Source organism: Pseudomonas sp. GW823-FHT06B06, assembly GCF_058795195.1.
In genome coordinates, this window is sequence record NZ_JBXAHO010000043.1 from 1 (window position 1) to 52,956 (window position 52,956).

60 protein-coding genes and 1 tRNA gene are annotated in these 52,956 nt (G+C 60.9%); 37 read left to right on the forward strand and 24 right to left on the reverse strand.

Features of this window, described 5'->3' with window-relative positions:
* Positions 1 to 292: 292 nt before the first annotated feature.
* Complete coding sequence (locus AC1Q8Q_RS27305) at positions 293 to 1,654, reverse strand: MATE family efflux transporter (RefSeq protein ID WP_033044603.1); 1,362 nt, start codon at positions 1,652 to 1,654, stop codon at positions 293 to 295.
* 442 nt (positions 1,655 to 2,096) lie between these two features.
* On the opposite strand from AC1Q8Q_RS27305, the gene AC1Q8Q_RS27310 reads away from it, so the two are divergent.
* Positions 2,097 to 2,369, forward strand: coding sequence for a hypothetical protein (locus AC1Q8Q_RS27310; RefSeq protein WP_492615736.1), 273 nt, complete (start codon positions 2,097 to 2,099; stop codon positions 2,367 to 2,369).
* A gap of 87 nt (positions 2,370 to 2,456) precedes the next feature.
* Here AC1Q8Q_RS27310 and AC1Q8Q_RS27315 read toward each other — a convergent pair.
* A tRNA-Phe gene (locus AC1Q8Q_RS27315) sits at positions 2,457 to 2,532 on the reverse strand.
* A 187-nt stretch (positions 2,533 to 2,719) separates the two neighbouring features.
* Positions 2,720 to 2,935, reverse strand: a complete 216-nt coding sequence (locus AC1Q8Q_RS27320) for a hypothetical protein (RefSeq protein WP_020800710.1) — start codon at positions 2,933 to 2,935, stop codon at positions 2,720 to 2,722.
* A gap of 167 nt (positions 2,936 to 3,102) precedes the next feature.
* On the opposite strand from AC1Q8Q_RS27320, the gene tspO reads away from it, so the two are divergent.
* Both tspO and AC1Q8Q_RS27330 read left to right on the forward strand, forming a co-directional pair.
* Positions 3,103 to 3,543, forward strand: coding sequence for a tryptophan-rich sensory protein TspO (gene tspO, locus AC1Q8Q_RS27325; protein ID WP_432668317.1), 441 nt, complete (start codon positions 3,103 to 3,105; stop codon positions 3,541 to 3,543).
* 47 nt (positions 3,544 to 3,590) lie between these two features.
* A complete protein-coding gene (locus AC1Q8Q_RS27330) occupies positions 3,591 to 4,133 on the forward strand; it encodes a DUF1905 domain-containing protein (RefSeq protein ID WP_492615737.1) in 543 nt (180 codons plus the stop codon).
* Between the two features lie 95 nt (positions 4,134 to 4,228).
* Here the strand turns inward: AC1Q8Q_RS27330 and AC1Q8Q_RS27335 are convergent, their stop codons facing one another.
* Positions 4,229 to 4,687, reverse strand: coding sequence for a metallophosphoesterase family protein (locus tag AC1Q8Q_RS27335; protein ID WP_492615738.1), 459 nt, complete (start codon positions 4,685 to 4,687; stop codon positions 4,229 to 4,231).
* 207 nt (positions 4,688 to 4,894) lie between these two features.
* Between AC1Q8Q_RS27335 and gltS the strand changes: the two genes are divergently transcribed.
* Entirely contained in the window at positions 4,895 to 6,109 is a 1,215-nt protein-coding gene (gene gltS, locus AC1Q8Q_RS27340) for a sodium/glutamate symporter (protein WP_033042937.1), read from the forward strand.
* 21 nt (positions 6,110 to 6,130) lie between these two features.
* Here the strand turns inward: gltS and AC1Q8Q_RS27345 are convergent, their stop codons facing one another.
* Positions 6,131 to 6,814 carry a winged helix-turn-helix transcriptional regulator gene (locus tag AC1Q8Q_RS27345; RefSeq protein ID WP_020800716.1) on the reverse strand — a complete coding sequence of 228 codons (684 nt, stop codon included), beginning with the start codon at positions 6,812 to 6,814 and terminating at the stop codon, positions 6,131 to 6,133.
* A gap of 105 nt (positions 6,815 to 6,919) precedes the next feature.
* Here AC1Q8Q_RS27345 and AC1Q8Q_RS27350 point away from each other — a divergent pair, with 105 nt between their 5' ends.
* The 3 genes from AC1Q8Q_RS27350 to AC1Q8Q_RS27360 all read left to right on the forward strand — a co-directional run bounded on the left by AC1Q8Q_RS27350 (position 6,920) and on the right by AC1Q8Q_RS27360 (position 8,921).
* On the forward strand, positions 6,920 to 7,861 hold the full coding sequence (locus tag AC1Q8Q_RS27350; RefSeq protein WP_033042939.1) for a carbon-nitrogen hydrolase family protein: 942 nt from the start codon (positions 6,920 to 6,922) through the stop codon (positions 7,859 to 7,861).
* A gap of 55 nt (positions 7,862 to 7,916) precedes the next feature.
* The gene (locus AC1Q8Q_RS27355) at positions 7,917 to 8,345 is read left to right on the forward strand and encodes a GFA family protein (protein WP_110754947.1); all 429 of its coding nucleotides are present in this window, start codon (positions 7,917 to 7,919) and stop codon (positions 8,343 to 8,345) included.
* Between the two features lie 255 nt (positions 8,346 to 8,600).
* A complete protein-coding gene (locus AC1Q8Q_RS27360; RefSeq protein WP_492615739.1) occupies positions 8,601 to 8,921 on the forward strand; it encodes an isochorismate lyase in 321 nt (106 codons plus the stop codon).
* Between the two features lie 138 nt (positions 8,922 to 9,059).
* On the opposite strand, the gene AC1Q8Q_RS27365 is transcribed toward AC1Q8Q_RS27360, so the two are convergent.
* Complete coding sequence (locus tag AC1Q8Q_RS27365; protein ID WP_033042944.1) at positions 9,060 to 9,542, reverse strand: cupin domain-containing protein; 483 nt, start codon at positions 9,540 to 9,542, stop codon at positions 9,060 to 9,062.
* 264 nt (positions 9,543 to 9,806) lie between these two features.
* Here AC1Q8Q_RS27365 and AC1Q8Q_RS27370 point away from each other — a divergent pair, with 264 nt between their 5' ends.
* The 3 genes from AC1Q8Q_RS27370 (at position 9,807) to AC1Q8Q_RS27380 (ending at position 12,944) form a co-directional block, all read left to right on the forward strand.
* Positions 9,807 to 10,247: a hypothetical protein gene (locus tag AC1Q8Q_RS27370; protein WP_168757556.1), complete on the forward strand. Its 441-nt coding sequence runs from the start codon at positions 9,807 to 9,809 to the stop codon at positions 10,245 to 10,247.
* A gap of 247 nt (positions 10,248 to 10,494) precedes the next feature.
* Positions 10,495 to 12,021: a DUF3300 domain-containing protein gene (locus tag AC1Q8Q_RS27375; protein WP_492615740.1), complete on the forward strand. Its 1,527-nt coding sequence runs from the start codon at positions 10,495 to 10,497 to the stop codon at positions 12,019 to 12,021.
* 38 nt (positions 12,022 to 12,059) lie between these two features.
* Complete coding sequence (locus AC1Q8Q_RS27380; protein ID WP_492615741.1) at positions 12,060 to 12,944, forward strand: DUF2950 domain-containing protein; 885 nt, start codon at positions 12,060 to 12,062, stop codon at positions 12,942 to 12,944.
* Between the two features lie 266 nt (positions 12,945 to 13,210).
* Here AC1Q8Q_RS27380 and AC1Q8Q_RS27385 read toward each other — a convergent pair whose 3' ends face one another.
* Entirely contained in the window at positions 13,211 to 13,861 is a 651-nt protein-coding gene (locus AC1Q8Q_RS27385) for a TetR/AcrR family transcriptional regulator (protein WP_492615742.1), read from the reverse strand.
* A gap of 158 nt (positions 13,862 to 14,019) precedes the next feature.
* Here AC1Q8Q_RS27385 and AC1Q8Q_RS27390 point away from each other — a divergent pair, with 158 nt between their 5' ends.
* Positions 14,020 to 14,445 carry a hypothetical protein gene (locus tag AC1Q8Q_RS27390; RefSeq protein ID WP_033043890.1) on the forward strand — a complete coding sequence of 142 codons (426 nt, stop codon included), beginning with the start codon at positions 14,020 to 14,022 and terminating at the stop codon, positions 14,443 to 14,445.
* Positions 14,446 to 14,511: 66 nt separating this feature from the next.
* Here the strand turns inward: AC1Q8Q_RS27390 and AC1Q8Q_RS27395 are convergent, their stop codons facing one another.
* The 6 genes from AC1Q8Q_RS27395 to AC1Q8Q_RS27420 all read right to left on the reverse strand — a co-directional run bounded on the left by AC1Q8Q_RS27395 (position 14,512) and on the right by AC1Q8Q_RS27420 (position 20,280).
* Entirely contained in the window at positions 14,512 to 15,834 is a 1,323-nt protein-coding gene (locus AC1Q8Q_RS27395; protein ID WP_489325566.1) for a purine-cytosine permease family protein, read from the reverse strand.
* Between the two features lie 111 nt (positions 15,835 to 15,945).
* A complete protein-coding gene (locus AC1Q8Q_RS27400; RefSeq protein WP_492615743.1) occupies positions 15,946 to 16,920 on the reverse strand; it encodes a 5-oxoprolinase subunit C family protein in 975 nt (324 codons plus the stop codon).
* Complete coding sequence (locus AC1Q8Q_RS27405; protein WP_020800702.1) at positions 16,917 to 17,789, reverse strand: 5-oxoprolinase subunit B family protein; 873 nt, start codon at positions 17,787 to 17,789, stop codon at positions 16,917 to 16,919. Before AC1Q8Q_RS27405 ends, AC1Q8Q_RS27400 begins: the two co-directional genes overlap by 4 nt.
* Positions 17,786 to 19,159, reverse strand: a complete 1,374-nt coding sequence (locus tag AC1Q8Q_RS27410; protein WP_492615744.1) for an acetyl-CoA carboxylase biotin carboxylase subunit — start codon at positions 19,157 to 19,159, stop codon at positions 17,786 to 17,788. The genes AC1Q8Q_RS27405 and AC1Q8Q_RS27410 overlap by 4 nt, the downstream gene beginning before the upstream one ends.
* A 15-nt stretch (positions 19,160 to 19,174) precedes the next feature.
* On the reverse strand, positions 19,175 to 19,420 hold the full coding sequence (locus tag AC1Q8Q_RS27415; RefSeq protein ID WP_020800700.1) for an acetyl-CoA carboxylase: 246 nt from the start codon (positions 19,418 to 19,420) through the stop codon (positions 19,175 to 19,177).
* A 101-nt stretch (positions 19,421 to 19,521) separates the two neighbouring features.
* Positions 19,522 to 20,280: a 5-oxoprolinase subunit PxpA gene (locus AC1Q8Q_RS27420; protein WP_492615745.1), complete on the reverse strand. Its 759-nt coding sequence runs from the start codon at positions 20,278 to 20,280 to the stop codon at positions 19,522 to 19,524.
* Between the two features lie 133 nt (positions 20,281 to 20,413).
* Between AC1Q8Q_RS27420 and AC1Q8Q_RS27425 the strand changes: the two genes are divergently transcribed.
* A complete protein-coding gene (locus AC1Q8Q_RS27425) occupies positions 20,414 to 21,331 on the forward strand; it encodes a LysR family transcriptional regulator (RefSeq protein WP_020800698.1) in 918 nt (305 codons plus the stop codon).
* 30 nt (positions 21,332 to 21,361) lie between these two features.
* Here the strand turns inward: AC1Q8Q_RS27425 and AC1Q8Q_RS27430 are convergent, their stop codons facing one another.
* Positions 21,362 to 22,225 (reverse strand): diguanylate cyclase domain-containing protein, encoded by an 864-nt coding sequence (locus AC1Q8Q_RS27430; RefSeq protein ID WP_492615746.1) that lies wholly within the window; start codon positions 22,223 to 22,225, stop codon positions 21,362 to 21,364.
* 95 nt (positions 22,226 to 22,320) lie between these two features.
* Positions 22,321 to 23,277, reverse strand: coding sequence for an AraC family transcriptional regulator (locus AC1Q8Q_RS27435; protein WP_492615747.1), 957 nt, complete (start codon positions 23,275 to 23,277; stop codon positions 22,321 to 22,323).
* 183 nt (positions 23,278 to 23,460) lie between these two features.
* Between AC1Q8Q_RS27435 and AC1Q8Q_RS27440 the strand changes: the two genes are divergently transcribed.
* Both AC1Q8Q_RS27440 and AC1Q8Q_RS27445 read left to right on the forward strand, forming a co-directional pair.
* Positions 23,461 to 24,414 (forward strand): diiron oxygenase, encoded by a 954-nt coding sequence (locus AC1Q8Q_RS27440; RefSeq protein WP_168758515.1) that lies wholly within the window; start codon positions 23,461 to 23,463, stop codon positions 24,412 to 24,414.
* A 15-nt stretch (positions 24,415 to 24,429) separates the two neighbouring features.
* Positions 24,430 to 24,858 carry an MAPEG family protein gene (locus tag AC1Q8Q_RS27445; RefSeq protein WP_168758516.1) on the forward strand — a complete coding sequence of 143 codons (429 nt, stop codon included), beginning with the start codon at positions 24,430 to 24,432 and terminating at the stop codon, positions 24,856 to 24,858.
* 64 nt (positions 24,859 to 24,922) lie between these two features.
* Here AC1Q8Q_RS27445 and AC1Q8Q_RS27450 read toward each other — a convergent pair whose 3' ends face one another.
* Positions 24,923 to 25,366, reverse strand: a complete 444-nt coding sequence (locus AC1Q8Q_RS27450) for a hypothetical protein (RefSeq protein WP_083349352.1) — start codon at positions 25,364 to 25,366, stop codon at positions 24,923 to 24,925.
* A 269-nt stretch (positions 25,367 to 25,635) separates the two neighbouring features.
* Here AC1Q8Q_RS27450 and AC1Q8Q_RS27455 point away from each other — a divergent pair, with 269 nt between their 5' ends.
* The gene (locus AC1Q8Q_RS27455) at positions 25,636 to 26,040 is read left to right on the forward strand and encodes an antitoxin Xre-like helix-turn-helix domain-containing protein (RefSeq protein ID WP_033043897.1); all 405 of its coding nucleotides are present in this window, start codon (positions 25,636 to 25,638) and stop codon (positions 26,038 to 26,040) included.
* The gene (locus AC1Q8Q_RS27460; protein WP_083349353.1) at positions 26,034 to 26,726 is read left to right on the forward strand and encodes an RES family NAD+ phosphorylase; all 693 of its coding nucleotides are present in this window, start codon (positions 26,034 to 26,036) and stop codon (positions 26,724 to 26,726) included. Before AC1Q8Q_RS27455 ends, AC1Q8Q_RS27460 begins: the two co-directional genes overlap by 7 nt.
* Positions 26,727 to 26,740: 14 nt before the next feature.
* Here the strand turns inward: AC1Q8Q_RS27460 and AC1Q8Q_RS27465 are convergent, their stop codons facing one another.
* Positions 26,741 to 28,414 carry a tetratricopeptide repeat protein gene (locus AC1Q8Q_RS27465; RefSeq protein WP_168758517.1) on the reverse strand — a complete coding sequence of 558 codons (1,674 nt, stop codon included), beginning with the start codon at positions 28,412 to 28,414 and terminating at the stop codon, positions 26,741 to 26,743.
* 236 nt (positions 28,415 to 28,650) lie between these two features.
* Between AC1Q8Q_RS27465 and AC1Q8Q_RS27470 the strand changes: the two genes are divergently transcribed.
* The 12 genes from AC1Q8Q_RS27470 (at position 28,651) to AC1Q8Q_RS27525 (ending at position 37,536) form a co-directional block, all read left to right on the forward strand.
* On the forward strand, positions 28,651 to 28,974 hold the full coding sequence (locus tag AC1Q8Q_RS27470) for a hypothetical protein (protein WP_179055144.1): 324 nt from the start codon (positions 28,651 to 28,653) through the stop codon (positions 28,972 to 28,974).
* 138 nt (positions 28,975 to 29,112) lie between these two features.
* Positions 29,113 to 29,397 (forward strand): DUF7693 family protein, encoded by a 285-nt coding sequence (locus AC1Q8Q_RS27475; RefSeq protein WP_020796918.1) that lies wholly within the window; start codon positions 29,113 to 29,115, stop codon positions 29,395 to 29,397.
* Between the two features lie 103 nt (positions 29,398 to 29,500).
* A complete protein-coding gene (locus AC1Q8Q_RS27480; protein ID WP_020796917.1) occupies positions 29,501 to 30,070 on the forward strand; it encodes a chorismate mutase in 570 nt (189 codons plus the stop codon).
* A gap of 181 nt (positions 30,071 to 30,251) precedes the next feature.
* Positions 30,252 to 30,680 (forward strand): nuclear transport factor 2 family protein, encoded by a 429-nt coding sequence (locus AC1Q8Q_RS27485; RefSeq protein ID WP_033043395.1) that lies wholly within the window; start codon positions 30,252 to 30,254, stop codon positions 30,678 to 30,680.
* A gap of 120 nt (positions 30,681 to 30,800) precedes the next feature.
* The gene (locus AC1Q8Q_RS27490) at positions 30,801 to 31,562 is read left to right on the forward strand and encodes a sensor histidine kinase (RefSeq protein ID WP_083349357.1); all 762 of its coding nucleotides are present in this window, start codon (positions 30,801 to 30,803) and stop codon (positions 31,560 to 31,562) included.
* A complete protein-coding gene (locus AC1Q8Q_RS27495; protein ID WP_083349358.1) occupies positions 31,559 to 32,212 on the forward strand; it encodes a response regulator transcription factor in 654 nt (217 codons plus the stop codon). Before AC1Q8Q_RS27490 ends, AC1Q8Q_RS27495 begins: the two co-directional genes overlap by 4 nt.
* A 98-nt stretch (positions 32,213 to 32,310) precedes the next feature.
* A complete protein-coding gene (locus AC1Q8Q_RS27500; RefSeq protein WP_492615748.1) occupies positions 32,311 to 32,685 on the forward strand; it encodes a response regulator transcription factor in 375 nt (124 codons plus the stop codon).
* A gap of 153 nt (positions 32,686 to 32,838) precedes the next feature.
* Positions 32,839 to 34,041 carry an NAD(P)/FAD-dependent oxidoreductase gene (locus tag AC1Q8Q_RS27505; protein WP_020796911.1) on the forward strand — a complete coding sequence of 401 codons (1,203 nt, stop codon included), beginning with the start codon at positions 32,839 to 32,841 and terminating at the stop codon, positions 34,039 to 34,041.
* A gap of 52 nt (positions 34,042 to 34,093) precedes the next feature.
* Positions 34,094 to 34,354 (forward strand): transmembrane sensor/regulator PpyR, encoded by a 261-nt coding sequence (locus AC1Q8Q_RS27510; RefSeq protein WP_492615749.1) that lies wholly within the window; start codon positions 34,094 to 34,096, stop codon positions 34,352 to 34,354.
* Positions 34,355 to 34,874: 520 nt separating this feature from the next.
* A complete protein-coding gene (locus AC1Q8Q_RS27515) occupies positions 34,875 to 35,858 on the forward strand; it encodes a FecCD family ABC transporter permease (protein WP_162276376.1) in 984 nt (327 codons plus the stop codon).
* Positions 35,858 to 36,625, forward strand: coding sequence for a heme ABC transporter ATP-binding protein (locus tag AC1Q8Q_RS27520; RefSeq protein ID WP_492615750.1), 768 nt, complete (start codon positions 35,858 to 35,860; stop codon positions 36,623 to 36,625). Before AC1Q8Q_RS27515 ends, AC1Q8Q_RS27520 begins: the two co-directional genes overlap by 1 nt.
* 26 nt (positions 36,626 to 36,651) lie before the next feature.
* Positions 36,652 to 37,536 (forward strand): ChaN family lipoprotein, encoded by an 885-nt coding sequence (locus AC1Q8Q_RS27525; protein WP_492615751.1) that lies wholly within the window; start codon positions 36,652 to 36,654, stop codon positions 37,534 to 37,536.
* Between the two features lie 140 nt (positions 37,537 to 37,676).
* On the opposite strand, the gene AC1Q8Q_RS27530 is transcribed toward AC1Q8Q_RS27525, so the two are convergent.
* Positions 37,677 to 38,066 (reverse strand): c-type cytochrome, encoded by a 390-nt coding sequence (locus AC1Q8Q_RS27530; RefSeq protein WP_492615752.1) that lies wholly within the window; start codon positions 38,064 to 38,066, stop codon positions 37,677 to 37,679.
* A 190-nt stretch (positions 38,067 to 38,256) separates the two neighbouring features.
* On the opposite strand from AC1Q8Q_RS27530, the gene AC1Q8Q_RS27535 reads away from it, so the two are divergent.
* From AC1Q8Q_RS27535 to AC1Q8Q_RS27545, 3 genes are all read left to right on the forward strand, one after another.
* Positions 38,257 to 39,006, forward strand: coding sequence for an SDR family oxidoreductase (locus tag AC1Q8Q_RS27535; protein ID WP_492615753.1), 750 nt, complete (start codon positions 38,257 to 38,259; stop codon positions 39,004 to 39,006).
* 34 nt (positions 39,007 to 39,040) lie between these two features.
* Positions 39,041 to 39,442, forward strand: coding sequence for a cupin domain-containing protein (locus AC1Q8Q_RS27540; RefSeq protein ID WP_492598798.1), 402 nt, complete (start codon positions 39,041 to 39,043; stop codon positions 39,440 to 39,442).
* A gap of 187 nt (positions 39,443 to 39,629) precedes the next feature.
* Positions 39,630 to 40,097 carry a hypothetical protein gene (locus AC1Q8Q_RS27545; RefSeq protein WP_492615754.1) on the forward strand — a complete coding sequence of 156 codons (468 nt, stop codon included), beginning with the start codon at positions 39,630 to 39,632 and terminating at the stop codon, positions 40,095 to 40,097.
* 189 nt (positions 40,098 to 40,286) lie between these two features.
* On the opposite strand, the gene AC1Q8Q_RS27550 is transcribed toward AC1Q8Q_RS27545, so the two are convergent.
* Complete coding sequence (locus AC1Q8Q_RS27550; RefSeq protein WP_083349367.1) at positions 40,287 to 41,117, reverse strand: oxidoreductase; 831 nt, start codon at positions 41,115 to 41,117, stop codon at positions 40,287 to 40,289.
* 130 nt (positions 41,118 to 41,247) lie between these two features.
* Here AC1Q8Q_RS27550 and AC1Q8Q_RS27555 point away from each other — a divergent pair, with 130 nt between their 5' ends.
* Both AC1Q8Q_RS27555 and AC1Q8Q_RS27560 read left to right on the forward strand, forming a co-directional pair.
* Positions 41,248 to 42,153 (forward strand): LysR family transcriptional regulator, encoded by a 906-nt coding sequence (locus tag AC1Q8Q_RS27555; RefSeq protein ID WP_492615755.1) that lies wholly within the window; start codon positions 41,248 to 41,250, stop codon positions 42,151 to 42,153.
* Between the two features lie 332 nt (positions 42,154 to 42,485).
* A complete protein-coding gene (locus AC1Q8Q_RS27560) occupies positions 42,486 to 42,803 on the forward strand; it encodes an NIPSNAP family protein (protein ID WP_151144103.1) in 318 nt (105 codons plus the stop codon).
* 1 nt (position 42,804) lies between these two features.
* On the opposite strand, the gene AC1Q8Q_RS27565 is transcribed toward AC1Q8Q_RS27560, so the two are convergent.
* The 5 genes from AC1Q8Q_RS27565 to speB form a co-directional block, all read right to left on the reverse strand.
* The gene (locus tag AC1Q8Q_RS27565) at positions 42,805 to 43,263 is read right to left on the reverse strand and encodes a GNAT family N-acetyltransferase (protein WP_168758523.1); all 459 of its coding nucleotides are present in this window, start codon (positions 43,261 to 43,263) and stop codon (positions 42,805 to 42,807) included.
* 159 nt (positions 43,264 to 43,422) lie between these two features.
* Entirely contained in the window at positions 43,423 to 45,111 is a 1,689-nt protein-coding gene (gene betA / locus AC1Q8Q_RS27570) for a choline dehydrogenase (RefSeq protein ID WP_020796891.1), read from the reverse strand.
* Positions 45,112 to 45,128: 17 nt separating this feature from the next.
* On the reverse strand, positions 45,129 to 46,703 hold the full coding sequence (locus AC1Q8Q_RS27575; protein ID WP_020796890.1) for a purine-cytosine permease family protein: 1,575 nt from the start codon (positions 46,701 to 46,703) through the stop codon (positions 45,129 to 45,131).
* A gap of 182 nt (positions 46,704 to 46,885) precedes the next feature.
* On the reverse strand, positions 46,886 to 48,397 hold the full coding sequence (locus AC1Q8Q_RS27580) for an aldehyde dehydrogenase family protein (RefSeq protein WP_492615756.1): 1,512 nt from the start codon (positions 48,395 to 48,397) through the stop codon (positions 46,886 to 46,888).
* 71 nt (positions 48,398 to 48,468) lie between these two features.
* The gene (gene speB, locus AC1Q8Q_RS27585; RefSeq protein WP_020796888.1) at positions 48,469 to 49,467 is read right to left on the reverse strand and encodes an agmatinase; all 999 of its coding nucleotides are present in this window, start codon (positions 49,465 to 49,467) and stop codon (positions 48,469 to 48,471) included.
* 152 nt (positions 49,468 to 49,619) lie between these two features.
* Between speB and AC1Q8Q_RS27590 the strand changes: the two genes are divergently transcribed.
* The 4 genes from AC1Q8Q_RS27590 to AC1Q8Q_RS27605 form a co-directional block, all read left to right on the forward strand.
* Complete coding sequence (locus AC1Q8Q_RS27590; protein ID WP_020796887.1) at positions 49,620 to 50,534, forward strand: LysR family transcriptional regulator; 915 nt, start codon at positions 49,620 to 49,622, stop codon at positions 50,532 to 50,534.
* A 69-nt stretch (positions 50,535 to 50,603) separates the two neighbouring features.
* Complete coding sequence (gcsR, locus tag AC1Q8Q_RS27595; protein WP_151142734.1) at positions 50,604 to 52,112, forward strand: transcriptional regulator GcsR; 1,509 nt, start codon at positions 50,604 to 50,606, stop codon at positions 52,110 to 52,112.
* 347 nt (positions 52,113 to 52,459) lie between these two features.
* Positions 52,460 to 52,843 (forward strand): glycine cleavage system protein GcvH, encoded by a 384-nt coding sequence (gcvH, locus tag AC1Q8Q_RS27600; RefSeq protein WP_020796885.1) that lies wholly within the window; start codon positions 52,460 to 52,462, stop codon positions 52,841 to 52,843.
* Between the two features lie 9 nt (positions 52,844 to 52,852).
* Positions 52,853 to 52,956 (forward strand): hypothetical protein (locus tag AC1Q8Q_RS27605; RefSeq protein WP_492615757.1); only part of this gene is annotated, 104 nt, incomplete at its 3' end.

The following is a 52,956-nucleotide window of genomic DNA, read 5'->3' on the forward strand; positions in this document are numbered from 1 at the left end:
CGCTGGGCCAGGGACGGCCCATCGCGGCGACCCACGGAGCAATGCCTTCGATACGGCATGCCGAGCCTAAGCGAGGCACCGAGTGGTGGGGCAAGAGCGTTTGGTTACTTTGCGCCGGGCGGCGTTCCGCTTTTCAAAGTTACCCGCTGTAAAAGCGGAACCATAGGTGGCCGTTACCGCAGCAATGGATATGTACTCAGACAACAATCTCCCACAGGCTCCGACGCGGCATGGATCAACGTTGGCAGAGGCTGATGAAGGAGCTGCCGAAGGCTGCGATCTTGGCGCCTCCCTACACCAGCCGCTCAATCTTCTGATGCTGCCACACCAGCTTGTAGTACAGAGTCTGCAACGCCAGCATCCCCAGATACGCCACCGGAAACGCCATCCACACCCCTTGCAACCCAAACCGCGCATCCAGCAGATACGCCACCGGCAACTGCACACCCACCACGCACACAATCGAAATCGCCACCGGCACCATCACCGTGCCGCTGGCACGCATGATGCCGCCGATGATCGCCTGGAAGCCGAACACCAACAGGCTCCAGAGCATGATGTGCAACAAGTGCTCGGCCATGCTGCGCGTCGCGTCCTCGGTGAGGAACGAGCCCAGCAACCAGTGCGACAGCAAATAGCCCAACACCACCAACCCACCGGTCAGGCACACGTTGATCATCAACCCCGTGCGCAGGATCGGTCCGATCCGCTCGATGCGCCCTGCCCCGATCGCCTGCGCGCCGAGGATCGACGCTGTGATCGCAATCGACAGAGCCGGGAACTGCACGTAATTGACGATCTGCGTCACCGCGCCGTACGCCGCCGTCGCCTGGGAACCGTGCTGGTTCACCAGCGCCAGGATCACCAGCTCCGACAACGACAACACCACCATCTGCAACCCGGTGGGCAAACCGATGCGCAACACCTTGCCTAGAATCGCCATGTCCAGCTTCATTGCCGCGAAAAACTCCCGGTCGGGCGCCAACGGATGGCCCTTGCGAATCAAACGCCATGCCAGCCACCCCATCGCCGCCAGGTTGCCCGCCAAGCCGGCAAACGCCGCACTCTGAATCCCCATCGGCGGCAAGCCCAACCACCCACGAATCAACGCCGGCGTCAGTGCCAGGCCGATACAGGTCGACACCACCAGCGCCAACAACGGCGACAACGTATCACTCACCCCGCGCAACAACTGCGTGAACAACACAAACACCAACAGCGTCGGCATGAACCACAACATCACATGGGCATACGCCACCGCATCGTCCAGCACATCCCCCGGTGTCCCCAACCCCACCAAGGAAGACCGTGCGAACACACTACCCACCACGGCTGCCACCAACCCGATCAACAACCCCAACAACAACGTCGACCCGGCAATCGCCTTCACCAAATGCGTCTCCCGTGCCCCCCACGCTTGCCCGATCAACACACCCGCCCCCGCACCGAGGCCGATGACCAGGGCGATGAAGAAGAACACGATGGGGAACATGCCGGACACGGCTGCCAGCGCCTGGGTGCCGAGCATCTGGCCGATGTAGATGCTGTTGACGGTGCCGGACATGGACTGGAGGAAATTGGACAGCACCATGGGGGCGAGGAACAGCAAGTAGGTTTTCCAGAGGGCGCGTTGCGGTTGGGCTGGGGTTTGCATTGGGTAGAGGTCCATCTCGACGGCGGGCGTGTTGATTGAGGATAGCTTCGGTGGCTGAAACCAACGGGCGATGACCATCTCAGGTCTGTGTTTGGATTTCCAGCGAAGTGATGGGAAAGGTCCGAGATTTCATCATCACAGGTCCTACATAAAGCTCGGAATGCCTCACCTTGCCCATCGATCCGATGAAGCTTATAGTCCGCCCCGTCGCCCAAATGGCGACTCAGGTTTGGCGACCTGACTGATCGGATGCAAAAGCTCTGTGCTTTCTTGCAGGTGCTTTTGCACGTTCGCAAAGCTGTCTTTATGGCAGCTGTGCGCGGGAGACCTTCGGGTCTGCCGGATTCCGATCCCGGTTCGCCAACCTGCGTACAGCTGTCACCCATTTGTTTGGCGACGAATGAGGGACAGTCCAACTTTGCACTGATCGGAGTTTTCACCTATGGAAAGATACATGCCCCTCACCGGAATCGACCTGATCCCGGCCTCTCTACTCATCGACACCCAAGCCCCACTCGCCGTTCTGCAAGCCATGGCGGATTACCGCATTCGCACGGTGACGCAGGTACTGGAGAACATCGCCTTTCGCGCCGAGATTGGTTGCGATACGGTGGTATTGTCGGACTTTTCCAAGCTGCTGGCGATTCCGTTGCGTGATGGCTGTGACTTGATGGATGTGATTGGGCGGCGCTTGCGGGCGCAGGCGGCGGAGTAAATAAAAAACGCAGATAACAAAAAACCCGCACAAGGCGGGTTTCTTGGGGTGTTTCGGATGGTGTTGGAGCCACCTGAAAGCGAAAGGTGGTGCCCAGAGACGGAATCGAACCGCCGACACGGGGATTTTCAATCCCCTGCTCTACCGACTGAGCTATCTGGGCCGCGGCGCAATTAAACGTTTTTTACTGCTGGGGCGTCAAGCACGAACTCAAAAAAACTTATTAAATACCTATAGTTACGATTAGAAGTAACCAGTTGGTCGTCAGTTTTTCAGATTTTTTTGCAAAACCGCCTTACTCGTTTGCTCATAAGCGAAGGACATTGTGAGGAGCAGATAGTCCAGGCACCCTAGTTTTCGCTCCAATACCTGGCCAGCTCATCCGTGCGATCAGCGACTCGTGGGGTCTTACTGAGCACGACACAGCGAGTCGTACCCACATACTCTTCGATCAGGTAGAGGGTGTCTCCGACGTCGACTCCCATCTCCTGCAATGTCTCATCGGGGATACGAATGCAGCCATCACCCTCCCAGTCCTCAATGACCACTTTTTTGGCGTTGTTCATAAGCACACCTCGGTAATGCTGAAAAAATCGTGATTATTGGCTCACTTTCGGTCAGCAGAAAAATGCCATCCACAAACCCAAACTTTTCACTTCTCCAAGCGTCTTCTACTTAATGCTGCGGACATGCCTTCGCAACTCAAGACACGGAACTCCACAAGGGAATAGTGATGACTTTTTACATTTTTCTCCTGGCCTGCGGGGCTGCGGCCAGCACAGGCATTTTTTTCCAACCGGGCCAGTGGTACGAATCTCTCGCCAAACCCGGTTTCACGCCGCCCAACTGGCTGTTTCCAGTCGCCTGGACGACTATTTACCTGTTGCTCGCCTGGGCTGGGTATCGGTTGACCCAAATACCTGATAGTCAGGTAGTGCTGGCTTTGTGGGCCGCGCAGATTGCACTGAATACGCTGTGGACGCCGGTGTTTTTCGGCGCTCAACGTATTCTCGCCAGCATGGTGATCCTCGCGCTGCTTTGGCTTGTGGTCGCTGTAATGGTGGTTCTGGCCTTGCGGCTTGATGTGATCACCGGTTTGATCCTGTTTCCATATCTAGTGTGGCTTTGCCTGGCCGGCGCGTTGAACTTCTTCATCTTGCGCAATAACCGCTGATATAAGCCTTCAGGTGCGAATTTAGACTCTACGGTGAGGGGGGCGTGATGATGAAATCCCGATTCGAAGCAAAGCTTCTTCGTCCGACAAAGCCTGGTAATGATACGTCGTGGGCGTTCGTAGTGCTGCCAAGAGAAGTGAGTGAACAACTTCCGAGGCGAGGAAGGACGACAGTCGAAGGCGCGATCAATGGGCACCTTTTCCAGGCAACCCTGGAGCCGGATGGTCAGTTGAGCCATTGGTTGCAGGTCAGTCGCGAATTACTTGAAGCCGCAGGCGCGGCCGTTGGGGATGTGGTTACCCTCGAGCTAACCCCCGTGAAAAAGGAACCCGAACCTGAGATCCCCGCAGATTTTCAGGAGGCACTGGCAGCCACTCCTCAGGCTCATGAAGTCTGGAAGAATACGACGACCCTCGCACGAGTAGACTGGATACACTGGTTGACTTCAGCCAAGCAACTCAAGACGCGCGCAAAACGAATAGGTGATGCCTGCGATATGCTTGCATCCGGCAAGAAGCAGGTCTGCTGTTTCGACCAGTCCGGTTTCTACAGCAAGGCCTTCCGGGCGCCCGAGGCAGAAGATTCTTGAATGGGGCATTCCATTGCCCCCTTTACCCCCTCACTTCAGCCTTGCTTGTCGCCCCCTTTCTCAAAGACATGCAACACCCGCCCCTAAGCAAACGTTCACTCCAGCAACGAAACCAGACGCGGCTCAATCGCCCCCTCTTGCACGTCAAGCAACGCCAATGTCACCGGTAACTTGAACCGTCGCGGCCCTGCACTGCCTGGATTGAGGTACAGCCGTTTACCGCGCCACTCAATGCACGGCTTGTGGGAATGCCCGGTAATCACCAGCCTCGTGCCTGGCGCCAGCACTGCCGGGGCATCGGCAATGTCATGCACCAGCAACGTCTGCCATCCCTCAAGTTCGAAACTCAGGTGGTCGGCGAGATGTTCCGCCCACGCAGCTGCCAGGTCATTGTTCCCGCGCACGACATGCAGTGGCGCAATCAACGCCAGTTGTTCGAGTACTCCCGGCTTTCCGATGTCGCCGGCATGAATGATTCGTTCACAGCCCTGCAACGCCGCGAGTGCTTCGTTGCGGAGCTGGCCATGGGTATCGGAGATCACGCCAACTTTCATGCAAGGCTCCAGGTCAGTCTCGAGGATGTACGCTCCTCTGCTCCGGCGATTGCGTGTTCCGGGATCAGGTGCTTGACTCACTTCGGCGAATCCGGGCCTTGACCACATCCGGATTCATCGGCGATCTGTACTTTCATTGATCCAGGTCGCAAAACCGTGCGATCGACACTGGATAATATTTTTTTGAGGTTTTTCAATAGGCTATAGATGACCGCCCAACTCTTTGCTGTTCATGGCCTGGTGAGTTTCACCCTGGCCATCCTGCTGCTCTTCCTGGGCAAGACACTGGTCCAGCACAGCACCTTGCTGCGTCAATACTGTATTCCAGAATCGGTGGTCGGCGGCTTTGTGTGTGCGGCGGTCACGAGTCTGTTGTACTTCGGTCTCAACATCCAGGTCGAGTTCGATCTGCAAGTCCGCGACACCATGCTGCTCTATTTCTTTGCCGGTATCGGCTTGAGGTCGGACATGCGCCAGCTGATCAAGGGTGGGCGACCGCTGCTGATCCTGCTGGTGCTCGCCGCGGTGTTCATTTTCCTGCAGAACGCGCTGGGCATGGGCATGGCCGAGGTTTTCGGGCTTGATCCCAAGGCTGGCCTGATGGTGGGCTCGATTTCCCTCACCGGAGGGGTCGGCACGACCCTGGCCTGGGCACCGCTGTTCGTCGAAAGGCTGGGCATCCAGAACGCGCACGAATTGGGGATCGCCAGCAACACTGTCGGCCTGATTGCCGCTTGTGTGATCGGCGGCCCTATCGCCAACCGCCTGATCCGTCGCCATCAACTGACGCCATCCGGGGATGCGGCGCTGGAAGTCGGCATCCTCGAACAACAGCAAAGCAAGCCATTGGACTACTACGACGTGCTCTGGGCGTGGATGTGGCTCAATTTGACCTTGATGCTCGGTTATGGGCTCAACCTGCTGCTGGTCGATAGCGGGATCACCCTGCCCAAGTTCGTCAGTTGTCTGTTCGCCGGTATCGTCATTCACCACCTCGTGCGGGGGCTGATCGGCGAGCAGCGCCTGAAATCCTGGAGCGGCGCCAGCCAGGGCCTGTCGCTGATTTCCGATGTCTGCCTGGGTATGTTCCTGACCATGGCGCTGATGGGCTTGCAGTTGTGGCAGCTCAGCGGCGCGCTGTTGTTTATTGCTTGCGCATTGACCCTGCAGATCCTGTTGACCGTGCTCTATACGTATTTTCTGGTCTTTCGCTTCATGGGCCGCAATTACGAAGCCAGCGTGATCGCTTCAGGCTTCGGTGGTATTGCGCTGGGTTCCACCGCGACAGCCATCGTCAATATGACGACCGTGACCCAGAAGTACGGTGCGGCTCACCAGGCCTTTCTGATCGTGCCGCTGGTGTGCGGATTCTTCATTGACCTGGTCAATGCCGTGATTATCGGGATGTTCAGTGGGCTGTAGCCGCTCGTTTTGCTTGAACGGCTAACGCGCCGCGCTCCGGGTACCGGCAAACGCGCTCGTACCCAACCAGCGCCACAGGTTTTGCGCATCCTGCGCTGCGCCATCCACACGCAGCTCTCGCGACTCAAGCACCTCCCGCGGTGTGCGGTCGCCCGCCCATACCTCGGTCAAGGCACGCACACTGGAATCGACGACCAGGGTCAATTCACGCCCGGGGTCGTCGCGGCACAAGTCTGCCACACCCTCCTCGACCACCAGCCACCACGCTTGCTCGCCGGACCGCGCGTCGCGAAATTTGAACTGGATGACCACCGGTCGGGACGGAAACGTCTCGAGACGCACGAACCGGCGCACGTCCCACATGAGCAGGCCCGCGTCGAGTTGATCATCGCGCAGGCGACTGCCGATCCAGCGCGCGCCCCAATGCCCCAGCGCCATGATGATGGGGCGCAATTCCTCGCCCGCCTCGGTCAGGCTGTACTCCCAGACTTTGCCAACCGCGGTGCGATGCACCACGCCGATTTCTTCCAGATGGCGCAGCCGCTGTGCCAGCAAGCCGGTGGACATCCGGGGGACGCCGCGGTGCAGTTCATTGAAGCGTTTGCTGCCGCACAACAGTTCGCGCACGACCAAGGGTGTCCAGCGCTCGCACAGTGCCTCGGCACCGCGCGCGACCGTGCAGAACTGACCATAGCTTTCGTTCATTGCCTGCACTCCCATCGCTGCAACGCTTCAGATATTGAACTAGCCCCGCGACTTCGCCACGCGCACGCTCAAGTCTCCGACAGCCAACCGCCCCAGGAGAACATCATGACCAAGATCGCCATTATTCAGCGCCCGCCCGTGCTGCTCGATCGCAGCGCGACGATCGCCCGGGCCGTGCAATCGGTCTCTGAGGCCGCGACGGCGGGAGCTTCGCTGATTGTTCTGCCCGAATCGTTCATTCCAGGTTACCCGTCGTGGATCTGGCGGCTGGCGGCGGGAAAGGACGGCGCTGTCATCGGCCAGTTGCATACGCGGCTGCTGGCCAATGCCGTTGATATCGTGAACGGTGACCTGTGCCAATTGTGCGAGGCGGCCAGGATTCACGCGGTGACGATCGTGTGCGGCATCAATGAATGCGACCGGCGCAATGGAGGGGGCACGCTCTATAACAGCGTAGTCGTTATCGGCGTGAACGGCGCCGTGCTCAACCGACACCGCAAACTGATGCCCACCAATCCCGAGCGCATGGTGCATGGCTTTGGTGATGCGTCCGGGTTGCGCGCGGTGGATACACCGGTCGGCCGCGTGGGAGCGCTCATCTGCTGGGAAAACTACATGCCGCTGGCGCGCTACGCGCTGTATGCCCAAGGGGTGGAAATCTATGTCGCGCCCACTTACGACACTGGCGAGGGCTGGATCAGTACGATGCGTCACATTGCCCTCGAAGGCCGCTGCTGGGTGCTTGGCAGTGGCACCGCGCTGCGCGGCAGCGACGTCCCTGACGACTTCCCGTCCCGTGCGCAACTGTTTGCCGATCCAGACGAATGGATCAACGACGGCGACTCGGTGGTGGTCAATCCCCAAGGCCGGATCGTGGCCGGCCCATTGCACCGAGAGGCGGGCATTCTGTATGCGGACATCGACGTCTCACTCGTGGCCCCTGCACGGCGGGCGCTCGACGTCACCGGGCACTATGCACGCCCGGACATTTTCGACCTGCAGGTGCGACGCACGCCGGCGACAGCGGTGCGCTACATCGACGGGTGAAGACAGGTAACGTTTGTGCGAGCTATCGCCTGACCATTGATCAAGGAGTCATGCCATGAACATTGAACAGTCTTACAAAGGCAGTTGTTTTTGCGGTGCGGTCGAGTTCACCGTCAGCGGTGAGCCGGCCGCGATGGGCTATTGCCATTGCGAGTCGTGCCGGCACTGGTCGGCGGGGCCGGTCAATGCCTTCACCCTGTGGAAACCGGAGGCGGTGCAAGTGACTCGGGGCGCCGACAACATCGGCACCTACAACAAGACACCACAGAGTTACCGCAAGTGGTGCAAGACGTGCGGCGGACATCTCTTCACCGAGCACCCGGGGATGGGACTCATCGATGTGTATGCTGCGCTCATCCCGGATCTTGAGTACACGCCAGGGGTTCATGTGCATTATCAGGAGTCGGTGTTGCGTATTGAAGATGGATTGCCGAAGTTCAAGGATGTGCCGAAAGAATTGGGAGGATCCGGCATTAGCATGTAGGAGCGAGCATGCTCGCGACGGTCGTTAACGATACCGCTGTAAACTTGGCACCCCACGGCGTACGGTCTTTCGTCGGTACGCCGCTCGGGACAACAATGGGCACAAAGTTGAAGGCAATCAAGAAAGCCGGTGCCATGCAATTGCCTCGAACCCAATGAAATTGGAATCATGCAACGAGTGCTAATGTGAGATTTAATGCGAAGCATGCTTCGGCGGCGCTTCGACGATGGACTGAAAAATAACGGAGTTACCTACATGGAAGTTTTCAGCCAGTTGCAACCCGCGCAATGCAAAGGAATGGAGGACATCAGACGTGAGATCGATGCCCTCGACCAGGCCGTTATCAAGTTGTTAGGCAGGCGATTCCAGTACGTGCTTGCGGCTTCGAAATTCAAGACCTCTGCGGCCTCGGTGCGTGCTCAGGAGCGGTTCAATACCATGCTGGCAACACGTCGTGAATGGGCCGAGGCCGAGGGCCTGAGCCCGGACGCAATCGAAAAAATGTATAGCGATTTGGTTAAACATTTTATTGCCGAGGAGATGAAGCACTGGTCGGCGCAATTGTCCCAGACCTGATCCCCGTGCTTTGCATGTCCAACCCCTTGCAACCTGGATATGCGCTGTAGGAGCCGGCTTGCTGGCGATCGCAGTTCATCAGGCGACATTAGTGTCGACTGCACGTCCGCGATCGCCAGCAAGCCGGCTTCTACAGGATTAGCGAGGATCGTCATGGCTGTCCACATACTCAAGCCCCAACGGACCCGTCCCGTAGACCTGCGAGATGTACTCACCTGATTTTGCCCAATGGAAGTGCGGCGTATTGGCCGGGAGTATCACGACGCTGCCCGGCCCGTAGGCAACCAGTTTGTCCGGATCGAAAACCGTTCCGAAGCCAATATAGAAAACACCGGACATGACGGTGTAGATACGATCTTCAGGATGAACATGGGGCATTAATCGAATGCCATTGGGCACTTTGACTCGTACCACGTAGGGTGCTGGCTTGCTCGGGTCGCCGGCGATAACAGCCAGTTTTACCTCTTTGGGGAAGGCGGGGAAGCTGCGCCATTCCACGTCTTCATTATGCAAGGAAGCGGTTTTATCGAGTGGCAAGGGTTGTGCCTGAGTGGACGGCATGATTGCGCTTGCAACAAGAAGTGCTGCCAGGGCAGTTGTTTTCATAATGCGTTGAACCATGAGAGTCACCTTGACTACGCCATAAACAAATCGTCAGGCTGACTCTATGGGCGATTGGCGTTGATGATAACGATGTGATTGGGCATTACAGTTGATACGCAATGTAATCAATGCCCGGTGCCGCATCATCACGCTAACAAGGGGTCGCGAGCGGCCCCTATCAATCGCATCGATGTTCACCATCACTTCAATGAAGTTCTCTAAAAAAATCCGCGGCGTAACATCAGCTCCATACCAACCAACAACACCCCGGAGCACACGATCATGAAACGCCAGACCCTCCTCAGCATCGCTTTCTCGGTTTTCGCAGTTAACGCTTTTGCCGCTACCTCTGTTCAGCCTGTTGTCGCTGAAGGTGGCTCGGATCGTCTGATTGAAAGCCGGGTGGCCGAGGGTGGTTCGGATCGCTTGATCGAGAATCGCGTCGCTGCCGATGGTTCTGACCGCCTGCAAGGCAACACCGTCGCCGCCGATGGCTCCGACCGCCTGCAAGGCAACACCGTCGCTGCTGATGGTTCCGACCGCCTGCAAGGCAACACCGTCGCCGCTGATGGCTCGGACCGCCTGCAAGGCAACACCGTCGCCGCTGATGGCTCGGACCGCCTGCAAGGCAACACTGTCGCCGCCGATGGCTCCGACCGCCTGCAAGGCAACACCGTCGCTGCCGATGGCTCCGACCGCCTGCAAGGCAACACTGTCGCCTGACCCCATCGCTGCACCGCACCCGCAAAAAGCCCGGCCTGATCAGCCGGGCTTTTTCGTGTTCACTGCACTGAGCGGCATCCATCGACTGCTATTGGTCCGGGAACCGAAGGTATTTCGGGCAGAATTTTTATGTTTGCTACTATCAATGGACGGCGTCGAAGTTGAGGTCCGGGATTTGCACAATCGGCTTGCATTCACCTGGCATTGATCCACTCATTTCAAATCTGCCTGACCACAGGGAGCTGTGATGCGTACTCCATTTCTTTACGTGTTGTCAGCGATGTTTTTTCTGAGCAGCCCGCCCCTCGTGGCGCAGGCGGCGGATACAGCCCCCACCCCGACAGCCAGCCCTGCCAATACGGCAGCGACCACGATACCCGCCAAAGACCCGGTGTTTACCCAGGAACAGCTGGATCAAATGCTCGCCCCCATCGCGCTCTACCCGGACCCGCTGCTGGCACAGGTGCTGATGGCGTCCACCTACCCCGGGGAAGTCGCCGAGGCAGTCACCTGGTCGAAGGCTCACCCGGACGCCAAGGGCGATGACGCGGTCAAGCAAGTGGCGAACCAGCCCTGGGACCCGAGTGTGCAGGCGCTGGTTGCCTTCCCGCAGGTCTTGGCAACGCTGGGGCAGGATCCGGTCTGGGTCCAACGCCTGGGTGACGCCTTCCTGGCGCAGCCCGACGACCTCATGAATGGCGTGCAACGCTTGCGTCGCCAGGCCCAGGCAGCCGGTAACCTGCAGAGCAACCAATATCAGAACGTAACGATCCAGAACGCTGCGCCACCGCCCCCCGCATCGACCGCCACGACCACAACGCAGGCTCCGGCCCAGGCCCCCGCCAGCAGCAGCTCCACCATCATCATTCAGCCGGCCGATCCGCAGGTGGTGTACGTCCCCACCTACAACCCGACAACCACCTACGGCACCTGGGCCTATCCCGCATCGCCACCTGCCTACTATCCGCCGCCGCCCGCTTATTACCCCGGTCAGGCGCTGATGGCCGGGCTGGCGTTTGGCACCGGTGTGGCCATCGTCGGTGCGCTGTGGGGTGAATGTGACTGGGGTAATAACGACGTCGACATCGACGTCAATCGCTACAACAACATCAATGCCAACAACCGCATCACCAACAATCAGAACAAGTGGCAGCATAACGCCGCGCATCGCAATGGCGTGCCCTATCGGGACAACAGGAGCCGCGAACAGTACGGCCGGCAACTGGGAGGTGCCAGTCAGCGCCAGGCCTATCGAGGGGACAATGCCCAGCGCGCCCAGGCGCGTGAAAATGCCCGTAGCTCGATGGACCGGCACGGTATCGAACGACCTGCCACCAGCAACCTTGAGGCCCGTGATCGGGCGCGCGAAGCCCAGTCCAGGGCCTCGGCCGGCAATCGGATGCAAGCCGAAGCAGACAGGCCGAAAGCGGCCGATAGGCCGAGGGCTGCTGACCGGAGCCAAAATACCGCCAGAAATACTCGGGAGAATCAGCAATCGAGAGTTCAGCAACCGAGGAATCAGGCCAACCAGACGAATCAACGTGCACAGACGCGCCAGGCGGCGCAAAACCGCCAGGCCTCGCCGGCCGTCAATAGAGGCAGTGCCCGCAACAATGCCTTCGCCGGTGCGCGTTCGCCGTCCCAGGCCAACCTGCAAGCCAATCGTGGCCGGGCCAGCCAGGCTTCCTTCCAGCGCCCCAACGCCTCGAGGGCAGCCGGTCATCAGATCAGTCGGCCATCCGGCGCAGCGCGTTCAAGGGGGGGCCGCCGTTGAATAACCATCCTCGAGTAAAGGCACGCAAGAGTGTGCTTATGCATGCCCTGGCGCTCACAGTCGCCCTGGCCTGGTCGTGCATGGCGACGGCGCAGCAGGAATTTGCAACGCCGGAAAAGGCCGCTGAAGCATTCGTCGAAGCATTGGGTACGAAAAACGCCGATCAGAAACGCCTGGCCGAGTTGCTGGGTGAAGACTGGCGCAGTTTCATCCCTCGCGACGGTGCCGAGCGCGAAGACGTGGAGGCGTTTTTGAAGCTATACCACGAGCAACACCAGATTGAAAAAACCGGCGACAACAAGGCGATTCTGTCGGTGGGCAGTGAGCACTGGACACTGCCTATCCCCATCGTAAAAGGCGCGAAGGGTTGGCGTTTCGACATCAAGGCCGGCAGTGCGGAGCTTCGTACCCGGCAAATTGGCCGCAACGAGCTGGCCGCGGTGCAATCGGCGCTGGCTTATCACGATGCCCAGATGGACTACGCCTCGGTGGATCGCGACGGTGACGGCGCCCTCGAATACGCGCAGAAAATCTTCAGTACCGCCGGCAAGCATGACGGACTCTATTGGGCGGACGACGATAGCGGACAGATCAGCCCGTTGGGGCCCGAGTTCGGCAAAACCATAGCCGGCCAACCCTGGCATGGCTACCGCTTCCGCATCCTGCTGGGCCAGGGGCCTTCCGCACCGGGCGGGGCCTATAGCTACCTCATCGGGGACAAGATGAGCCGGGGCTTTGCACTGATCGCCTGGCCGGCGAAATACGGTGAAACCGGGGTGATGAGCTTCATGATCAGCCATGAGGGACAGGTCTTCGAAAAAGACCTGGGGCCTGGTAGCGAAAAGCTGGCGCAGGCGATGAAGCGCTTTGATCCGGATGACAGCTGGACTGAAGTGCCGGCCGATGAAGAGAAGGCGGACTGACTCGAACCCGTGACGCTCTGCGTCACCACTGCGCGAACCCCAGCCTTGCGTTGCTATCGGAACGCGGAGCGTCCCTGGCGGCATTCCCACGCAGAGCGTGGGAACGATCAGGTGTACGCAAACAGATCCAGAATCAGGCTAGCCGGCCGTTTCGCTTAGCGCGGACTCCAGCCCTGCGTTGCTAGCGGAACGCGGAGCGTCCCTGGCGGCATTCCCACGCAGAGCGTGGGAACGATCAGGTGTACGCGCACTTACCATCGCGCAGATCAGCCTCGCTTTCGACGGTTTTTTTCATCCTCATCCAGTGCCTGGCGAACCAGCGCCCGCGCCGCCCAGGCGGTGGTGGCGAGTGATTCTTCGACGCTCGCGCCACCGATATCGCGCACGGCAATCAATGCCTCTGTGCCCATGACGATCGACAGCGCCTGCTTCAGGCGCTTGCGCGCCTTGGGTGACAGTACGTCTTTCATCGAGTCGACAATCGGCTCGATGTAGCTCAGGCGGCGGCCCGGTCGCAGGGGCTCGTGGGACTCGCTTTCGAGCCATACGGTCATGAACGAGCGCTCCATCACGTGCAGGCCGATCTCGTCGTCGATCAGCAGTTTGTTCAACGTGTTCGCCGCCAGGCCCATACCCTTGACCGGATCGTCCCCCAGCTGCCAGATGCGTTCCAGCGGCGGCATGTCACGATCGGCCGCTGTCTCGCTGATCAACGCCTCGACCGTGGGAAAGTAGCGATAGGCCGTGGCGCGCGACACCCTGGCGCGCTCAGCCGCTTGCGCCACCGTGGGCTGATGACCTTCGTCGCGCAAGGCGATGGCGGCCTCGATCAGCGCCTGGCGGGTGCGCAGCTTCTGGTTGACGCGACCTTGTGCATCACCCTCACCGATCAACGGGCTTGACTTGGGATTGGACATGGAATAAATGATACCTTGTCTTGTAATGAGACATGAGTCTCATAATAGACGTAAGGCAGCGGATCTGCCACCGCCCCTGTGCACGGCATCTGCGGGCATCACGATTTCAGGGATTTTCCAGCAACTGAGCGCGCCTCAGGGCGCTTGAGGTGAATGCCATGAATCACACTCCCCGTTCGCGGACCTGGTTTCGACTTGCTGCCCTCTACTTTGCCATTGGGGTGATGCTGGGGGTGACGATGGGTGCCTCTGGCGACCACTCACTCTTCGCCGTACATGCCCACATCAATCTGTTGGGGTGGGTATCGATGGCACTGTTCGGCGTCATCGGCGCATTGCACCCGAGCATGACCGAAGGTCGCGCGGCTGCCGTGCAGTTCTGGACGTACAACCTGGGCGTACCGGTGATGCTCGGCGCGCTGACCCTGCGGCTGAAGGGCTTCGCGTCGATCGAGCCATTGATTGGCGTCGCATCGATCCTGATTGGCGTGAGTGTGCTGCTGTTTGCCTGGCTGGTATTCTCGCGCATCGGCGTTGTTGCCGGGTACTTGAGCCGTACGACAGGCGAATCACGCCTGTCGTGACCCGGTAGCTGCTGCCGCGGGTGCCGTAAGGACAAGGCACCCGTAGCGAGATATACGACTACTCCTTTACTGCGCCACCTGCAGGCGCAACCGGCTTCGACGTGACAAGCCAGCCTGCAACGCGAACGCCAGGATCACGGTCGAGGGCGCTGAAAAGCTGCCCAGGCCACCACCGCCATACATCAGGGCAAGGCCCGCTGCCGTGGCGCCAAACCACGCTGTCAGGCCCACCGGGTTGAATGCAGCCACGCGTTCCAGCGCCGCCACGTCACTGCGCCCATAAAGAATCTGCGCCAACGCCACGCCGACCCAGGCCACCACAAAAATGCCCTGGTAGGCCAACGCCTTGAGCAAATAGGCAAACACATCGGCGAGCATCAAGCCGTACACGATCACCCCCACCGCCAGGGCCCACGCCCAGTACGCACCACGCACTCCGAAACGGGCAAAGAATGCCTGCATGTTGAGCGTCGCCAGGTAGTAATTGGCGGTATTGATCCGGGTTTGCGTGGCCCAGACAAACAACAACCCCCACAAGCCCATCAACTGCAGGATCGCCATGACCACCGACACTTCGTTCAACGCGCCTTCATGGGGAATGCTGCTGACCAGATAGATGCCCGCTGCGCCGTTGAGCAAAAACGTCACCGCGTAGAACGGCATGCCGAAGTTCCAGCGACCGTGATACCCGGCGTCTTCTTCCTTGCCAAACCGGGCGTAGTCGAAGGTGAACAGCATCAGCACCCAAACCCCCATGTAGGCGACAAAGCAGTCCCACCAGCCGAAGGCGCTGGGGGTTGCCGGGCCGAAATCCAGCCATTGCGGCTGGTAGCCATACCGGCTGATCGACAGCCCCACCGCCACCAGCAATCCTCCGAGGTAGACCGGCAGCAGCACGCCATTGAGCTTGTCCAGCCAATGCTGCACGCTGCCCAATATCATCGGCACGCTGTACAGCACCACCAGCAACGCGGCCAGTGGATAGACCAGTTCCGGGTACAGGTGATTGAGCGCCACGGCGATCACCGAACCTTCGAACACCGCGTAATAGATCGCCGTGGAAAAGAAGATCAGGGTGGCCAGGCATGCTCCGGTGCTGCCGAACAACAGCCGCGAAAACAGTGCCACCGACAAGCCGCTGCGAATCGCGAAGCGACTGAGCACACTGTTGACCAATCCATAACTGATCACCGACAGGACCATGCCGATCAGCGCATTGCGCGCGCCATAAGACAGCGCCAGGGAAGCGCCCACCACGATGTAGAACATCGCACTGCACACCGCCCACCAGGCCATGGTCAGTGATAAGCGGCCCATGCGCGCTTGCGCTGGAACGGGGTGATTGGCCGGGTCCTGCCCGGTTTGACTCGATTGCGATAAAGCAGCCATATGCGTGAACTCCAGAACCAGTCAAAGGTTGAAGCGCGGGCAGCCGCCACCGCACCGTAGTGCGGCGTTGGCTTGCCGTTTGGCTTTACCCGCGCAGTGCGGCGGGCAGCGTCAGGAAGGGAACAGCTTGCTCAGGCAGCTGAGTTTTTTCTTATAGGAACGTCGCGCTTCCAGCGCTTCTTCGAGGGTCACCGCCACGAAACGGGCTTTCTGATTGGGTTGCATCTGGCCGATCAGGTCGAGGTCGGCGCTGATCACCGTACCGATCATCGCGTAGCCACCACCGGACACCGCATCACGGTGCAACACGATGGGTTCGAGCCCCGCGGGGACCTGGATCGAGCCGATCGGGTAGCAACTGTCGACGATGTTCGACGGATCGGAGCCGGCGCCGAAGGGTTGCTCGCGCGGCTGAAAGCTCAGCGGGCTGCCGCCCTTGAAGCGATAGCCGATACGGTCCGCTTCCGAGCCGACGGTCCAGGCCTCGGCGAAAAAGCTGTCCGCCGCCGCTGGGGTCAATCGATCGTAGTAAAGCCCTGGCACCACTCGCAGGGTAATTTCGCCCCCCAGGGATTGACGCAACGCCATGGGCAAACTGGCCCCGGCGCGGCCCTTGCCGCTGGCAACACCCACCGGCAATTCATCTCCGGCAATCAGGCGACGGCCCTGGAATCCGCCGAGGGCGCCCAGCGCGTAGGTGGAACGACTGCCGAGGACCACCGGCACATCGATACCGCCAGCCACTGCCAGATAAGCCCGTGCGCCGGCCTTGGGAAAATCGAAGCGCAGCACTTGCCCGGCCTTGACCGTGAAGGCGGTGTCGAGATGCATGTCCACACCATCGACCTTTGGCGTCATGTGCGCACCGCACACGGCCACCAACGCGTCTTGCGCAAATTCCAGTTCCGGACCGAGCAACGTGCATTCAAGCGCTGCCGCGCCCGCCGGATTGCCGACCAACTGGTTGGCTGCGCTCAATGCGTATTGGTCGAGCGCCCCGGAAGGCGGAATGCCGAGGTGGTAGTAGCCTTCGCGGCCCTGGTCCTGTACCGAGGTCGCCAGACCGGGTTTGAGTACCTTGATCATGCCAGCACCTCCTGCAGCGACTTGGGATAGCCGACGGGGTCAGCCAGGAAAGCATCCAGGGAAAACTCCACCGGACGAATCCGCAGATCGAAACGTCCGGCTTCCACTTCGGCCACGGCAACGTCATAGGCCTCCCGGTCCATCGGCTTGAATTGCACGATGTCGCCCGGGCGGAAGAACACCATGTGTTCCTTGAGGTAGGCCAGGTTCTGCTGCGGGTCGTAGATCGGTGCCGGCGTGACGCCGAACATCTGATAACCACCGGCGCCGCGCACGGAGTAGATGCAGCCGAAGCATCCGCCATGACCCAGGGTCAATTTGGGTGTATCGGTGCGCGGCCGCAGGTACTTGGGCACCTGCAACTGACGCTCGCGCTCGACCATCTGGAACATGAACGGCAACCCCGCGACGAAACCGACCATCGAGACAAACCATGGCGCGCCACTGTGCGCGGCGATGAACGCCTCGACGTCCGCCAGGCCATTGATCCGCGCAGCGTATTCCAGGTCTGTCGCACTCGGGTCCTGGTGGCGGTCACGAAAACGCATCAAGGTTTCATGGGTCCAGGGATCGTTATAGAGCACCGGAATCTCGATGATCCGGGTCTGCAACGTGCGCTCGGCCACGGCCTCGGCTTCTGCGCCCTTTACCGCTTCGAGCAAGGTGTGAGGCGCGATACGGTCGGGGTCGAAACGGATCTGGAACGAGGCATTGGCCAGGCACACATCGAGCACGCCATCCAGCGCCAGTCGCTCCACGGCGCGGGTCACGGCCATGCCCTTGAAAAACGCTTCAAGGGACATGCTGTCGCTGACTTCGGCGAACAAATGCTCGTCGGCGCCAAAGCTGTAGCGGATTGCGGTACTCATGCTTCACCTCCGCTGCGGCGCTCGGCCAGCCAGGTTTCCAGGGTGCCAGTGTGGAAGTCAGCGCTGTGCAGCCACGGTTGTTCCAGGAGCTCACCGTGCAGCGACAAGGTGCTGGCCATGCCGGTGAGCGTGGTCTGCGCGACGGCGACTCGCGCACGGGCCAACGCTTCGTTGCGGTCGCGGCCATGCACAATCAGCTTGGCCAACAGCGAATCATAGTACGGTGGCACGCGGTAGCCTTGGTAGAGATGGCTGTCGACCCGCACACCCTCCCCTTGCGGCCAGATCAGTGATTCGACCGGGCCTGGGCTGGGGAAGAAATCCCGCGCCGGGTCTTCGGCATTCAGGCGCATTTGCAAGGCGGCGCCATTGAGCTGGATGTCGCTTTGCTTGAAGCCCAGCGGCTCGCCACCGGCAATGCGCAGCATGGCCTGGACCAGATCGATACCGGTAATGAGTTCGCTGACCGGGTGTTCCACCTGGATCCGCGTGTTCATCTCGATAAAGAAAAACTCGCCGGTGGCGTCGTCGTACAGGTACTCCAGGGTGCCGGCGCCCTTGTAGCCAAGGGCCTCGGTCAGGCGCACGGCACTGGCGCAAAGCGTCTCGCGCTGTTGTGGGTTGAGGACCGGCGACGGTGCCTCTTCGAAGATCTTCTGCCGCCGACGTTGCAGCGAGCACTCGCGCTCGAACAGGTGCACCGCGTGCTGGCCATCGCCCAACACCTGCACTTCGATGTGCCGGGCCTTGCCGATAAACCGTTCCAGATACACCGCACCGTTACCGAATGCGGCCTGGGCTTCGCGCTGGGAACGGGGAAACTCTTCGCTCAGTTGCTGGGCGTTTTCCGCCAGGCGAATACCACGTCCGCCACCACCGGCCGAAGCCTTGATCAGCAACGGGAAGCCTACGGATTCGGCAGCCTTGAGCGCCGACTCGACGTCGAACAGCTCACCGGGGGAACCGGGCACCACCGGCACGCCAGCCGCTTGCGCGGTGCGCCGGGCTTCGGCCTTGTCGCCCATGCGCCGGATCGTCTCGGCGCCGGGCCCGACGAAGATCGCGCCGGCGGCGACAACCGCTTGCGCAAAATCGGCGTTCTCCGAGAGAAAACCGTAACCCGGGTGTACCGCATTCGCACCGGTGGCTTTCAGGGCGCCGAGCAATGCCTCGACGTTCAGGTAACTCTTGTCAGCGCGGGCGGGGCCAAGGATATGGACCTCGTCGGCCATGCGCGCTGCCTGGGAGTCGACGTCCGCTTCGCTGCAGGCGGCAACGGTGGGAATCCCCAGCGCTTTGGCGGCGCGGATAATCCGCACAGCGATTTCGCCACGGTTGGCGATGAGTAATTTACGAATACCTTGAGTCATGATCGCCCCCTACCCTCAATGGCCATCGAGCGTTGCGATGACCTGACCCGGTTCCACCGGATCACCGTCTTCGACCAGGAAGGCACTGAGGCGACCGGCCGTCCCGGCGGTCAGTTCGGAAAACTGCTTCATGACCTCGATCAGGCCAATCACGGTGTCGGCGCTGACCTCTGCGCCCGGCTCGACGTAGTTCGGCGAGTCCGGTGTGGCTTTACGGTAGAAGGTGCCCGGCAACGGGGTAATAACGGTTTGTTCGGCCATGTCTGTTCCTCTTGGAATAGTTGTAGAAAGGCAGGCATAAAAATGGATCGGTGTTTGAACCCTGGCGTCTCTGTGCCTGGTGTTTCGTTGTGCTCCAGGGCTCAGCGCGGTGCGCGAACCTTGATCCCCGCGTCATCCAGCGCCTTGCGTGTGGCCTCGACCAATGCCAGGGCACCCGGTGTATCGCTGTGCAAACAGATGGAATCGAATTCGATGGCCAGGTCTTCGCCTTCGACAGTGCGCACCACACCTTCCTTGCAGGCACGCAGCACCCGCGCCGCCACTTGGGTCGGGTCGTAGGCTCGTACGTTGCGGGTAAAGACGATGGAGCCGCTGAGGTCGTACTCGCGGTCGGCGTAGAACTCGCGGATCACCGGTTGGCCGAGTTCCCGGGCGACGTGCCAGATCACTGAGTTGGGCATGCAATACAGCAGCAACTCCGGCTCCAGGCGCTGGAGATTTTCCACCAGCAAACGCGCAGCTTGCTCGTCGCGGGCCAGGTGCATGTACAGGGCGCCGTGAGGTTTGATGTGTTGCAGCGCCACGCCCTGAACCCGGGCGAGTTCACGCAGCGCACCCAACTGGTAAAGCATGTCGTCGACCAGTTCCTGGGCCGGTGCATTGATGTGCCGGCGGCCGAAGCCGACCAGGTCGCGGAACCCCGGATGCGCGCCGATGGCCACGCCCAGCTGCTTCGCCCGTTCGACGGTGCGGCGCATGGTGCTTGGGTCGCCGGCGTGGAAACCGGTGGCGATGTTGGCGGTGCTGATGAAGCCCATCAACTCATTGTCAACGCCATCGCCGATGGTCCATGGGCCAAAGCCTTCGCCCATGTCCGAATTGAAATCTACTGCCTGCATGACGCTTGCTCCTGACGCTTGTGACTTCATGCAGGCCACGTTAAATTCCCGCCAACCCCTTGGGAAGATCTATTATCAGAGGGGCCATCTTCTGAAAAACAGATAACCCTGAAAAACAGACAATGGAGCGCCCATGTCACTGACCCTGCGCCAGGTCCGCTATTTCGTCGCCACCGCGGAGATCGGGCAAATTTCCCAAGCGGCCATTCACCTGAACATTTCCCAGTCCGCGGTGACCACCGCGATCAAGGAGCTGGAAGCCATGCTCGGCACGCTGTTGTTCCAGCGCTCGGCCCAGGGCATGAGCCTGACCGATGCCGGGCGGCATTTTCTCAACCGTGCCTATGTGATTTTGCGCAGCGTCGACGACGCGCTGAATAGCCCGCTGCCGGACGTCCGCGCCAGTGGCCTGTTACGTTTGGCCGCGAGCTACACGGTGATCGGCTACTTTCTGCCGCACCACCTGCAACGGCTTGAACACTGGCACCCGGACGTAGCCATCGAGGTCCACGAACAAGAGCGCACGGCCATCGAGCAAGGCCTGCTGGAAGGAAAATTCGACATGGCGGTGGTGCTGACCGCGAACCTCACTCACCCGGACATCGTTTCGGAAACCCTCTTCAACTCCGAACGCCGGTTATGGCTGCCCAGCCATCACCCCCTGCTCGAACGCTCCGCCGTCAGCCTGGCTGACGTTGCGCAAGAGCCCTTTATCCTGTTGACCGTCGACGAAGCCGAACAGAGCGCCAAGCGTTACTGGGAACACGCGCACCAGCAGCCAAACGTACGGATACGCACCAGTTCAGTCGAAGCGGTGCGCAGCATGGTCGCCAATGGCAGCGGCGTGGCGATCCTCTCGGACCTGGTGCACCGTCCCTGGTCGCTGGAGGGCAAACGCATCGAAACCCTGACCGTCACTGACAAGGTAACCCCCATGAGCGTAGGCCTGGCCTGGCATCGCGAGCGCGATTTCAGCCCGGCCATGCAAGCGTTTCGTAACTATTTCCACGATGCATTCCTGGCGCCGCAACAACTGTCGGCACGGCGCTAGTTCACCCGTCGAAGCTGTGTTCCAGGTTCGTCATCCGGCCGCGGAACGTTGCCTTTTTATGCGGTACATATCGTCGTCCGCATGGCTGAGCAGCGTATCGGCATCCTCTCCGTCCGCGGGATAACAGGCGATACCGATACTGCAGGACGGCATTGTGAGTACGGAAGAGTCGGCATCCGGTGGCTCGGCCATGACCGCGAGAATCTGCACCACTTTCTCGCACACATCGCCCTGGGACTGGATATCGGTCAACAGTACCGTGAATTCATCACCGCCCATCCGGGCCACCGTGTCCGTCTCGCGCACGCAGCCTTGCAGCCGACGGGCAATCATGCGGAGTACCTGATCGCCCGCTGCATGGCCATGGACATCGTTGATGCCCTTGAAGTCGTTGATATCGAGAAACAGCAAGGCCAGGCTGCTGTCGTGGCGCCGTGCCGCGCGCAGGGCCGCATCCAGCCGATCATTGAACAGCGCCCGGTTGGCCAGCCCCGTCAGCGGGTCATGATGGGCGAGGAAGCGCAATTCCTCCTCCGCCTGCCAGAGGGCGGTGACGTTGCGCGCCACACCGATCCGCGCCCCCACCTCCTCGGACCAGAAGGCGGCCCACAGGATGTGCACGATACCGCCATCCTTGCGGATATAACGGTTGCGGAAATCGAAGTGCGGCTGGCCATTCATGACCCGGACAATGGAGGCTCGCGTTTTCGCCAGGTCGTCAGGGTGCATGTAGTCAGTGATCGGGGTGCCGGTCAGCTCGTCAGCACGGTAACCAAGCAGCGCCTGACAGGCATCACTGACAAATACGATCTGGTTATCCCTGTCGACCACGAAGACCGTGTCCAGCATCAGATGGATCAGTTTGGGGTAGAGCGCTTGCAGGTCAACGGGCATAGGTCAGCGAGTCCCGGTTCATGTAGCCTGATCATGCCTGATCGCGAAGGGAGGCGGCTAGGCGTGCGGCAAGGTTTTGCTGGCCCAATGCCGACTCAAGCGGAGTGCCTGCGCCAGGTGCCGGGCGATGTACCGAACTGGCGCTTGAAGGCGCGACTGAACGCCGCTTCGGATTCGTAGCCGACTGAAAAGCCGATTTGCGCCACATTCCCCCGCCCTTCCCGCAAGTGTTGAGCCGCCACGTGCATACGCCAGAGCGTCAGGTATTGCATCGGCGGCTGCCCGACCAATGCGGTGAATCGCTGGGCGAACACCGAGCGCGACATGCCCACCTCGAGCGCCAGGGTTTCAGCGGTCCAGCCCTCGGTCGGACGCGCATGGAGCAGTGCCAGTGCGCGCCCGATATGCGGATCGCGCAAACCCGCCAACCACCCGCGCCGCTCTGCCGGGAGGCTCGCGACGTACTGGCTGACGGCTTCGACGAAAAGCAATTCAGACAGTTTGGCAATGACTGCCGTTGAGCCGACGCGTCCTGCCGCTGTCTCGCTCACCGCGAAACGGAACGAGCTTTCGATCCAGGCCCCTGAAGCCGTCGCACGCATGTCCAGTTTGAGTACCGATGGCAGCGATGAAAGCAACGGACTGAAGGGGGTTTCAGAGCCGAGGAAACCGCACAACAGCTGTGTGGTCTCCCCATCCCCGCCGCACTTGATGCGTGAAATGCCGCCGACTGACGGCGGCGTAATGACGTCGCGCGCCGACATGGGTGTAAAGCCCAGGTCACTGCCAAACGTATGAACATCATTGCGAGGTAGCAGGATCAATTCGCCTGCGCGCACGTCGAGGGGGGCGCCATCGTCGACGCGCAAGTGCATGTTCCCCGCCGCGACAAAATGCGAGGCAATGATATGTCGAGGCGCCGCCACGAACGGTTTGCAATCGTCGGCAGAGATTCTGCCGCTCATGCACCAGGGCGCAGAGAACTCTGCCTCGAGGAACACTCCCCCAGACAGCCGGATCACACGCAACACATCGGAAAGCGCATCGAGCATTTGCCACCCCTCCTTTACGGAGTCTGGAGCAAGTAATCAGGCGCAGCGGTCATTCTTCACCCGGACGGCGAGGCCTAGATTAGCACCAACGCGGACCCAGCGATCAGCACTCTCCCCAGAGGCTTTATCCAGGGTCATTGGCTCCGCCCCATTGTGGCTCGACCTGGAAAATTGGAGATCGATATGAACACCTTCGCGACCCTCCCCATCCCTGATTCGCGCAACGCCGCCCGATACGCGCAACTGGTCAGGTCATCGAAGAAAGCCGAATGGCAGATCGATCGCGATCTGCTGCAGGACCGGCATTTCGACTTCTCGCGCAAATTCCTGCCCGACTCACTGTCGCTGGTCGACCGCCTGACCTTTCTTGACGCGCACGAGGCGCGCCTGCTCAGCCAGATTCAAGGCCGGACCTACGCGTACCTCTTTGGCCTGGTCGAGCGCTTTATCAGTGCCAAAATGCTCGATCAGGGTCGCGCCCATGTATTCGACGATCAGCTCGCACTCGAAGCGCTGGTGCGCTTCTCCAATGACGAGATCAAGCATCAGGAGCTGTTCCGGCGCATCGAGACAATGATTGGCTCGCAACTGCCGGCGGGATATCGTCAAGTGGCCGATCCAAACGACGTGGCGCGCGTGGTGCTGGCATCCAGCACCTGGTCGGTGCTGGCGCTGACCTGTCATATCGAGTTGTTCGTTCAATCCCACTACGCACAAAGCATCGCCCCGCACGAAGAGCTATGCCCGCTGTTCAAGGACGTCTTCAAGTTTCACTGGAAGGATGAAAGCCGACACGTCGTGCTCGATGAACTGGAGTGGAAGGCCGAGCACGCAAAACTGTCGCCCGCCGAATGCGACCAGGCAGTGAACGACCTGATAGCACTGGTGGCGGCCGTCGACGCCATCCTGCAGGCACAATCGACAGCCGATGCCGAGTACTTCACGCGCCATGCTTCACGATCATTCAGTGTCGACGAAGCGGCACGCATCAACGCCTGCATGCTGGACGCCTACCGCTGGCAATACATTATCTCGGGCGTGCAGCATCCACACTTTGCCCGGCTGCTGACGCGCATGACAACGCCAGCCCAGATGTCGCGGATCAACACCGCACTGTCACCCATCATGGGCCATTGATCGAGGCTGGCCGCCATGACAATACCGATGTGGATGCTGCTTGGGTTCGCGACCTGGACGTTACTGCTGTTAATGGCCACCGTCGGGGTCTATCGCTGGGCCAGGATACTGTTCTCGAATGCGCCGATTGCCTCTTTCCGAAGCGATCGGCTCGAGGGCGAGGACTGGTATCGGCGCGGGGTAAGGGCACACGCCAACTGCGTGGAAAACCTGCCTGTGTTTGGCGTCATCGTGTGGTTGATTTCCGCCCTTGGCGTTGAAGGACCTTCGGTAAACTACTTGTCGATACTCATTCTGGTTGCCCGGGTGTGTCAGTCGCTGGTGCATGTCTGCCATGAACAAACCAATGCGTTCGTGGCAGTTCGGTTTAGCTTCTTTTTCGTTCAGTTGGCCTGTTTTCTCACGCTCATCGTGATGGCCGCCGGGTACGGCACAATCTTCTGAACCCAGGCCATGGCCTGCGCTACTTGCGCAGGCCACAGTACCGAACGGCTTGCCTGATGCGCCCCTAGCCAGCGCTGATGTTTCCGCAGAAAAGTGGGCGGCTACCGTCTGCCGGACTGCTGCGAACCAGCAAGGCATAGCTACCCTTGGTCAAATCGCTCAGCGCCACCGGTGCCTGGGCCCAATGTTGGGTACGCGGGGCCAGCGATGGGTAGTCGACGCTATTGGCCTGACGGGTCCTGTACGCCGGTTGCGTACCCAATTGCTGGCACGAGCCTGCGTAGATTGCAGTGTCGAGACGGCTGGAAACAGCCATATCGTGGGGGACTCCACCGACGGTGAGCCAGATACTGGTTTGATCGCCCACCGGGCTGAGGGTGGCTCGAGCGATATGCTCTGCGTTTTGCGGGGTAGCATTGAGGGGGACATCGACAATTTCGTTTCTGCTCGCGCAGCCCGAAATCGCCCCTGCCGCCACTACCAACGCCAGCCAAGATGCACTGTTCATCACAGGTCTCCTGAGTTGAGTTGCGTAGACTTCATCCCCCCTGTGAAGTCTAGTGGTCCCCCCCGCAAGCGGGATCTGGCTGATGGGTGGTCATCGGGCCGTAGGGGCCAGGGCCGGCGAAGAATGATGACGCGGTGCAGAAAAGACACCACAGCGCCTGGTTCGCCGTATCGCTGTTTCCTGCAGGCTGCCGCTGGTCGAGAGCCGCTTGTTCTGTAGACTCAATATACTTATGTTTGATTCTAAGGACTCAAAGACAGGTAATGCACATGGCCGTCGCTTCCCAACCCCAATCTTTCAGCAAAAACCAATGCGTCACCGGCCTGCGCGCTGCGGTGGGCATTCTGGAAAAGTGGCACGCCAGCAGCGAGCAGGCCTGTCGTATCCTGCGCATTTCCCGCAGCACCTACACCCGCGCGCGCCAGCATGATCCTGACTGGGCGGTGGCGCTGGATGCGGACCAGATGCAGCGCATCAGTCTTGTGTTGAACATTCACGCCACGTTGCGCCTGGTGTTCGACAATCCGGACAACGTCTATGGCTTCGTCTCGATGGCCAATGACAACGAGTTTTTCAATGGGCGCTCGCCGCTGGTGATCATGGCCCAGGGCGACATGATTTCCCTGTACGAGACCTTTCGGCGCATCGATATGCTGCGGGGCGCGCAATGGTGACGTTGAGCGAGCTGGCGGTGTTTGCCGGGCAGGCATTGCAGGCTTACCGGCTGGTCAACTCTAAGTTTCCGCCGATTGCATTGTTCGACGACGTGGCGAGCGCGGATGAATTCGAGGTGCTGTTCGAGATTCAGGCGCTGACCAATCCCCGACTGAAGAATGAGGTCGGTGAGCTTGAGTTGATCCCACGGAGCGAAATCCCGTTCGGGATTGCTGGCTGCTCGTACGCCACCGCGCCTTTCACTCACATCAATCCGGCGGGCTCGCGGTTCAGCGATGGCAGCTATGGGGTGTTGTACCTGGCGGATTCGATGGAAACCGCACTGGCCGAGGTGCGGTATCACCAGGGCCTGTACTGGTCGAAGGTATCGGGCCTGAACTATGAGCGGTTTGTGTTCAGGGGACTGTCGTGTTCATTCATGGATACGGGGATGAAAGACGCCACCGCCCTGCCGATCAACGACCCGGTGTATGCGCCTGACGATTACAGCCATTCCCACGCACTGGGCCGGGCAATCAGGAAAGCTGGCTACCCGGGCCTGCGTTATCGCTCGGTGCGCCTGCCAGGCAGTGATTGCTGGGCGTTGATGACGCCAAGGCCTGTCTCTTCGATCATCCAGACCGCTCACTACGAGATGGTCTGGAACGGTCAGATCACCAGTGTCAGCCAGATCAACGAGGCTTGAGGCAAAACTCGCACCTAGTGGCAGCAAAGCTTGCCGTTGCGGCAAAAACACGATGCCGAAATGTCCACATCCGCCCGGGCCATGGCCAGGTTGAGACGAACCTGCGCAGCGGCCGCTTCGCCATCGCGACCCAGGCGCTTCAAGCATTCCACGTAGCCGTGCAGGCTCCACACGTTGTCCAGGTGCCAGGACGCGCGACTGAGGGTGTTGTCCAGGCCCAGGTCGGCACGATAGGCGTGCAGGGCTTCTTCCACCCTGCCCTGTTCCAGCAACAGCGCGCCCAGTGCGTGGCGCACCGGTTGCATCCAGCCCCAGGGCTCGTCGTAAGGCAGGTGATCGTCCAGCGATTGCGCCTCGCGCAGATGAGCGAAAGCTTCGTCGAAATTACCTTTGCGGTACTCGATTTCGCCGCGCAGCATGCCCGCGGCCACCGCCAGGATATCGTTGCATTTGTTGTTGAAGAGGTAGCGCGTGTCCGGCACCCGGGCCCAGGCCTCAAGGAACAGGTGATGCTCGGTTTCGGCGTTGGCGACTTGCCCGCAAGCCGCAAAGGCCACGCCTTTGGCGTAGTGCAGCATGGCCGTGGTCACGCAGTACAGCGTCGGGTCCTGGGGCAATGGTGTGGCGAGGATGTCTTGCCATTTGCCGAAGCGGATCTGCACGTGGGCCTTCATCGAGACGAAGCTTTCGAGCCAGTCGGCCATGGGCGGTGTTTCCACCCGCAGGAGGTCTTCCTTGATGGTTTCGGCCAGTTGCTCGGCGGCTTCCAGGGCCGGCTGATACTGGCCGAGGAACATCGCCGAGTAGAGTTTGAAATGGTAATTGTGGCTGCGGTACAGGGTGTAGAAGTTGATTGGCCCTTCCTTGGCCAGATAGAGACTGTCGGCCTCGATTGCCCGCTGATTGGTGATCATGGCCCCGCGATAATCGCCGCAGAGCACGTCGATGTGCGACGGCATATGGCGCAGGTGTCCGGCATCCGGTACCAGGTCGCGCAGGATATCGCCCGCGCGCAGGGCCCGTTCCGGGTACGGCGACATTTCCAGGGTGTGGACGTACATGTGCAGTACGCCGGCGTGCGGCGCTTCGCCGTGTTGCTCCATGCGTTGCAGGGCCCGCTCAAGCACGGCCACGGTTTCCAGGGTGTCGGCGCCAGCCGCCGGCTGGCCGGTTTTCAAGTCCCATAACTGCCAGGGCGTGCGGTCAATCAGCGCTTCGGCGAACAGCGCCACCACATCTGGATCGTCGGGAAATCGCTGGTACACATCGCGCATGGACGCCGCATAGGCATCGTTCCAGGTGAAGAGCTCATCTACGCTGCTCGTCTGCTCGGCCTGGTAACGTTGCTGCAACGCGTGGATCAGGGCTTGCTCCACTGGCGTCGTACCTTCGAGGTGCACCAAGGCGATTTGTGTCGCCAGTCGCGCCTGGGCCACGGCCTCCTTGAGCTCTTGTTCGATGAAGGCGTCCCAGCGCTTGTTGTAGTTGGGTCCCGAGGCATAGGCGATGCCCCAGTAGGCCATCGCGCAGTTGCGGTCGTGCTCCAGGGCCTTCTGGAAACAACGGATGGCTTCGTCGTGGTTGTAGCCGTAGCACCACATCAGGCCGCGGTCGAACCAGAGTTGGGTTTGGGCTGAGCTCGTCGTCACGGAGCGGCTGTAGGTGCCCAGGTCGTAATAGTCGTGCATCGGTTTATCCTCTCGATCAGAGTGCGGAACCTGCGAAAACCCAGCATACCCCTGTGCACCTGGCCGGGCGTCATAGCCGACGACAGGCTGCGCTCTATCATCATGCCTACACGAGGCAGGCCACTGACTCTATCAATCGCATCGATGTTCACCATCACCTCAATGAAGTTCTCTTAAAAACTCCACGGCGTAACATCAGCTCCATACCAAACAACTACACCCCGGAGCACACGATCATGAAACGCCAAACCCTCCTCAGCATCGCTTTCTCGGTTTTCGCAGTTAACGCTTTTGCCGCTACCTCTGTTCAGCCTGTCGTGGCTGAAGGTGGCTCGGATCGTCTGATTGAAAGCCGGGTGGCCGAGGGTGGTTCGGATCGCTTGATCGAGAATCGCGTCGCTGCCGATGGTTCGGATCGCCTGCAAGGCAACACCGTCGCTGCCGATGGCTCCGACCGCCTGCAAGGCAACACCGTCGCCGCCGATGGCTCCGACCGCCTGCAAGGCAACACCGTCGCCGCCGATGGCTCCGACCGCCTGCAAGGCAACACTGTCGCCTGATCCCATCGCTTCACCGCACCCACAAAAAGCCCGGCCTGATCAGCCGGGCTTTTTCGTCACAGGGTTCTACCCCTGGCTCTTGATCGTCTATCCTGTGTGCCTGATTCTGGCCATGCCGCCATCCCGCCGGAGACACCTGTGCCGCCCCTTACTGCCCGAGAGATTTACCAGCAACTGCGCGACGCCGCCTTGGGCCTGCGCCCGCTCCGGCGACTTGACGGGCAAGCCGGTCCGGTATTCATCGACATCGAAGGTTGGCGCTTGAGCCTCGATGTCGACCACCTTCACTTGCGTCACTGCCTGCATTGCCAGAGCCCGGATGGCCGCGTGTTCGACGGTGGTCAGCGTTTCGGGACTGACCCGGTGAGTTTGCTCAGCACCTGGGAGCTGGCGCAGATCGAGCGGATGCTGGCCGGCGACTGAGGCGCAACCGGGATATTGCGAAAGTGCTCGCTGAACTATCGTTCATCTGGCTCAGCTGTGATACATAAGACCTGATGCGCATCCCGTGCCCGAGAGGTTGCTTATGTTCCGCTGCCCACGCTTGCCGCAAGTCCTGGCTTGCTCGCTGTTCGGCTTACTCGCCAGCGTCGCCCATGCCGCCACGCCCTCCCCGGCACCCGAAACGCTGCAGCCACTGCTGAACACCATCAATGAGCGCCTGGACATTGCCGACCTGGTGGCGCTGGCCAAGTGGGACAGTGGCAAACCGATCCAGGATACCGCACGGGAAACCCTGCTCATCAACAACGCCAGGAAGCAGGCAACCGGTAGCAACGTGAACCCGGACGAAGCCGCCGACTTGATCGCCGCGCAGATCGAAGCCAACAAGCTGGTGCAGTACGGACTGATCGCGCAATGGCAAGCCGCGCACAAGGCACCCGACCTGCCACGGCCAGACCTCACTCAACTGCGCGCAAAGCAGGACGAACTGCAAGCCCGCCTGTTGCAGCAATACGCCGCTTTCGTGCCCTATCGTGTCGATCCGGAATGCCCGCAGTGGCTGGCGGCGCAGCGCTCGGACCTGATCAAGGATGCGCTGCATGGCCAGGCGTTGATCCGCGCTACAGGGGAGCTGTGCATCACGGATCTATGATCGAAACCAATCTCCCCCCTGTAGGAGCGAGCATGCTCGCGATGGAGGTCAACGATAACGCAGCGAGCCTGACACCCCGCGGCGCTCTCAGGTTTTTCGTCGGAACGCCGCCCGGAGCGTGCTCGCTCCTACAGGAAGTGTTCTGCACGTTTTGAACAACAACAAAAAACAGGAGTTGAATATGTCTGAACTGCAACTGCACCCCAAGGCGGCAGAGTCCCTGAGCCTGTGGCACGCGATGATCCGCACCGGCGATCTCAAGGCCTTGCCTGCGTTGCTGGACCCGCAAGCGGTGTTTCGCTCGCCCATGGCCCACACGCCGTATCCCGGGGCACCGGTGGTTTCGATGATTCTCAACACGGTGTCCAAGGTGTTCGAAGATTTCACCTATCATCGCGAACTGGCGAGCGCCGACGGCTTGAACGTGATTCTGGAATTCAGCGCCAGGGTCGGCGACAAACAGCTCAAGGGCATCGACATGATCCGCTTTGACGAGCAGGGAAAAATTGTCGATTTCGAAGTGATGGTCCGGCCATTGAGTGGCTTGCAAGCCCTTGGCGAGGAAATGGGCCGGCGCCTGGGCGCCTACCTGGCCGCCAGCAAGACCTGATCGTTGTACCGCGCCTTGGCTTTTATTTCGGGTTTTTTGTCCTAACGGACTGAGATCGCGTGCTCCTAGGATACCGGACCGATTCTCCGCTCCCAGCCCGACCAGAAAACCGAGGCGCGTATGCTCGACCCCCGGACAAAAAATCCTGCCCACGCCCAACTCGCCCATGTCACCCGCATGACAGCCCTGGGCGAACTGGCAGCGTCCATCGCCCATGAAATCAATCAACCGCTGGCGGCGATCGCCAGCAGCGGCGAAGCCTGCCGCAACTGGCTGAGCCGCCCGCAGCCCGATCTGGTCGAAGCACGCAAGGCACTGCAACAAATCATCGCCAGCGCCCATCGGGCAAGCGAAATCACCCGCCATGTCTGGGCCTTGTCGCGCAAATGCGACCCGCTGCGACAGAACGAATCGCTCAACGACATTGTCAGCGAGACCTTGAGCCTGGTCCGCTGTGAACTTGCCCATCACCAGATCAGTCCGAAAATCGAGTTGGGTACATTCAACCCCCAGGTCAGTGCCGACCGCGTGCAACTGCAGCAAGTCATCATCAACCTGATCATCAACGCCTGCCAGGCCATGGATGCGGTCGACGCCACACAACGGTCACTGCTGATTCGTACCTGGGTGAAGGACAACGAGGCCGTGCTGGAGGTGGCCGACCAGGGTCCGGGGATTGCCCCCGAGGTCTTGCCGCAGTTGTTCACGCCGTTCTTCACCACCAAGGAAAACGGCCTGGGCATGGGGCTTTGCATCTGCCGCTCGATCATTGATTTCCACGCTGGCCGGATCTGGGCCACCAGCACTGTGGGCCAGGGCAGTTCGTTTCTGGTTGCCCTGCCGATACGGGCCGCCATTGAGCCCTTGGGGAATCAAACATGAACGAACGGCAGTCGCTCAACCAGATCAATCACACCGAGTCCATGGTGTTCATCGTCGACGACGATGCGCCGCTGCGCGAATCCCTCGGCAGCCTGCTGCGCTCCATCGGCCTACGGGTCGAGCTGTTCGGCTCAGTCGCCGACTTCATGCAGTACCAGCGCCCGGACACCGACAGTTGCCTAGTGCTGGATGTACGGTTACAAGGCAGCAGCGGCCTGGACTTTCAAAACGAACTGGCCGTCGCCGGCATCAAGGTACCCATCGTGTTCATCACCGGGTACGGCGACATCGCCATGACAGTGCGAGCGATGAAAGCTGGCGCGGTGGATTTCCTGACCAAGCCGTTTCGTGAACAGGACCTGATCGATGCGGTGTGCGCCGCCCATGGTCGTGATAAACAGCGTCGCGAGTCCGAGCGCCACGCCGAGCAATTGCAAGCGCGCCACCAGACGTTGACCGCGCGGGAACAAACCGTGATGACGCTGGCGACTTCGGGCTTGATGAACAAGCAGATAGCCGGGGAAATCGGCCTGAGCGAAATCACCGTGAAAATCCACCGCGGCCAGGCCATGCGCAAGATGGGCGCACGCTCCTTTGCCGACCTGGTGCGCATGGCCGAGGTGCTCTCGGCCCGGCCCGCCAGCCGATAACTATACCCACGTATACTGTGCACCCTTTCAGGACGGCGTATCTTGCAATAATAGCGCAGTGCCTCTAAGTGCTCTGCGTGACTACGCAGGACTTCACTATGCACAACGAGGCAATGATTGCCGTCGTCGATAACGATGAATCGCTTCGAATGGCGCTGGATACTTTATTGCGATCCAGTGGCTATACGGTGCGAACCTACGTGGGGCCGTATGAATATCTCAACTCCGACGGCCCGCTTATTACATCTTGCCTGATCTGCGATATACAAATGCCGGAGATGGACGGAATCACGATGTATGAAGGACTGGCGACCAGGGGCATGCATATCCCGGTCATCTTCATCACCGGAAACCCCTGCGCGCAGCGTCGGCCGGGGTCTCAAGCCATGCAGCCGATTGCCTTTTTCCCCAAGCCCTTCCCCATCGAAAAGTTGCTCGACTGTATCAAAACAGTACTTGAGCGACGCCACTGAACTCTGGTCATTCAAGCCACTAACACTTTGGTATAGCCCGTTAATACTTAGTCATACCCGGGCTTACCCTATGTAGCAGTGTCAGCGTTAAACCCCTCGAATAACATCTGCTCAAGATTAAGCGGCACTCGATTGTTCTTCAGGAGCTAAACAATGAAACAGCAAATCTTGATTATTGGTGCAGGGTTCGGTGGGGTCTGGAGCGCGTTGAGCGCTGCCCGCCTGTTGGACAAGCACGATCGAAACGACGTCGAGATCACCGTGTTGGCTCCTCAGGCCGAGTTGCGCATCCGCCCGCGCTTCTACGAGCCTGACGTGCACACCATGACTGCACCGCTGCACGAACTGTTCGACGCCGTGGGAGTAAAATTCGTCAAGGGTTCGGCCGAGGTCATCGACGAGCACAACAAACAGGTCCGCTACACCAACGCCGCGGGCATCCAGGGCACGCTGACCTATGATCGCCTGGTGCTGGCCGCCGGCAGCAAGCTGATGCGTCCGCCGGTCGAAGGCATGCTGGAGCACGCCTTCGATGTCGACGAGATCGAATCCGCCACTCGCCTGGAAGCTCACATCAAGTCACTGAAGGACAAGCCGGTCAGCGCCGCCCGCAATACCGTGGTGGTGGCTGGCGGTGGTTTCACCGGGATTGAAACCGCGACCGAAATGCCGGCACGCCTGCGTGCCGTCCTCGGTGAAAACGTCGACATCCGGGTCATCGTGGTTGACCGTGCCCCGCAAGTCGCCGCTGCTCTGGGCGATGGGATCCGCCCCTCGATCGTCGAAGCCTCGCAGCACCTGGGCATCGAGTGGGTTCTCAACGCTACCGTTGCCGCGGTCGATGCCAATGGCGTCATCCTTGCCGATGGCCAGCGCATCGAATCCAACACCGTGATCTGGACCGTCGGTTTCCGTGCCAACTCGCTGACCGAACAAGTGCAAGGTACTCGCGATCATCAGGGCCGCCTGCATGTCGATCAGCACCTCAAGGTGCGAGGCCACGCCGATGTGTACGCCAGCGGCGACGTGGCCTACGCTGCCACCGATGACCAGGGTAACTTCGCGGCAATGTCCTGCCAGCATGCCATCGCCCTGGGGCGCTATGCCGGAAACAACGTCGCCGCGGAGCTGCTGGGTGTGGAGCCGATGGCCTACAGCCAACCCAAGTATGTCACCTGCCTGGACCTGGGCGCCTGGGGCGCGGTGTTCACTGAGGGCTGGGAGCGCGAGGTCAAGCTGGTCAAGCACGAAGCCAAGGAACTCAAGACCCAGATCAACACCCTGTGGATCTATCCGCCGGCGGCTGATCGTGCCGTGGCGCTGGCGGCGGCCGATCCGTTGATCCCGGTGGCCTGAAGACGATTAATACGGCCGTGCCCCCTGTCACTGCCAGTCGCAGGTAACCGACATGTATGGTTTTTTCGAGCATCCGTATCGGGTCTTGACGTTGTCCCACGTCATTTTGATCGGCGGGCTGATTGCACTGGTCGCCGGGGCCATCCTGGCCTATGGCCTGGATCAATATCTGTCGCTACCCAGCCTGGTGATGGCCCATGCCATGACGATACTCGGCCCGACCGCCATCAAGCTCGGTTATGTGATGCGCTTGCTGACGCTCAATCGCCTGCGCTGCCAGCCACTGAGCCAACCGCCTGGCCTCGCCGGGTGATGTGAAATTTCGCCTGAATCCCGGCCAGCCCACTCCTTGCTGGACCGGGACCTTTCCCAAGCGCCCGCCACTGGTTTTCTGGCGGGCGTTTTTTCTCCAGCCAGTAAACCCGTAAGAGCTAGCGGTGCGGCGATCCAACTTACCGGCGAACCCGGCGCCATGGTCTATCTGCTACCTCCCGCCACCTCAGGTTCACAACGCAGAACTTAATAGGGGCGTGTGCGCAAACTGTGCGTCGATGGCATCATCACCCGCTTTGAAGGTTTCGATGTCGACGGTGAACGGTTCACCCAGCTGTTCGGCATGCCCTGGCCGAAACCGCCACCGCCCTGATCGACTAAGGAAGCGCCCTGATGCGTATCAAATCACTGCTAGCGTGCGCCGGCATGCTCCCGAGCCAAATGGCCGTGGCTGGCACCCTGCCACAGGTGCAGGCTGCCGAGCGCCAGGCAACAGAGAGCACCCGATGACGGCCATCGTTCGGCCACGGCCGATGCTGATTACCCTGGGTCTGTTATTGCTGCTGGTGTTCTGGCTGTCCCTGGCCCTGGGGCCGGTCAGCCTGCCGCTGGGCGATACATTGCTGGCCGGGTTGCGGCTGCTCGGATTGCCGGTGGAGGGAGACGACAGCCAACAGGCGCAGCTGATCCTCGGCCAGATTCGCCTGCCGCGCAGTTTGCTCGGCATCGCGGTGGGAGCGGTGCTCGCGTTGTCCGGCGTGGCCATGCAAGGGTTATTTCGCAATCCGCTGGCAGACCCGGGGCTGGTCGGAGTGTCCGGCGGCGCGGCGCTGGGCGCGGCTGTCGCCATCGTCGGTGGCAATCTGCTGGGCGGTTTGCCGCCGGCCATCGAGCCGTACCTGTTGTCGGTATGCGCATTCGCCGGTGGCCTGATCGTCACGGCGGTGGTGTATCGCTTTGGCCGCAGCGACGGCCAGACCAACGTCGCCACCATGTTGTTGGCGGGCGTGGCGATGACCGCCATGGCCGGGGCCGGGGTCGGCCTGTTTACCTACCTGGCCGATGACGCCACGCTGCGCACCCTGACCTTCTGGAACCTGGGCAGCCTCAACGGCGCCAGTTACCCGCGCCTGTGGCCGCTGCTGATCGTGGCAGTCGGCGTGGCGTTGTGGTTGCCGCGGCGCGCGGCGGCGCTCAACGCGCTGCTGTTGGGGGAGTCCGAAGCCCGCCACCTGGGCTTCAATGTCGAGCGGATCAAGCTTGAGCTGGTGCTGTGCACCGCGCTGGGTGTGGGGGCCGCAGTGGCGGCGGCCGGCCTGATCGGCTTTATCGGCCTGGTGGTACCGCACCTGATGCGACTGCTGGTCGGTCCCGATCATCGGGTGTTGCTGCCAGCTTCATTGCTGGCCGGCGCCAGCCTGTTGTTGCTGGCCGATCTGGTCGCGCGTTTGCTGCTGGCGCCGGCCGAGTTGCCGATCGGCATCGTCACCGCGCTTATCGGTGCGCCCTTCTTCCTTTATCTGCTGGTACGGGGGCGTTCCTGATGCTACGGGCCAACAATTTAATGGTGCGACGCGGCAATCGCACGGTACTGGCGGACATCGACATCGAGCTGCATCCGGGTCAAGTCCTCGGCGTGCTGGGCCCCAACGGCGCCGGTAAAAGCACGCTGCTGGCCGCCTTGTGCGATGAGCTGCCGGCCAACGCAGGCACGGTCAGCCTAGACGAACGTGCACTCGCCGACTGGCCGGGCCAGGAGCGAGCCAGACGCCTGGCGGTCTTGCCCCAGAGTTCGAGCCTGAACTTTGCCTTCTCAGTCAATGAAGTGGTGGGCATGGGTCGCCTGCCCCATGCCAGCGGGCGCGTGCGCGATGCGCAAATTGTCGCCCAGGCCCTGAGTGCCGCCGACGCCCTGCACCTGGCGGGACGCAGTTATCTGGCCCTGTCCGGTGGCGAACGCCAGCGTGTGCACCTGGCGCGCGTGCTCGCACAATTGTGGCCGGGTGCCGAGGGTCAGACCCTGCTGCTCGATGAGCCGACCTCAATGCTCGATCCGCTGCACCAGCACACCATCCTGCAAGCGGTGCGCGATTTCGCCGGGCGCGGTGCGGCGGTACTGGTGATCCTGCACGACCTGAACCTGGCTGCCCGTTATTGCGATCATTTGTTGCTGTTGCAGGAGGGTCGCCCGCACGCCTATGGTCCACCGGATGAAGTCCTGAACGCCCAGGCGCTGGAAGCAGTGTACGGGCTGCAAGTGCTGATTCAGCGGCATCCGGAACGCGGTCATCCGTTGATTATCGCGCGCTGATCCCCGCCGTTCTAAAAGGAAAACCGATGCGCATTGTGCTGTTATTCCTGGTCAGCCTGCTGGCTGCCTGCCAAACCCATTACGTCGCAGCGCCGCCACCAGCGATCGCCCCGCAAGGGCGAGATCACGCCGATCTCGGGTTGATCCGCGAACTCGCCAGCGGACGCGCCCTCACCCCGCAGGAGCTGGTCGAGCGCCTGGCGGTTGCGCCACGGGTGCTGGTCGGCGAGCAACACGACAACCCCGATCACCATGCCTTACAACTGTGGTTGCTGCGCCAACTGGCGGCGCAGCGCCCGCAAGGCAGCCTGTTGATGGAAATGCTCAACCCCGACCAACAGGCAAAAGTCGATGCGGCCCAGGCCGCGACCCGTGCCGGCCAACCACCAGCCGACGCTTACCAGGCGCTGTCCTGGCAGGCCAACTGGGATTGGGGCATCTACGGCCCACTGGTCACCTACGCCCTGCGCCAACCCTACCCACTGCTGTCGGCCAACCTGGACCGGGCGCAGATCATGCAGATCTACAAACAGCGCCCGACGCTCAGCGGTGAAGCGTCCACTACCCAAAGGGTACAAGCGACATTGCTGGACGATATCCGCGAGTCCCATTGCGGCTTGCTGCCCGAAGCGCAAATGCCGGCGATGCTCGCTGTGCAGCAACAGCGTGACCGGCGCATGGCCGAACGCCTGCTGGCGGCACCGACGCCTGCGCTATTGCTGGCCGGGGCGTTCCATGTGCGCAAGGATCTGGGGGTGCCGTTGCACCTGCAGGACCTCGGCGCTGGCGAAGGTAACGCAGTGCTGGTGCTGGCTGAAGTGGGCAAGACCGTGAGCGCCGACAGCGCGGATTATGTGTGGTATACGGCAGCGCAACCGGAGCAGGACCATTGCGCGACATTGCGTCGCTAGTTCGTTAACTGATCCGGGATTTTTGGCGGGGCAACTATCGCTTTCGCGAGCAAGCCCGCTCCCACAGGGGGCTGGTGTGCACCGATCCATTGTGGGAGCGAGCCTGCTCGCGAAGACGGCATCACAGTCAGCCACCCTCCTCAGGGTGATGGGAAGGTCTGGATGTAAGCCAGCAAATCATCGATCTTCTCTCGATCGCTGATCCCCCAGAAAATCATCCGTGTGCCCGACACCACGGCTTTCGGGTCCTCGATGTACGCCGCCAGTTTTTCCCGCGTCCAGACAATGCCCGACGATTTCATCGCATCGGAGTACTGATAGTCCGTGGTGCTGCCGGCAACCCGTCCGACAACACCGTTGAGTTGCGGACCAAAAAACGCCCGCGCCGACTCGCCGATCTGATGGCAGCCACCACACACCCGCTTGAACAGTTTACCGCCCGCCTCGGCATCGCCCTGCGCGTTCGCTTGCGTGGCGAACAGGCCTGTACCGAGGGTCAGGACGAGGGTCATCACGGCCGCTTTGTTCATTTCCAGTTCCAGCCCGAAGCGAAAAAATGGCTGCCATTTGAGCACGACCAAGGCCCTGAACCGAAGCTTTTCAGACGCGCGAGGCCAAGGCCTGCCGTCCATCCCGCCAACCCACGCCCCGCGTTCGCCCGCCTAGACTAGCTATTCACGACGTGCGTGGCACGCCACTCCAACAGACGGAGGCTCAACCATGAAAATTGTCGTCATCGGCGGTACCGGCTTAATTGGAACACAACTGTGCAAACTCCTGCGCGAAGGCGGACATGATGTGGTGCCCGCCACGCCGAGTACCGGCGTCAACGCCGTCACCGGAGAAGGCTTGCAGGCAGCCCTGCAGGGCGCTGACGTGGTGGTTGACGTCGCCAATTCACCTTCGTTCGAAGATGCCGCCGTGCTGGAATTCTTCGAAAAATCCGGGCGCAACCTTGCCGCCGCCGAGGAGGCCGCCGGGGTCAAGCATCACGTCGCGCTTTCGGTAGTGGGCACGGAACGGATGCTCGAAAGCGGCTACTTTCGCGCCAAGATGGCCCAGGAAGAGATCATCAAGAAAGCCGGTGTGCCTTACTCGATCCTGCGCGCTACGCAGTTCTTCGAGTTCATCGGCGCCATTGCACAATCAGGCGCACAAGGCGACACCATTCGCCTGACATCGGCCGCCCTGCAGCCGATCGCCTCGGCCGATGTCGCCGCGGCACTGGCCAAAATTGCCGTGGCGGCGCCCACCGGCAAAATCGAGGAAGTGGCTGGCCCTGACAAACAACCTCTGGTGTCGTTCGCAAAAACCTACCTGCAACACACCAAGGATCAGCGTGAAGTGATTACCGACGACAACGCCGGATATTACGGCGCGATCATCAACGACCAGTCACTGACCCCTGGCGCCAATCCCATCCTCGGCAAGATTCACTTCGATCAATGGCTCAAGAGCGCTGGCGTCTAATAAGGCAAACCGCGTACACATTCAGGAGAGTCCCATGCGAACCCACGTTCTCCTCGCCCTGCTTGCACTGTCCACTCTGCCAGCCCGGGTCCTGGCCGCCGACGCGCCGCACCCGGATGTCAAGGAAGTGTCGGTCACGGCGCTGCCCGATTACCCCGGCAAGGAAGTGCTGATGCTCACCGTCGAATACCCGCCGGGCGGTGCCGACCCGGTTCATCGACACGACGCCCACGGCTTCATCTATGTGCTCGAAGGCTCGATCGTCATGGGGGTCAAGGGTGGCAAGGAAGTCACGTTGAAGCCCGGACAAAGCTTCCATGAAGGACCCAACGACATACACACGGTGGGCCGCAATGCCAGCAACGACAAGCCGGCGAAGTTTGTCGTCTTTCTATTGAAGGACCAGGGTAAGCCGCCGGTGTTGCCTGCCGATTGATCATCGCCCGGCATACTCGCGTATGAGTGGCTAATACCTGGATGTTGATCTTGACAACCTATGCATAAGTGACGGGATTTTTCAGGCAATTAAGATGCAGGCATCGAATGTCCGGGCTGCAATAGCCGGCATTCATGCCTGCCCACTTGTTGCTTGAACAATCCCCGAGACTTATTAGGTGAACATGATGAACACCCCCCGCCTTGCAGTAGGACTTGCCCTCTTTTCGGCCCTCGGTTTGCTCGCGGCCAACGCACAGGCCGCCGAAGCGGGAGCCGGAACGTCCGGCGCCCACACGGCCGTGCACAACGCTGCCGAGGAGGGTGCAGACCGCACCAAGGAACCACAACTGGCTGCCGATGGTGCGCAGCGTCTCAAGCAGAATCAGGTCGCCGAAGGTGGGGCTGATCGTTTGAGAGAACGGCAACTGGCCGAGGGCGGTGCCGATCGCCTGCGCGAGCGGCAACTGGCATCGGACGGTTCCGATCGACTGAAGCAAAACAACGTTGCCGCAGGCGGATACAACTCGATGCGCGGGACAAGGGTGGCAGAAGGTGGCTCCGACCGCCTGCGGCACAATCATTACGCCGATGGCAGCAATGGCTACGATGCCAGCTCCGACGTCATGCCCTATTTCTGCATGGAATGCCGCTGATCTCCTGTAGGAGCGAGCATGTTCCGGGCGGCGTTCCGACGATGGTCGTGAACGATAACGCGTAGAACCAGATGCCCAGCGGCGCCCGTGGGTTTCTCGCGAGCATGCTCGCTCCTACAAGGGTAAATCTCATGCACAAAAAAATCCGGAGTCCTGTGAATGGGTCCGGATTTTTTGTTGCGCGTGTAGTCAGTCCTTGAAATCGGTGGACAGTGCCAGCTCGTTCCATTGCGCCAATTCCTGGGCGACAAAGCGGTTTTTCGCTTCGATGCGCGCGATGGTATCGCTGCCCAGTGCCAGCCGTTGTGGCGGCTTCGGTGCATTGACCAGGGCCAGCATGGCGTCGGCGAACTTCACCGGATCGCCCGGCTGGGCATGGTTGGCGGCTTCGGCATGCTTGCGCATGGCGCCGACGGTTTCATCGTAGTCCGACAGTTCCAGCGCGGTCTTCACCAGCGATTGCTCGTCGAGGAAGTCGGTGCGGAAGAAGCCCGGCTCGACCACCGTGGCATGTATCCCTAGCGGCGCCAGTTCCTGGTGTAGCGCTTCGGTAATACCTTCTACCGCAAACTTGGTGGAACCGTAGACACCCCAGCCCATGTAGGCGTGGTAGCCGCCGATGGAAGAAATGTTGATCACATGTCCGCTGCGCTGGCGACGCATGTGCGGCAGTACCGCCCGGGTCACGTTGAGCACGCCGAAGACGTTGGTGGCGAACAGACGCTCGGTCTCGCTGGCGCTGGTTTCTTCCACCGCGCCCAGCACGCCGAACCCGGCATTGTTGATCAGCACATCGATGCGGCCGAAACGCTTGATGCCTTCTGCGACGGCCTGATGCGCTTGCTCCTCGCGGGTCACGTCCAGGCGCACGGCCAACAGGTTGGGATGATCGCCGAGCCTGGCAGCTATTTCTTCGGGCTTACGGGCCGTGGCAATCACCGCGTCGCCGGCACGCAGAGCACGTTCTGCGATGAGAGTACCAAAACCACGGGAAGCCCCAGTAATGAACCAAGTACGCATTTCAACTCCTCCTCTCAGCGACCCGAGCGTTATTGCCGGGCCTTCTTGATGAGTTGACGCTACTTTAAAACTGCCTTACTGATGTGATAATCCCAGCAATATTGCATGACTTTGTGAAAGGTATTCACATATGAAAGCGCCTTCGGCCGCTGACCTCTCGACCTTCCTGTGCGTGGCCAATCACCTGAACTTCAGCCGCGCAGCGGTCGAACTGGGGCTGACCCCTTCTGCTTTGAGCCATGCGGTGCGCACCCTGGAGAACCGACTCGGTGTCAGGCTGTTCAATCGCACCACCCGCAGCGTCGGCCTGACCGAAGCCGGCGAGCGTCTCTTTGCCCGACTCAAACCGGCCTTTCGTGATATCGACGATGCCCTGGAAGACCTGAACCATTATCGCGAAAAACCCTCGGGCAACCTGAGAATCACCGCGGGTCGCCAGGCCGCCGAACTGGTGTTGCTGCCACTGGCCAGCAAGTTCCTCGAAGCCTATCCGGACGTCAAACTGGAGATCGTGACAGACGACGCGCTGGTCGATGTGGTGGCGCAGGGTTTTGACGCCGGCGTACGCTTCGGCGCTCGGTTGGAGGCGGACATGGTCTCCCTGCCGATTGGCAGCTTCATGCGTTCCGTGGTCGTGGGTTCAGCGGATTTTTTCCGTAAACATCCCATTCCGCAAAAACCCGAGGATTTGCATGGCCTGCCGTGCATCCGCCATCGTTTCCCCAGTGGCGCTATGTATCGCTGGGAGTTCGAACGGGGTGCAATCGCCCAGGAAATCGAGATAGACGGCCCGCTGACCCTGGGCGACGTCAGCCTGATGGTCGGCCCGGCGTTGCAAGGCGTCGGCGTGGCCTACATCTTCGAAGACATGGTCAAGGCGCAGATTGCGGACGGCAGCTTGATCCAGGTGCTGGGCGACTGGTGTCCCTACTACCCCGGCCTGCATCTGTACTACCCAAGCCGACGGCATGTGCCGGCAACGCTCAAGGCTTTCATCGAATTTGCGCGAGCGGCACGGGAGGTCGCTCCACGATAGGTTTTTTTGGAACCTGTAGGAGCGAGCATGCTCGCGAAAAACCTGAGGGCACCGCGGGGTGCCAGGCTCCCCGCATCATCGTTGACGACCATCGTCGGAACACGGCCCGGAACATGCTCGCTCCTACAATAAATCGGGTGCAGCCGGCCTCAACCACCGGGGCGGTCTGCTACAGTTCGCAAGCCTCGTTTTCCCGAACCTTCCTCAATGTGGTGGGTTTGCCCCCGGCCGAATGGCTCAAGCGCGATGGCTGTGAAACAGGCGAAGACGTGCCGCCGCTGACGGCGCGGGTCGTACAATCTGCTGAAAATTTTTACCCCAAGAGAGCACCGATGATCACCTGCTACCTGAAATACGTTATCGACCCCTACCAGCTCGAGGCCTTCGAGCATTACGGAAAATTGTGGATCCCCCTGGTAGAAAAATTCGGTGGCCAGCATCACGGCTATTTCCTGCCATCCGAAGGCGCCAACAACATCGCCATGGCGATGTTCACCTTTCCAAGCCTGGCGGCCTACGAAAGTTACCGCCAACAATCGATGAGCGACCCAGAGTGCATTGCCGCCTTCAAACTCGCCGAAGATAAAAAGTTCATCCTCAACTATGAGCGGAGCTTTCTGCGGCCGGTGTTCGGCGACCGGGATCGCTGATTCAGTCTTGGCGCAGGTCCAGGCAATAGGTGAAGTAGCCCGGATCGCGCACATAGCCCAGTGACTCATACAGGCGCTGGGCACTGCAGTTGTCGGTGGCGGTTTCCAGGGTCATGCCCTTGGCTCCCATCAACCGCGCAAAGTCGCGGGCGGTATTCATCAGCAGCGTACCAACGCCTTTGCCCCGGGCGGCGGGCGTGGTGAACAGGTCGCCGAGCAGCCAGGTGCGGTGCGCGTCGATGGAGGAAAAGGTTGGGAACATCTGCACGAAACCCAGCGCCTGGCCGACGGTGTCCTCGGCGAAGAAGATCACCGACTCGTCGCGGGCAATGCGTTCGGCGATGAAGTCGCGGGACTGGGGCAGGTTCGACGGCTGGCCGTAGAAGCCACGATAAGCGTCGAATAACGGCGCGATCGTGTCGATGTGGGAGGCGTCGGCGCGAAGGGCCAGGATAGCCATGAGGGTGCTCCATTGCGGTCTTGGGAGTTTGAGCCTAGCAATGGCAATCGAATTTTTCCTGTGGGAGCGAGCCTGCTCGCGAAGGGGCCATGACATTCAACATTGATGTTGACTGGTCCATCGCTTTCGCGAGCAGGCTCGCTCCCACACAGGATTTGCTTAAACGCGCACGTTACGTCCTGGCAAGGTCGTGCGCTGGCTGTTTTCCCAATTCTCTACCAGCCCCACTGGCACATCCGACGCTGGCAACATCTTTACCCCGCGAACCAGGTCCGAAGCCCGTTCGGCGAGCATGATGGTCGGCGCATTGAGGTTGCCGTTCGGTTCGGTCGGGAACACCGAAGAGTCGATGACCCGCAAGCCCTTGATGCCATGCACCCGCAGCTCGGAATCCACCACCGCCATGTCGTCCTCGCCCATGCGGCACGAGCCACAGGGGTGGTAAGTGCTTTCGAGGTTGTCACGAACAAAGGCATCAAGGTCTTCATCGCTGGTCACCAGCGCTCCGGGGGCGATTTCGCCGTCGCGGAAACGGTCCATGGCTTTCTGGCCGATGATCTCCCGGGTCAGGCGGATGCAGCGGCGGAAGCCTTCGCGGTCCTCTTCGCGCTCCAGGTAGTTGAAGCGAATCTCCGGGTGTTCGTACGGATCGGCCGACCGCACGCGCACATAGCCACGGCTTTTCGGTTTGTTTGGCCCTGTGAGCACCATGAAACCGTGGCCCTTGATCGGCTTGTTGCCGTCGTAGCGCATCGCTGCCGGCAGGAAGTGGAACTGGATGTCCGGCCAGCGCAGGCCCTTCTCGGAGCGAATGAAACCACCGGCCTCGAAGTGGTTGGTGGCGCCCAGGCCGTCCTTGAACAGCAGCCAGCGCAAACCGATCATCAATTTGCTCAGCGGGTCCATCTTGCTGTTGAGCGTCACCGGTTCCTTGCAGCCGAACTGGATGTACACCTCGGCGTGATCCTGCAGGTTCTCCCCTACGCCCGGCAGGTCATGGCGCACGCCGATCCCGGCCTTGCGCAGGACCTCGGCCGGGCCGATGCCGGAGCGTTGCAGCAGGTGCGGCGAACCAATCGGCCCGGACGAGATCAGGACTTCGCGGTTGCAATAAACCTGGTGGGTCTGACCCCCGTGGTCATACATCACCCCGACTGCACGCTTGCCTTCGAGGATGACCTGGCGCGTCATCGCATGGGTAATCACCGTCAGGTTCGGACGGCCCATGGCCGGACGCAAGTAGGCGTTGGCCGTGGAGCAGCGCACGCCATTTTTCACGGTCATGTGCATCGCACCGAAACCTTCCTGCATGTAGCCGTTGCAATCTTCGGTCTTGATGTAGCCCGCCTCCGCGCCGGCTTCGACCCAGGCCCCGTACAACGGATTTTTCATGTGATTGCCGTTGGTGGTGTGCAGTGGTCCGGTCTGCCCGCGATAGCTGTCGCCACCGGACTCGTAGCTTTCGGCGCGCTTGAAGTACGGCAGGCAATTCTTGTAGCCCCAGCCCTGGGCGCCGAGGGATTCCCATTCGTCGAAATCCAGGGCGTGGCCGCGAATGTACACCAGGCCATTGATCGACGACGAACCACCCAGCACCTTGCCCCGCGGGCAATGAATGCGCCGGCCGTTGAGGTAGGTTTCCGGCTCGGTTTCGTAGCGCCAGTTGTACTTCTTGGTGTTCATCGGGATCGAGAACGCACTGGGCATCTGGATCACCACGCTCTTGTCGCTGCCGCCGAATTCCAGGACCAGCACCGAGGTGGCCGGGTCTTCGCTCAGGCGGTTGGCCAACACACAACCTGCCGAGCCTGCGCCAATGATGATGTAGTCGTATTTTTGCGTGGTCATTCTTTGCGTGGTCATGGCTATCTCCCGACCGTCGTTTGAGTGAATACCGGCCGTGGTTGCTGTTTATGGGTCAGCGTGTCGCCAGTGGTGTATTGCGGGGAGGTTATTTCGACCTGCTGGATAACGGCCTCTTCGCGCGCAAGGTCGATCGAACGGCTCAGCCAGTAGTACGCCAGGCCCGAGACGATCAGCCCCACCAGCCAGGCGATGTCGATGCTGCCCAGGGCCTTGGCCAGCGGGCCGACATACACTTCGCGTTGCTCGACGCCGTCGTAGATGTAGAAGAACGGAATCATCGAGATAAAGCCGATGGCATAGGCGGCGATGCCACGCAGGCCCCAGTTGCCGTAGATGTTGCCGTGGGGCATGAAGAAGTGCGGGATGGCGTAGCGGCCCTTGCGCACGAAGAAATAGTCCGTGAGGTTGACCGAGGTCCAGGGCACCAGGAAGTACAGCATCACCACCAGGTAGATGCCGAGCACCGACAGGCCTTTGCCGGAACTCTGGATGCTCAGGGCCACGCCCAGTTGCAGCAGGATCACGAACGCGATGGCGAGGATCCGCGCCTTGCGGGTCGGCTCGATGTGCCTGATCGAATCGACACAGGTCAGGGTAGTCAGCTTGGCGCTGTAGATGTTCATCGCGATCACCGGCAGGAACGCCAGGATGGTCACCACCACGACCGCGGTGCCCATCAGTGGCGACACGGTGTTGCCGACTTGACCCAGGGCCACCAGCACATCCGTGGAGTGCAGGTGATCGGCCAGCCAGCCACCGACGGAAATCATCCACGCTCCGGACAACGAAGCGCCGAGAAACACCACGGCGATCAGCTTGCCGCTGGAGGTGTTCTTTGGCAGGTAACGCGAGTAGTCCGACACGTAGGGGGCATAGGCGATGTTGTAACTCGCCGCGGCCGCGAACTGCGCGATGAAACCGGTCCAGTTGAAGCCCAGCGGTGCGGGGGCCGCTTCGCCCTCGGCCAGCGCCGGCAACACGGCGTCCGGTACCCAGCCCATCAACACCGCCAGGGTCACCAGGCCGTACAGCGGCAGCGACAGGCACAACGCCCATTTGAAGCTGCGGTGCATCCAGTCATGGCCGAGGATCGCCAACACCGCCGCCGGGAGGGTCACCGCCACCGCGATCACCGCGGGGCTGAAACCGAACAGCGTGTGCAGGCCCTGCATCATCAGCACCAGGTTGACGATGTTGAACCCGGCGAACACGAACAGCGTCGCCAGCAGCACCAGGATCACCCCACGGTAACCGAACTGCGCGCGGGACTGGATCATCTGTGGCAAGCCGAGGTGCGGGCCTTGCGAACCGTGAAACGCCATGAACAGCGTGCCAAACATGATGCCCAGGGTGCCGGCGAGTGTGGTCCAGAGCGCGGTCAGGCCGACGCTTGGGCCGACGAAGCCGATGGTCATGGTGAAGAAGGTGAAATTGCCGAGGAACCAGAACGGGCCCTGGCTCGACAGTTTGTCGGTGCGCTCGTTCTCGGGGATGAAGTCAATCGAATGCCCCTCGACAACGGATTTGTCGTCGAGGGAAGACACACTCGTGGCGGACTTGGCGTTAGTGTTCATGATGGACTCTTATTGTTGGAAGATCATGACGAGATAACCGCGTTCTTTTCGCGCGTCCGTGCCGATTGACCTGTAGGAGCGAGCCTGCTCGCGATGAGCCCAGGAACACCACGGGGTGTCAGGTTGCCAGCGTTATCGTTGGCGACCATCGCGAGCATGCTCGCTCCTACAGGGGGCTGGCGTCAGCCAGGCAAGGTGATCCACACCGCCTTGGTTTCGAGCAAGTAATCGAGCTGCTCGGCGCCCAGGTCCTTGCCGAACCCGGACTGCTTGTAGCCACCGAACGGCATCGACGGGTCGAGGGTGCCGTGGGCGTTGACGTAGACCGAGCCGGCCTTGAGGCGTGGTATCAGGCGATGCACCTTGCCCAGGTCGTTGGAGTACAGGGCAGCCGCCAAGCCAAAAGCTGAGTCATTGGCCAGGGCCAGGGCCTCTTCATCATCATCGAACTTTGCTGTCACCAGCACCGGACCGAAGATTTCTTCCTGGACGATGCGCATGTCGTTTCGGCAGTTGGCGAAGATGGTCGGCTCGACGAAGAACCCCGGACCATCGACAGGTTGGCCGCCGTACACCAGTTCGGCGCCTTCGGCCTTGCCGGTCTCGATGTACTCGGTAACGCGCTGCTTTTGCAGGGCCGACACCAGTGGGCCGATGAAGCAGTCCGGGTCCAGGCCCGGGGCCATTTTCAGGGTGCGTGTATAGGCGATCAGCTCACGCAGGAATTCGTCATGGACGCTGCTATGAATATAAGCCCGCGTACCGGCATCGCATACCTGCCCGGAGTTGAAAAATACGCCATTGGCGACCGCTTGTGCCGCGGCCGGAATGTCGGCATCGGCAAACACGATGACTGGCGACTTTCCACCGAGTTCGAGGGTCAGCCGCTTCATGTCGTCCAGCGCCGCGCGGCCAACGGTAAGGCCCACCGGGGTGGAACCGGTGAAGGTCAATTTGTCGATGCCGGGGTGGGTGGTCATGGCCGCGCCGACCACGCTGCCGCGACCAGTGACAATGTTGATCACGCCGTCCGGAATGCCCGCTTCCTGCACCAGTTCCGCGAAACGCAGGGCCGACAGCGAGGTCAGCTCAGCGGGCTTGACCACCACGGTGCAACCGGTGGCCAGCGCCGCGCCAAGTTTCCAGGCCATGGTTTGCAGCGGGAAGTTCCACGGCACGATGGCGCCGACCACCCCTACCGCTTCCTTGCGTGTATAGGCCAGGTAATTACCCGGCAGCGAAGGCTCGACGGTGCGCCCGTGGAGCTTGGTGGCCCAACCGGCGAAATAGCGCAGTGTATCGACGGTGCCCTGGATATCGACGTCCTTGGCGAAGGCTACCGACTTGCCCATGTCGATCGATTCGATTTGCGCCAGCTCGTCGGCGTTCTGTTCGATCAAATCCGCCAGGCGCTGGATCAGGCGTTCGCGTTGCGCCGGTTTTGCCTGGCTCCATTCACCCCCATCGAACTGCGCGCGGGCTGCTTGCACGGCGCGGTCCAGGTCTTCAGTGGTGCCCATGGGAATGCGGGTGATCAGGCCTTCGGTCGAGGGCTCGATGACTTCGGACGTCTGGCCGTCGCTGGCGTCGACCCAGGTACCGCCTATGAACATCTTCTGCGCTTTGCTAAGGAAGGTCTGGGTGGCTTCGCTGACACCAAACTTCTGCAGGTAACTTTTGACGATCGTGTCCATTTTTATTCTCTCTGCCCGGCAGTCAGTTCCTGCCGGGTCTTCGTGGTTTCGATATTCAGGCTGGCCAGCTCTTAAGCCAGCGATTCGCTTTCGGCGGCGGCTCGCACCAAGCCCCGCTCGTGGAAGATGAAGCCGATGCTGTTCAGCAGCAGCTGCGCAGCGAGGATCGAGGTCATGCCGGTCGGGTCGTACACCGGTGCCACCTCCACCAGGTCCATGCCAACGATGTTGCCTTTGCTGCGCTTGGCCAGGGCCTGGATGATTTCCAGCACTTCGTAGTAGAGGAAGCCGCCGTGGCTCGGGGTGCCTGTGCCGGGGGCGATGGACGGGTCGAAACCGTCGATGTCGATGGTGATGTAGTAGTTGATGTTCTGCGGGATCAGCGCCAGTACACCTTCGACGCCAAGGCGACGCACATCGCGCACCGAGAGGATCTTCGAACCGGCCTCGTGAGCCGCTTCGTAGTCGTCGCGGTTGGACGACGAGACGTTGCGGATGCCCATCTGGGTCATGCCGACAATGTGGTTCATTTCCGAGGCGCGGCGCAGCGGGTTGCCGTGGCCGTAACGCACGCCGTGGCGCTCGTCGACGAAGTCCAGGTGTGCATCGAAGTGGATGATGTGGATCGGGCCGCGCCCTTCGAACGCCTTGATGACCGGTGCGTGCACCGAGTGATCGCCGCCCAGCACCACCGGCATCACACCGGCATCGAGGATCTTGCGCACCGCGTATTCGGTGTTCTTGTTACTGGTGGCCATGTCGGTGTGGACGATGTCGGCATCACCGACGTCGACCATGCGCACGTCCGATGCGGTGAGGTACATCACGTCATCTTCGTGATCGTAGGCCCCGGCGTGGCCGAAGGAAAACAGCGTCGATGCTTCACGAATCCCGCGTGGTCCGAAGCGTGCGCCGGAGCGCCACTGGGTGCCCATGTCGTTGGGCACGCCAAGCACCGCGACGTCGGCATCCAGCGCATCCCAATCGGTGCACACCGGGGATTTGCCAAAGGTGCAATGACCCACGAATGGCAGGTTCAGACGACCGGATTCATAACCGTTGTTCGACATTTCTAGCCTCTCCACTTCTTGTTATCGGCTTGGCGGAACTGCAAGGCGACCGCCGTTGGAAAGACTATGAGCGCAGGTTTTCGTGGAAAAAATGCTAAACATCAGATACTCATATCGGCATTCCCGATGCATCCCCATGCCGGAGGTTCCCGATGATCCAACTGCACGATGTCGACCTGAAACTGCTCAGGGTATTTGCCACGATTGTCCGCTGCGGCGGTTTCTCCGCCGCCCAGGCGGCGTTGAACGCCGGGCAGTCGACCATCAGCGAACAGATGACCCATTTGGAAACCCGCCTTGGGGTCAAGCTCTGCCAGCGCGGGCGCAGCGGCTTTCGCCTGACCGAGCAAGGCGTGGCGATCCATGAAGCCACCCAGCGCCTGCTGTCGGCAGTGGAAAATTTCTGCATGGACGCCGACGTACTCAAGCAGCACATCAGCGGCAAGCTCAACCTGGGGATCATCGACACCACCATCACCGACCCCGATTCGCCGATCCCGCGCACCACCCAGCGCTTCGTGTCGCGCGGGCATGACGTACACCTGAACGTGTACGTCGGCACTCCGGCAGAACTGGAAGAACGGGTGCTCGACGGTCGCCTGCACCTGGCCATCGGGCATTTTCCGATCCATGTACCGGGCCTGCTGCAATCGCCGCTGTATCAGGAAGCGCTGGGCTTGTATTGCGGGCGCCGGCACCCGCTGTATGGGAGCACGGCCGAAGGTGCCGAGTTGCTCGAAGAAATCGGCGCGGGTCGCATCGTCGTACGCGGCTACATGCAGCAATACGACCTGGAACACTTGGGCGTGAGCAAGGCGGCGGCCACCGTGGACAATATCGAAGCCTCGGCGATCCTGATCATCTCCGGCGCCTACATGGGTTTTCTGCCCGAGCACTTCGCCGCCCAGTGGCTCAAGTCAGGCGAAATGCATCAACTGGGCCCGGCGAGCCTGCGGCTGAAATCACCGTTCGACGTGATCACCCGGCGCGGTGTGGCACCGCCGCCGATCCTGCAGGCGTTTCTCGAGGACCTGGCGGCCAGCACCCGCAAAACGGCCAATGGATGACGTGACGCTCGCCAAACTCGAATTCGCCCCGGCATACTGATTTTCGTTCGCCCATCTTGCAGGCCTGTCATGCGCATCCACGTCACCTTCATCGACCGCGTCGGCATCACCCAGGAAGTGCTGGCCCTGCTCGGCGGGCGCAGCTTCAATCTGGACGCCGTGGAGATGGTGCCGCCGAACGTCTACATCGACGCCCCGACCCTCGGCGCCGAAGTACTGGAAGAGTTGCGCGAGGCACTGTTCGGCGTGCGCGGTGTGCAGGCGGTGACCCTGGTCGACATCCTTCCGGGGCAACGTCGGCGCCTGCAACTGGACGCCTTGCTGGCCGCCAGTTCCGACCCGGTGCTGGCGGTCGATGATCGTGGGCACGTGCTGCTGGCCAACCCGGCATTGATCGCCCTGTGCGGTCGCGAACCGGCCGGTGAATCTCTGAGCGCGCTGTTCGACGATGCCGATTTGCAACGCACCTTGATCGCCCAGCATTTCCGCCTGCCCATGCACGAGGTCAGTCTTGGTGGCCACACGTTGCTGCTCGACGCCATGCCGATTACCGACGCTGGCGCCCTGCTCACCCTCTATCAGCCGAATCGCATTGGTGAACGCCTCTCGGCGCTACACCATGATCACGCCGAAGGTTTCGATGCGCTGCTCGGCGAGTCGCCGCCGATCCGCTCGCTCAAGGCCCGCGCGCAACGGGTGGCGGCCCTCGACGCACCGCTGTTGATCCAGGGTGAAACCGGCACCGGCAAGGAACTGGTGGCCCGCGCCTGTCACGCAATCAGCGGTCGCCGCGATAAGCCGTTCCTGGCCCTCAATTGCGCGGCGCTGCCCGAGAGCCTGGCCGAAAGCGAGCTGTTCGGCTACGCCCCCGGAGCGTTCACCGGGGCACAACGGGGTGGCAAGCTCGGGCTGCTGGAACTGGCTGACCAGGGCACGGTATTTCTCGACGAAGTCGGCGAGATGTCGCCGTACCTGCAAGCCAAGCTGCTGCGTTTTTTGAGTGATGGCTGCTTCCGCCGGGTCGGGGGCGATCGCGAGGTCAAGGTCAATGTGCGGATCCTCAGCGCGACCCACCGCGACCTGGAAAAAATGGTCGCCGAAGGGCACTTTCGCGAAGACCTGTTCTACCGCCTCAATGTCCTCAACCTGCAGGTGCCGCCACTGCGCGAACGTGGCCACGACATCCTGTTGATGGCCCAGCACTTCATGCAGCAGGCTTGCGCGCAGATCCAGCGCCCGGTCTGTCGCCTGGCGCCCAGCACCTTTCCCGCCCTGCTTGGAAACCGCTGGCCGGGTAATGTGCGGCAACTGCAAAACGTGATCTTTCGCGCGGCGGCGATCTGCGAGAACCCGTTGGTGGACATTGACGACCTGGACATTGCGCGCACCGCTGTGGAGCGCCGGAACGATGGCGAGGTGGGCAGCCTTGAGGAGGCTGTCGAGGGGTTTGAAAGGAATTTGCTGGAGCAGCTTTACCAAAGTTATCCATCCAGCCGGCTACTCGCGGCGCGCCTGCAAACGTCCCATAGTGCGATTGCCATTCGGTTGCGCAAGTACGGCATACCCAACAAGTCGTAAGACCACCTCGGTCAAATGTGGGAGCGGGCTTGCTCGCTCCCACAGGGACTGAGTACCACTTTGATGCTGTGTGCAAATCGATACAGCGTATCGAAATCAAGACAAAACCTTCTCAACCTGTCTACACCGGACTTCGGCCCCTTCCCTTCCCGTGCCTGTCTTGATTTCAATACGGCAACCGCGCATCAATTTGCCCAATAAATCACTAAGCCATTGATTTAAAACAACTAATCAACCTTGGCACCACCCTTGCTATCTCTCCTCCAGCCAAGCTCGCTACCCACACCCGAGCCTGCCCATCGCCTCCGCCACCTGCAGCGGATGAGTCTGAACAATGAGGAGTTGATATGAGCGAATTGCGTTTTACCGTCGAACACGAATGGCTGCGCACCGAAGCTGACGGCACTGTCACCGTTGGCATCACGGCGTTTGCCCAACAGGCATTGGGGGATGTGGTATTCGTTCAGGTGCCTGAGTTGGGCAGCTTCGACGCCGGAGCCGAAGTGTCGGTCGTGGAATCGGTGAAAGCCGCCAGCAGCATCGGCATGCCGTTGGACGGTGAGGTGCTGCACGTGAATTCGGAACTGGACAGCAACCCGGAGCTGGTCAACGAAGACCCGCTGGGCGAAGGCTGGTTCTTCCGTTTCCAGCCCGCTGACGCTGCCGCGCTCGGCCAACTGCTGGATCAGGCCGCCTACGACCGCCTGATCCAAGACCAGATCGACGCCTGAGGACTGCCCATGACCGCCCTCCTCGACACACATGACGAATTCATCGCCCGCCACATCGGCCCCCGCGCCGGTGACGAGCAGGCCATGCTCAACACCCTCGGCTTCGACTCCCT

Excerpts from the sequence above, each read along its gene's own strand:
- AC1Q8Q_RS27365 (WP_033042944.1), bottom strand. The coding sequence starts at position 9,542 with ATGGTTCAACGCATTATGAAAACAACTGCCCTGGCAGCACTTCTTGTT.
- AC1Q8Q_RS27355 (WP_110754947.1), top strand. The coding sequence starts at position 7,917 with ATGAACATTGAACAGTCTTACAAAGGCAGTTGTTTTTGCGGTGCGGTC.
- AC1Q8Q_RS27450 (WP_083349352.1), bottom strand. The coding sequence starts at position 25,366 with ATGAACAGTGCATCTTGGCTGGCGTTGGTAGTGGCGGCAGGGGCGATT.
- AC1Q8Q_RS27425 (WP_020800698.1), top strand. The coding sequence starts at position 20,414 with ATGTCACTGACCCTGCGCCAGGTCCGCTATTTCGTCGCCACCGCGGAG.
- AC1Q8Q_RS27520 (WP_492615750.1), top strand. The coding sequence starts at position 35,858 with ATGCTACGGGCCAACAATTTAATGGTGCGACGCGGCAATCGCACGGTA.
- AC1Q8Q_RS27380 (WP_492615741.1), top strand. The coding sequence starts at position 12,060 with ATGCATGCCCTGGCGCTCACAGTCGCCCTGGCCTGGTCGTGCATGGCG.
- AC1Q8Q_RS27565 (WP_168758523.1), bottom strand. The coding sequence starts at position 43,263 with ATGGCTATCCTGGCCCTTCGCGCCGACGCCTCCCACATCGACACGATC.
- AC1Q8Q_RS27405 (WP_020800702.1), bottom strand. The coding sequence starts at position 17,789 with ATGAGTACCGCAATCCGCTACAGCTTTGGCGCCGACGAGCATTTGTTC.
- AC1Q8Q_RS27540 (WP_492598798.1), top strand. The coding sequence starts at position 39,041 with ATGCGAACCCACGTTCTCCTCGCCCTGCTTGCACTGTCCACTCTGCCA.
- AC1Q8Q_RS27385 (WP_492615742.1), bottom strand. The coding sequence starts at position 13,861 with ATGTCCAATCCCAAGTCAAGCCCGTTGATCGGTGAGGGTGATGCACAA.
- AC1Q8Q_RS27320 (WP_020800710.1), bottom strand. The coding sequence starts at position 2,935 with ATGAACAACGCCAAAAAAGTGGTCATTGAGGACTGGGAGGGTGATGGC.
- AC1Q8Q_RS27330 (WP_492615737.1), top strand. The coding sequence starts at position 3,591 with ATGATGAAATCCCGATTCGAAGCAAAGCTTCTTCGTCCGACAAAGCCT.
- AC1Q8Q_RS27305 (WP_033044603.1), bottom strand. The coding sequence starts at position 1,654 with ATGCAAACCCCAGCCCAACCGCAACGCGCCCTCTGGAAAACCTACTTG.
- tspO (WP_432668317.1), top strand. The coding sequence starts at position 3,103 with ATGACTTTTTACATTTTTCTCCTGGCCTGCGGGGCTGCGGCCAGCACA.
- betA (WP_020796891.1), bottom strand. The coding sequence starts at position 45,111 with ATGACCACGCAAAAATACGACTACATCATCATTGGCGCAGGCTCGGCA.
- AC1Q8Q_RS27435 (WP_492615747.1), bottom strand. The coding sequence starts at position 23,277 with ATGCTCGATGCGCTTTCCGATGTGTTGCGTGTGATCCGGCTGTCTGGG.
- AC1Q8Q_RS27590 (WP_020796887.1), top strand. The coding sequence starts at position 49,620 with ATGATCCAACTGCACGATGTCGACCTGAAACTGCTCAGGGTATTTGCC.
- AC1Q8Q_RS27420 (WP_492615745.1), bottom strand. The coding sequence starts at position 20,280 with ATGCAGGCAGTAGATTTCAATTCGGACATGGGCGAAGGCTTTGGCCCA.
- AC1Q8Q_RS27510 (WP_492615749.1), top strand. The coding sequence starts at position 34,094 with ATGTATGGTTTTTTCGAGCATCCGTATCGGGTCTTGACGTTGTCCCAC.
- AC1Q8Q_RS27535 (WP_492615753.1), top strand. The coding sequence starts at position 38,257 with ATGAAAATTGTCGTCATCGGCGGTACCGGCTTAATTGGAACACAACTG.
- AC1Q8Q_RS27530 (WP_492615752.1), bottom strand. The coding sequence starts at position 38,066 with ATGAACAAAGCGGCCGTGATGACCCTCGTCCTGACCCTCGGTACAGGC.
- AC1Q8Q_RS27470 (WP_179055144.1), top strand. The coding sequence starts at position 28,651 with ATGAAACGCCAAACCCTCCTCAGCATCGCTTTCTCGGTTTTCGCAGTT.
- AC1Q8Q_RS27580 (WP_492615756.1), bottom strand. The coding sequence starts at position 48,397 with ATGGACACGATCGTCAAAAGTTACCTGCAGAAGTTTGGTGTCAGCGAA.
- AC1Q8Q_RS27375 (WP_492615740.1), top strand. The coding sequence starts at position 10,495 with ATGCGTACTCCATTTCTTTACGTGTTGTCAGCGATGTTTTTTCTGAGC.
- AC1Q8Q_RS27410 (WP_492615744.1), bottom strand. The coding sequence starts at position 19,159 with ATGACTCAAGGTATTCGTAAATTACTCATCGCCAACCGTGGCGAAATC.
- AC1Q8Q_RS27545 (WP_492615754.1), top strand. The coding sequence starts at position 39,630 with ATGAACACCCCCCGCCTTGCAGTAGGACTTGCCCTCTTTTCGGCCCTC.
- AC1Q8Q_RS27465 (WP_168758517.1), bottom strand. The coding sequence starts at position 28,414 with ATGCACGACTATTACGACCTGGGCACCTACAGCCGCTCCGTGACGACG.
- AC1Q8Q_RS27550 (WP_083349367.1), bottom strand. The coding sequence starts at position 41,117 with ATGCGTACTTGGTTCATTACTGGGGCTTCCCGTGGTTTTGGTACTCTC.
- AC1Q8Q_RS27400 (WP_492615743.1), bottom strand. The coding sequence starts at position 16,920 with ATGATCAAGGTACTCAAACCCGGTCTGGCGACCTCGGTACAGGACCAG.
- AC1Q8Q_RS27505 (WP_020796911.1), top strand. The coding sequence starts at position 32,839 with ATGAAACAGCAAATCTTGATTATTGGTGCAGGGTTCGGTGGGGTCTGG.
- AC1Q8Q_RS27310 (WP_492615736.1), top strand. The coding sequence starts at position 2,097 with ATGGAAAGATACATGCCCCTCACCGGAATCGACCTGATCCCGGCCTCT.
- AC1Q8Q_RS27430 (WP_492615746.1), bottom strand. The coding sequence starts at position 22,225 with ATGCCCGTTGACCTGCAAGCGCTCTACCCCAAACTGATCCATCTGATG.
- AC1Q8Q_RS27560 (WP_151144103.1), top strand. The coding sequence starts at position 42,486 with ATGATCACCTGCTACCTGAAATACGTTATCGACCCCTACCAGCTCGAG.
- AC1Q8Q_RS27575 (WP_020796890.1), bottom strand. The coding sequence starts at position 46,703 with ATGAACACTAACGCCAAGTCCGCCACGAGTGTGTCTTCCCTCGACGAC.
- AC1Q8Q_RS27390 (WP_033043890.1), top strand. The coding sequence starts at position 14,020 with ATGAATCACACTCCCCGTTCGCGGACCTGGTTTCGACTTGCTGCCCTC.
- AC1Q8Q_RS27460 (WP_083349353.1), top strand. The coding sequence starts at position 26,034 with ATGGTGACGTTGAGCGAGCTGGCGGTGTTTGCCGGGCAGGCATTGCAG.
- AC1Q8Q_RS27370 (WP_168757556.1), top strand. The coding sequence starts at position 9,807 with ATGAAACGCCAGACCCTCCTCAGCATCGCTTTCTCGGTTTTCGCAGTT.
- gcvH (WP_020796885.1), top strand. The coding sequence starts at position 52,460 with ATGAGCGAATTGCGTTTTACCGTCGAACACGAATGGCTGCGCACCGAA.
- AC1Q8Q_RS27455 (WP_033043897.1), top strand. The coding sequence starts at position 25,636 with ATGGCCGTCGCTTCCCAACCCCAATCTTTCAGCAAAAACCAATGCGTC.
- AC1Q8Q_RS27395 (WP_489325566.1), bottom strand. The coding sequence starts at position 15,834 with ATGGCTGCTTTATCGCAATCGAGTCAAACCGGGCAGGACCCGGCCAAT.
- gltS (WP_033042937.1), top strand. The coding sequence starts at position 4,895 with ATGACCGCCCAACTCTTTGCTGTTCATGGCCTGGTGAGTTTCACCCTG.
- AC1Q8Q_RS27490 (WP_083349357.1), top strand. The coding sequence starts at position 30,801 with ATGCTCGACCCCCGGACAAAAAATCCTGCCCACGCCCAACTCGCCCAT.
- AC1Q8Q_RS27480 (WP_020796917.1), top strand. The coding sequence starts at position 29,501 with ATGTTCCGCTGCCCACGCTTGCCGCAAGTCCTGGCTTGCTCGCTGTTC.
- AC1Q8Q_RS27555 (WP_492615755.1), top strand. The coding sequence starts at position 41,248 with ATGAAAGCGCCTTCGGCCGCTGACCTCTCGACCTTCCTGTGCGTGGCC.
- AC1Q8Q_RS27440 (WP_168758515.1), top strand. The coding sequence starts at position 23,461 with ATGAACACCTTCGCGACCCTCCCCATCCCTGATTCGCGCAACGCCGCC.
- AC1Q8Q_RS27345 (WP_020800716.1), bottom strand. The coding sequence starts at position 6,814 with ATGAACGAAAGCTATGGTCAGTTCTGCACGGTCGCGCGCGGTGCCGAG.
- gcsR (WP_151142734.1), top strand. The coding sequence starts at position 50,604 with ATGCGCATCCACGTCACCTTCATCGACCGCGTCGGCATCACCCAGGAA.
- AC1Q8Q_RS27415 (WP_020800700.1), bottom strand. The coding sequence starts at position 19,420 with ATGGCCGAACAAACCGTTATTACCCCGTTGCCGGGCACCTTCTACCGT.
- AC1Q8Q_RS27360 (WP_492615739.1), top strand. The coding sequence starts at position 8,601 with ATGGAAGTTTTCAGCCAGTTGCAACCCGCGCAATGCAAAGGAATGGAG.
- AC1Q8Q_RS27495 (WP_083349358.1), top strand. The coding sequence starts at position 31,559 with ATGAACGAACGGCAGTCGCTCAACCAGATCAATCACACCGAGTCCATG.
- AC1Q8Q_RS27500 (WP_492615748.1), top strand. The coding sequence starts at position 32,311 with ATGCACAACGAGGCAATGATTGCCGTCGTCGATAACGATGAATCGCTT.
- AC1Q8Q_RS27485 (WP_033043395.1), top strand. The coding sequence starts at position 30,252 with ATGTCTGAACTGCAACTGCACCCCAAGGCGGCAGAGTCCCTGAGCCTG.
- AC1Q8Q_RS27445 (WP_168758516.1), top strand. The coding sequence starts at position 24,430 with ATGACAATACCGATGTGGATGCTGCTTGGGTTCGCGACCTGGACGTTA.
- AC1Q8Q_RS27525 (WP_492615751.1), top strand. The coding sequence starts at position 36,652 with ATGCGCATTGTGCTGTTATTCCTGGTCAGCCTGCTGGCTGCCTGCCAA.
- AC1Q8Q_RS27335 (WP_492615738.1), bottom strand. The coding sequence starts at position 4,687 with ATGAAAGTTGGCGTGATCTCCGATACCCATGGCCAGCTCCGCAACGAA.
- AC1Q8Q_RS27350 (WP_033042939.1), top strand. The coding sequence starts at position 6,920 with ATGACCAAGATCGCCATTATTCAGCGCCCGCCCGTGCTGCTCGATCGC.
- speB (WP_020796888.1), bottom strand. The coding sequence starts at position 49,467 with ATGTCGAACAACGGTTATGAATCCGGTCGTCTGAACCTGCCATTCGTG.